The following is a 57,525-nucleotide window of genomic DNA, read 5'->3' as shown; positions in this document are numbered from 1 at the left end:
CATGCCCGCGGCGGCGACGTAGCGCCGCACGTTGGCCGCGCCGTCGCCGACGACCAGCACGCCGCGCCGGGTCGGCGGGATGTGCAGGGCGGCGGACGGAGGCGCGACCCGCGCCCGGAACCACGAGCCGGAGGCGTCCCCGTCGAGGGACTCGCACCACGACGCGTCGCCGTCGGGGATCAGCGGCTCGCGGAAGGCCACGTTGAGGTGGACCGGCCCGGGGTCGGGCGGCCCGGCGGCCCGCTGGCAGGCCCGGCACACCAGCGACCGCCAGTAGGCCACCTGGCCGGGGCGGTCCTCGGGGACGCCGACCTCGGCGAACCAGCGCACCGCCGATCCGTACAGCTTGATCTGGTCGATCGTCTGGTTCGCGCCGGTGCCGCGCAGTTCGGGCGGGCGGTCGGCGGTCAGCACGAGCAGCGGCACGCCGGACTCGGACGCCTCGATGACGGCGGGGTGGAAGTTCGCCGCCGCCGTGCCCGAGGTGCAGACCAGCGCCACCGGCCGCTCGGACCGCTTGGCCAGGCCGAGCGCGACGAAGGAGGCCGAGCGCTCGTCGATGCGCACGTGCAGCCGCACCCGCGAGTCGGCGTGCGCGGCGAGCGCCAGCGGCGCGGACCGGGAGCCGGGGGCGAGCACCACGTCGGTGACCCCGCAGCGCACCAGTTCGTCGATCAGCACGGTCGCGAGGGCGGTCGCCGGGTTCACCGCCGCGCCTCCCGAACGCCCCGGCCGGCCCGGTTCGTGTCCAACCGCCCGTCTCCTCCCGTTCCCGAAGCCGTCAGCGTACGACACAACGGGGCAAACCCCGTCACACCACGCCCTATGGCCGGCGGGGGAACTTCCCGAAGTCGGGCTTGCGCTTCTCCTTGAACGCGTCGCGGCCCTCCTGGGCCTCCTCGCTCATGTAGTAGAGGAGCGTGGCGTCGCCGGCGAACTGCTGCATGCCGGCCGCGCCGTCGGTCACCGCGTTGAGCGCGCCCTTCAGCATGCGCAGCGCGAGGGGAGACTTCTCCAGCAGCTCGCGGGCCCACTGGACGGTCTCCTCCTCCAGCCGCTCCAGAGGGACGACGGCGTTGACCAGGCCCCACTGGAGGGCGGTCTCGGCGTCGTACTGCCGGCACAGGTACCAGATCTCGCGGGCCCGCTTCAGGCCCACGGTCTCGGCCAGCAGCCAGGAGCCGTACCCGCCGTCGAACGAGCCGACCTTCGGGCCGGTCTGGCCGAACCTCGCGTTGTCGGCGGCGATCGTCAGGTCGCAGCACACGTGCAGGACGTGGCCGCCGCCGATGGCGTAGCCCGCCACCATCGCGATGACCGGCTTCGGGCAGCGCCGGATCTGCACCTGCAGGTCCAGGACGTTGAGCCGCCCGACGCCGTGGGTCTTGTCGTCCACGTAGCCGTCGTCGCCGCGGATCTTCTGGTCGCCGCCCGAGCAGAACGCCTGGTCGCCGGCGCCGGTGAAGATGATCACACCGACCTCGGTGTCCTCCTGCGCCCGGTTGAAGGCGTCGCGGAGCTCGAACAGAGTCGTCGGCCGGAAGGCGTTGCGCCGCTCGGGGCGGTTGATAGTGATCTTCGCCATCCCCTCCGCGGTCTCGTAGAAGATGTCCTCGTACTCGCCCGACCGCTTCCAGTCGACCCCGCTCGTCACACCCGCTCCTTCGTCGTCACCGGTACGTCGTCACCAGCAGGCGGTCGCCTCCCGCCACCGCGCCGGGACTAACCTTACGACCGTGCTCAGCCGTCCAGGACATCGCCCGGTTCACGCCCTCGTCCTGCCGGCCGGTCCCGCCCTGTACGACGCGGTGCGGCGGGCCCTGACCGGCGACGGGCCGGCCGTGCTGCCGCTCTCCCCCGATCTGCCGCGGCCCGCGCTGGAGGCGGCGCTCACCGCGATGCGCCCCACCCACGTGGTGACCCCCGACGGCGTACGGCGCGAGCCGGACGGCGTGCCGTCGGACGCGGCGCTGATCATCGCGACGTCCGGCTCCACCGGCGCGCCCAAGGGCGTCGAGCTGACGGCGGACGCGCTGTTCGCGTCGGCCCGCGCCTCGCTGGCCCGGCTCGGGGCCGGGGAGGGCGACCGCTGGCTGTGCTGCCTGCCGCCCTCGCACATCTCGGGGGCGCAGGTGCTCGTCCGGTCGCTGCTGTGCGGCGCCGAGCCGATCGTCCACCCGCGCTTCTCCCCCGACGCGGTGGCCGCGAGCGGCGCTGACCACGTCTCCCTCGTCCCCACGCAGCTGCGGCGGATGCTCGACTCCGGGGCGGACGTCGCGGCCTTCCGCACGATCCTGCTCGGCGGGGCCGCCGCCCCCTCCGGCCTGCTGGCCGAGGCCCGCGCCGCCGGCGCCCGGATCGTCACGACGTACGGCATGAGCGAGACGAGCGGCGGGTGCGTGTACGACGGCGTGCCGCTGGACGGCGTGGACGTCGCGATCGGCGGCGACGGGCGGGTGCGGATCGCCGGCCCGGTGCTGCTGTCGGGCTACCGCCTCCGCGACGAGCCGCATCTCGACGGCGGCTGGTTCGTCACCTCCGACCTCGGCTCCGTCGAGGACGGGCGGCTCACGGTGCTGGGCCGTGCCGACGATGTGATCAACACCGGTGGCCGGAAGGTCGTGGCCGGTGCGGTCGCGGAGGTACTCTCCGGGCACCCGGCCGTACGGGACGTGGTCGTGGTGGGCAGGCCCGACCCCGAATGGGGCGAGATCGTGGTGGCGGTCGTGGCCGGGAGGACCGGGCTGAATGTCGGGCTGGACGACCTGCGGGCCTTCGCCAAGGAGCGGCTGCCCGCCTACGCCGCGCCACGCGCGGTCGAGCTGGTGCCCCGGATTCCCCTGCTGCCGAACGGCAAACCGGATATGGTCGCTCTCAGGAACCGGAACCGCGACTGACCTTCGTGCGTCATACAAGCAGGGGCGTCGACCGAGAGCAGGGGAAGGGGGACGCCGCATGGGACCGATCCGGCTCACACCGGCCCACAAGATGATGGCCTCCGCCGTCCTCGTGAGCCTCGTCATCCTGGGCGGAGCCTCCGTGACCGCCGCCGCGTTCGCCGCCCGGCTGGACAAGGTCGTGCAGAACGCCCCCGCCGCCAAGCTCGGCCCCGCCCCCACCGAAGATCCCCAGGACCCCTCCGTGGTGTCCAGGGTCCTCACCGACGACCCGGAACAGGTCGGTGGCTACTGGACGCCGGAGCGTCTGGAGGACGCGAGCCCGATGCCGGTGCCCGAGCTCAGCATCAACATCGTCACGCCCAACGACTGAGGAACCGGCCCGCACGCCGAATCGGAAGACCTGCCCTACGGGGTCTGGGAACAAACCGGGCACGAGAGCGTTATTGATACTGGTGCGCTGAGCTGCCGGACGCCGCGCCCCGATCACAAGCATTTGAAACCCCGAATCGATCATGAACTCCGCAAGGAGGAGGTGTCTTCATGCCCCGGACCGCCGTGGCGAACTCGCACGAGCGCGAGGTGACCCCGACGACGCTCGACCGGCTCCTGGAGCGCGGCCGTGCACAGGGCCGCCTTTCCCTGTCGGAGCTGCGCGAGGCCTTCGCAGAGGCCGGCGTGAGCCCCGTGGAGGGCCGCTCCATTCTCCGCGAGCTCACCGAGGCGGGCGTGAACCTGGCCGCGGAGAACGAGCCGGGTCTCGCCGCCGGCGCGCGGACGTCCACGCAGACCTCCGGAGAGGCGCCGGGCAAGGCGCCCGCCAGGAAGTCGCGCCGGGCCGCCCAGGCCGCCGCGCAGGCCGCCGGGGACGCACCCGCCCGCGGCGGCGCCGCGAAGAAGCGGACGGCCAAGGCGAGCGCGGCCGACACCACGGCCGGCACCACGGCCGGCACCGCCGCCGAGGAGCCCTTCGACGAGGAGGTCACCGGGGCCGAGGCGGAGGCCGAGGCGGCGGACAACGAGCCGCTCGACCTCGACGACACCTCCTCGGTCATGGGCGACTCGGTGCACACCTACCTGAAGTCGATCGGCCGCCGCACGCTGCTCACCGCCGCCCAGGAGGTGGAGCTGGCCAAGCGCATCGAGGCCGGGCTGTACGCCGAGTACAAGCTGGAGACGGCCCTGGAGAGCGGCGACCACCTGCCCGCGCACGTCCGCGAGGACCTGGAGTGGGCCATCGAGGACGGCCGCAGGGCCAAGGACCACATGCTGGAGGCCAACCTCCGGCTGGTGGTCTCGGTGGCCAAGAAGTACACGGACCGGGGCATGGCCCTGCTCGACGTGGTGCAGGAGGGCAACCTCGGCCTGATCCGGGCGGTCGAGAAGTTCGACTACACCAAGGGCTACAAGTTCTCCACGTACGCCATGTGGTGGATCCGGCAGGCCATCCAGCGCGGCTTCGCCGACTCGGCCCGCACCATCCGGCTGCCCGTCCACGTGCTGGAGATGCTGTCGAAGCTGTCCCGCGTGGAGCGTGACATGCACCAGCGGCTGGGCCGGGAGCCCACCCCGGAGGAGCTCGCCGCCGAGCTGGACAAGACGCCCGACCAGATCGAGGAGCTGCTGCGCACCAGCCGGCAGCCGATCAGCCTCGACTCGACCATCGGCGAGGACGGCGAGACCCGCATCGGCGACCTCATCGAGGACGTCGACTCGCCCGAGGCGTCCGAGGTGGTCGACCGGCAGCTGCTGGCCGAGCAGCTCAAGGGCGTGCTCGGCAACCTGTCGCCGCGCGAGGCCAAGATCATGAGCCTGCGGTTCGGCCTGGCCGACGGCAAGCCCCACACGCTGGACGAGATCGGCAAGCACCTGGGCCTGACCCGGGAGCGGATCCGCCAGCTGGAGAAGGAGTCGCTGTCCAAACTGCGCCACCCGAGCAACACCCGGCCCCTGCTCGACTGGGCTAGCTGATCAGGTTACTCGTACGGCCCGCGCCCCTCGGGGGTGCGGGCCGTACGGCTTTCTCAGGAGCGGGCGGTCAGCCGCGGGCGGAGGCGAGGCCCCCGCGCACGTCCCGCGGGCTCAGGCGGGCGGGGTCGCCCGTCCGGGCGGCGCGGGGCACCCGGGGGATGCCGCTGAGCCGGTGCGCCTCGCGCATCGTGCGCAGGCGGTTCACCTCGTCGGTCCAGAGCGCGCCGTCGGGCGTCGCCCGTCCCTTGCGGCGCGCGATCCTGCTGTCGTAGGACTTCACCCCGAAGGTGGCGCGCTGCCCCGCCTCGGCGGCGCGCAGCGCCTCGGTCAGCGCGGTGTCCAGGCCCAGGGCCGCCTCGCGGAGCACGGGCAGCGGCGCGCCGGCCGCCTTCGCCTCCTGGAACCGCCGCTGCGCCACCCGGACCTTCTCCAGCACGTCGCCGAAGTTCCGCCGGATCTCCAGATCCGCGTGGTAGCGGACCTCCGCCTCCCGGCTCACCCGCGGACGGAAAAACGCCATCGTCGACCCCTTAGGTATCCAACGTGTGCAGTCAAGTCATGCACTCGGTAGCGTACGCGGTCCGCGCGAGGCCTCGTACCGCAGGGTGCGCCGCCCTTTACGAAGTAAGGAGAGCTGTGGCAGCATGATCGCCATGCCTGCCAAGCGACCACCCGTGCCGCTGTCCCGGGAACGGATCATCGACGCCGCCCTGCACATCGCCGACGGCCAGGGCCTGCGCCGGCTGACCATGCGCCGGCTCGGCGACGCCCTCCAGGTGGAGGCGATGGCCATCTACCACCACCTGCCCCGGGGCAAGGAGGCGCTGATGGACGCCCTCGCCGAGCACGTGACGACCGTACGCGTCGACCCGGCCGAGGCGCCGGGCTGGCCGGACAGGGCCCGCGCCTGGGCCCGGGCGAGCCGCGCCGCGCTGCTCGAACACCCCGGTGTGCTGTCGCTGGCCCTCACCAAGCCGCCGAAGGGCTCGGCCCTGATGGCGATCAGGGAGCAGACCGAGCAGCTGGGCGAGGCGGGCGCGCACGACCCGGAGGCGGCGGTGCGGGCGCTGCGGGCGTACGTCTTCGGCAGCGTCGCGGTGGAGGTGCAGCGGTCGGGGTGGGCCGACCCGGACGCGACCGTGCGCGACGCGCGCACCGCCGAGGGCGAGCGCGACTTCGAGCACGGCCTCGACGCGCTGATCAGCGGTCTCGGCGTCCGGCACGGGAGCTGACACCGGAGCTGTGGCCTCCCGGTTACCCGATGGTCGGCGTGTCGAGGTTGGAGCGTTATCTCGAATGGGGCATTCTTGTGTACTAGGTCACATCAGTGTGTGTGAGGCCGCTCGGGGGGTGTGGTCGGGTCCCCAGCCCGACCGGCGGAAATGCCCCGAACGGACTATGTCATGCGGATGGGGCCGAACCGCAGACTGGAGTAGTCCGATGTGTCGTACGTCATACGGCGCGGCGGACGCCCGGCGGAACATCACGAACGTAAGACGAACGATAAAGAACACGGGGAGCCCCGGCGATGTGCCCTCATGAACCGGCCTGTCCCACCGCGGACGCGAAGGACCGAGAAGCCGCCCGAACGGTGGCCTGCCACCCCGAGCAGGGCTGGAGCCTGCTCTGCAACGGCGTCGTGCTGTTCGAGGACACCGGCGAGCTGTTGCCGGACGGTGGCGTCATCGCTCCGCACCGCCCCACCGACATGGCCATCAGCGCGGCCTAGGCCTCCTGCTCCTCCTGCTCCAGCAGCCACGGCAGCAGCCACCGCGCCACCTCCTCGCCCACCCGGGCGGGGTTCTTCCTGAACTCGTGCCCCTCCCCCGGGAGGACCACGAGACGTGCGGCGTCCTTCTCGTCCGGCACGCCGAACGGATCCCGATCCCCGCTGACCACGAGCACGGGGGTCCCGGCCTGCCGCAGCTCGTCCGCCCGCGACCGATCAGGTTTCCCCGGCGGGTGCAGCGGGAATGCGAGCGCCACCACCGCCCCGGCTCCCGCCTCGTGTGCCGTACGGCAGGCGACCCGTGCGCCGTTGCTCCGTCCGCCCTGGACGAGCGGCAGGCCCGGGTGACGGGCTCGCAGCGCGGCGACGACGGCCAGCCACGCCTCGTCCTGTTTCACGGCCGATCCCGGCGCCCGGGCGCCGCGCAGCCGGAACGGCTGGACCACCCGTGCGACCGTCACCCCCGCCGGCAGCACGGCGTCCCGTACGGCGAGCAGGTCGGGGGCGTCCACCCCGCCGCCGGACCCGTGCGTGAGCACCAGCAGCAGCCGGGCGCCGGGGGCCTCCTCCACCTCGGCCAGCGCGGGGCCGTGCGGGGTCTCGATCTCCAGCGCGACTCCCATGCCGGTGACCGTATCGGCTCCGTCCCCGGCAGGAGGTGCGGACCCTCCGTTCGGAGGATGGCAGGGCTCGCGAGTATGGGCCAGAATGTCATGGTGCCGGAGATCGCATCGCAACCGCCTGCCGCCGGGCAGGGCTACAGGCCGCCGCCGCAGGCGGGGACGCAGACGACCCGGGAGGACCTGCGCGCCGTCATCGCGGCCCGCCGGGACCTCGGCCCGGAGTACGAGGACGCGCTCGTCGACTCGTTCCTCGACAAGCTCGACGTGGAGATCGCCGCGCGGGTGCGGAACGAGGTCGCCGCGCACATCGGGCACCAGCCGCTTCCCGGGAGGCGCCCGAAGGACAGCGCGGTGGGCGTGGCCCTGGGCTCGCTCGGCATCGGCATCCCGCTGACCGGGATCGCCGCGGGCACCTCAGGCGGGCCGGGGCTCCTGCTCGCCTGGGGCGGGATCGTCGCCGTCAACCTGGCGTACGCGCTGAGCCGCCGCACCCAACGCTGACCGACGGGGGCCGACCGGCGGACCACCGGCCGTTCGGTCCCCGATCAGGCCTCGACGCTCTCCATGACCGGGCGGACGTCCCGGCCGAGGCGCAGCCGCACCTGCTCGGCGAGCGCCCGGTCGGGGTGGTCGAGGCCATAGCGCCACACGGTCCCGGCGTCGGCGTCGCGCCCCCGCAGGGGCAGCGTCCGGGCCAGCAGCTCGATCGCCAGCGCGCCGGTCTCGGCGTCCGGGCCCTCCCCGCGGCCCTCCTCCACCGCGCCGGCGAACTGGGCGCACGCCATCTCCAGGTGCGCGATGCCGAGCAGCACGCGCAGGCGCGCCCGGTCGGCCACGGCGGGCACCGACAGCGCCTCCAGCAGCACGTCCGCCGCCCGTTCCGGCTCTCCCTCGGCGAGCAGCCGCTCCGCCATGTGCTCCACGACGGCCGACAGGCCCGCCGCGGCCTCGGCGCGGTCGGGCGCCTCCTCGTCCGCGGCGACTTCCGCGAAGATCGACGCCGCGGCGTCGAGGTCGCCCGTCTCGGAGAGTCGGTGCGCCTGGTCGAGCCGGTCGGGCCGCCCGGGGTCGATGGCCGTCATGAGGTGGCCTCGCAGAGGTCGCAGGGACAGGAGCGTGCATCCGCGATCTTAACGAGCCCGGCCTCCGGGCGGGGCCGACATGCGCAACCGGTCAGTCCTCGTACGCCTCCATGGGCGGGCAGGAGCAGACGAGGTTGCGGTCGCCGTACGCCTGGTCGATGCGGCGCACCGGCGGCCAGTACTTGTCGTCGCGCAGGCCGGGCACCGGGTAGGCGGCGACGGCCCGCGAGTAGGGGTGGGCCCACTCGTCGGCGGTGAGGCACTCGGCCGTGTGCGGCGCGTTGCGCAGCGGGTTGTCGGCCTTGTCGTACTCGCCCGATGCCACCTTGGCGATCTCGTCCCGGATGGCGATCATCGCGTCGGCGAAGCGGTCGAGTTCGGCCAGGTCCTCGCTCTCGGTCGGCTCGATCATGAGGGTCCCGGCGACGGGGAACGACATCGTGGGCGCGTGGAAGCCGTAGTCGATCAGCCGCTTGGCCACGTCGTCCACCGTGACGCCGGTCTCCTTGGTGATCTGGCGCAGGTCGACGATGCACTCGTGCGCGACCAGGCCGTCCCGGCCGGTGTAGAGGACCGGGTAGTGCGGCGCGAGGCGCCGGGCCAGGTAGTTGGCCGACAGGATCGCCTGCTCGGTGGCCTGCCGGAGGCCGTCGCCGCCCATCATGCGGACGTACGCCCAGGAGATCGGCAGGATGCCCGCCGAGCCGTACGGCGCGGCCGACACGTGCGCGGGCAGGTGCTCCGCGAGGTGGGCCTTGACCGCGACCGGGCCGACACCGGGCCCGCCGCCGCCGTGCGGGATGCAGAAGGTCTTGTGCAGGTTCAGGTGCGAGACGTCCGCGCCGAACTCCCCCAGCCGGGCCAGGCCGACCAGCGCGTTGAGGTTGGCCCCGTCCACGTAGACCTGCCCGCCGGCCTCGTGGACCCGCTCGCAGATCTCGACGATCGTCTCCTCGTACACGCCGTGGGTGGACGGGTACGTCACCATGATCGCGGCGAGCGCGTCGCGGTGCTTCTCGATCTTCGCGGCGAGGTCGCCCAGGTCGACGTTGCCGCTCTCGTCGCAGGCCACCACGACCACCCGCATGCCGGCCATGACGGCGCTGGCGGCGTTGGTGCCGTGGGCGGACGACGGGATGAGGCAGACGTCGCGGCCGTCCTCGCCCCGGGAGCGGTGGTAGGACCTGATCGCCAGCAGCCCGGCGAACTCGCCCTGCGACCCGGCGTTCGGCTGGATCGACACCCGGTCGTAGCCGGTGACCTCGGCCAGCCAGTCCTCCAGCGTCGCGATCAGCTCGGCGTACCCCTCGGCCTGCTCCGCCGGCGCGAACGGGTGGATCGCGGCGAACTCCGGCCAGGTGACCGGCTCCATCTCGGTGGTCGCGTTGAGCTTCATCGTGCAGGAGCCCAGCGGGATCATCGAGCGGTCGAGCGCGACGTCCTTGTCCTGCAGCCGCCGCAGGTAACGGAGCATGGCCGTCTCGGACCGGTGGGAGTGGAAGACCGGGTGGGTGAGGAAGCCGGAGGTCCGCTGCAGGTCCGCGGGGATCGCGTCGGAGGTCGCCCGGTCGAGGTCCTCGACCACGATCCCCGGCACGCCGAAGGCCTCCCAGACGGCCCGCAGGTGGCCGACGACGGTCTTCTCGTCGCAGGCCACGCCGACGTGGTCGGCGTCCGCCAGGCGGAGGTTGACGCCCCGCTCGGCGGCGGCGGCCACGACGTGCTCCGCCCGGCCCGGCACGCGGGCGAGCACGGTGTCGAAGAATTCGTCGTGGACGATCTCCACGCCCCCCTCGCGCAGCCCGGCGGCGAGGACGGCCGCGTGGCGGTGCGCCCGCTGGGCGATCCGCCGGAGGCCGTCGGGGCCGTGGTAGACGGCGTACATCGAGGCCATGACCGCGAGCAGGACCTGCGCGGTGCAGATGTTGCTGGTGGCCTTCTCCCGCCGGATGTGCTGCTCGCGGGTCTGCAGGGCCAGCCGGTAGGCCGTACGGCCGTCGGCGTCCACCGAGACGCCGACCAGGCGGCCGGGCATCTGCCGCTGCAGGCCCTCACGGACCGCCATGTACGCCGCGTGGGGGCCGCCGTAGCCCAGCGGGACGCCGAAGCGCTGGGAGGAGCCGACGGCGATGTCGGCGCCCTGCTCGCCGGGGGGCTCCAGCAGGGTCAGCGCCAGCAGGTCGGCCGACGCGACGAGCAGCGCGCCGGCGGCGTGCGCCCGCTCGGCCAGCGCCCGGAAGGACGCCACGCGGCCGCTCGCGCCCGGATACTGGACGAGGACCCCGAAGCACTCGGGCAGGTCGCCCGCGAGGTCCGACTCCACCAGCGTGATGCCGAGCGGCTCGGCGCGGGTCGCCAGCACGGCCTTGGTCTGCGGCAGCGCGTCCGCGTCGACCACGAAGACGTCCGCCTTGACCTTGCTCGCGCGCCGGGCCAGCGTCATCGCCTCGGCCGCGGCGGTCGCCTCGTCCAGCAGGGACGCGCCGGCGACGTCGAGGCCGGTGAGGTCCGACACGACCGTCTGGAAGTTCAGCAGGGCCTCCAGCCGCCCCTGCGAGATCTCCGGCTGGTACGGCGTGTACGCGGTGTACCAGCCCGGGTTCTCCAGCACGTTGCGGAGGACGACCCCCGGAGTGATCGTGTCGTGGTACCCCAGGCCGATCATCGGGGTCAGCACCCGGTTGCGGGCCGCGAGCGCGCGGAGTTCGGCCAGCGCCTCGGCCTCCCCCGCCGCCTCCGGCAGGTTCAGCGGGCCCCGCGTGCGGATCGCCTCGGGAACGGCCACGGCGAGCAGGTCGGCCGTCGACTCGTAGCCGACGACCTCCAGCATGCGGGCACGGCCGGCGTCCGAAGGACCGATGTGACGGGTCGCGAAGGGCGGGGCGGAAAGATCCTGAAGCGTCGAGCGGTCGGTCATGACAGGGGCCTCCTGGGCGGGTCGAGACCTGCGGCGGCCGCCTCGCGCCCGTGGGCGCGACCGGCCGTGATGCGGTCTCCCCCTCTGTCATCGGACCTGAGAGCTTCACCGGGCCGCCCGGCCCGGCTTTCCCCTTCGGTGAGGCGCCGCCTGGCGGGCGGGCCTGCTTTTCAGAGTCGCCTCGTCCGTGCGGTACGGATGCCTGAGAGTTTCCGGGGAGGTTTGCTCCTTCGGCGCCCCTGCAACTTCAGGGGTCTCTCCCGCACGAGGTCGTCGGCCGTGTCCATTCTACCCGGTTACTTCCTCTGTACCCGTTTCTCAGCCGATCTTACGGGCCTTCCTGCGGCGGGCCAGCTCGTCGGCCGGATGATCCCCCTCCGCATCCGGAGCGGACTCCGCGCGCTCACCGGGCAGTTCCGCCAGGGACCCCTCCACCTCGCGCCAGACCCGCCCGAGCGCGATGCCGAACACGCCCTGGCCGCCCTGCAGCAGGTCGATCACCTCGTCGGCGCTGGTGCACTCGTAGACGCTCACGCCATCGCTCATCAGGGTGATCTGGGCCAGGTCGTTGACGCCCCGGTCGCGCAGGTGCCGTACGGCGGTGCGGATCTGCTGGAGCGAGACCCCCGTGTCGAGGAGACGTTTGACGACCTTCAGGACGAGGATGTCGCGGAAGCTGTAGAGTCGCTGCGACCCGGACCCCTGAGCTGCTCTTATGGTCGGGAGCACCAGTTCGGTCCGGGCCCAGTAGTCGAGCTGCCGGTAGGTGATCCCGGCCGCCGCGCACGCCGTCGGGCCACGGTAACCGATGTTCTCGGGCAGCGCCGTCGGCTGCTCGTCGAACAGCAGGCCTTGTTCGCCGGCGCGCTCGCGCGCCTCCCGCCGAACCGGGTCGTGCTGGCCGGCCGACCTACCCTCGCCGCTGCTGACCGCCACTGCGGACCTCCGGCTTTCTCTCATCCCACGGTCTGATCTGGGGGTTCGTGAATTACAACCGTGGTTTCCCTTGCACCGTAGGACCGGGGCCATCGTCAGTCAACGACCCCGTCCGGCGCGTCGTGAAGCGTAATTTCCCGAAATGGTGCGGCACGTCAGCCCGCTCGCCCGAAGTCTTCCGGTGTGATTTTGTCCAGGAACTCGCGGAACTTCTCCACTTCGTCTTCCTGGTCGTCGGGCATGCTCACGCCCGCCTCCTGGATCACGTCCTCACTCGCGTAGATCGTCGCCCCCGTGCGCAACGCCAGCGCGATCGAGTCCGAAGGGCGGGCGCTCACCTCCACGCCGTTCGAGAACACCAGGTCGGCGAAGAAGATCCCATCGCGGAGCGCGACGATGTTGACGGTGCGCAACCGCACCCCCAACGCCTCAAGCACATCGCGGAACAAGTCGTGGGTGAGCGGCCTCGGCGGGGGTTCCTCCGCCTGGGCCAGCGCGATGGCGGTCGCCTCGGTCATGCCTATCCAGATCGGCAGGTACCGATCACCGCTCGCCTCCTTCAGGAGCACGATCGGCTGGTTTGTGGGCATCTCAACGCGAACCCCCACGACCTCCATCTGCAACACGGGCGGCTCCGTCTCAAGCGTCGCGGCATATCACCAGGCATTCAACGTAACACCCACCAGGGAGCGGATGTGCCGGTCACCGCCCCATCAGCACCCCATTACCGTCCCAGAACGCCGCGAACACTGCCACGCAGCAACGCATTGTGCAGTTCCTGGAGAAGACCGGACATCTCGCGAGCGGTCTCGTCGGCCTCCGCGATCGCCCCCGGCGCCTTCCGGCGCAGCACGGGCGCCACCGCCTGCTCGATCAGGCCGGTCTCCCGCTCCACCAGCGCCCGCACCGCCCTGAGGTGCCGCGCTCGCAGGCCGAACCGCGACAGGGCCCCCACGCTGCGCGCGATCTCCAGCGCCTCGCCGTCGTAGCGGCGCGCGACCGCCGCGACCAGGCCGAAGCTCTCCATCTCGGCCAGGGTCTCCTCGTCGATGCCCGCGGCCTCGATGAGCTCCTCCCTGCTGAGACGCACCGCCGGCGGGCCGTCCGAGACGCTCTGCGGGCGCGCGGCCTGCCCGTCCAGCTGATCCTTGATCACCCGGAGCGGCAGGTACTGGTCACGCTGCGCCCGCAGGATGTACCGCAGGCGCTCCACGTCGTTGTAGGTGAACTTGCGGTAGCCCGAGGGGCTCCGCTGGGGCTCGATCAGCCCCTCACCCTCCAGGAAACGGATCTTGGAGACGGTCACGTCGGGGAACTCGGCCTGCAGCAGGCCGAGGACCTCCCCGATGCTCATGAACGCCCGTACGGCCTGTGCGCTCATGACAGCTCCTCCTCACCGATCACAGCCCTCCAGGACCACGCGTGAGGAACACCAGCCGGAACTTGCCGATCTGCACCTCGTCGCCGCCCTGCAAGGGGGACTCCTCGATGCGTTCCCGGTTGACGTAGGTGCCGTTCAGGCTGCCCACGTCGCGGACCGTGAACTGGCCGCCGCGGCGGTAGAACTCGACATGCCTCCTGGACACGGTTACATCGTCCAGGAAAATGTCGCTTTCCGGGTGGCGACCCGCCGTAGTGAGATCGCTGTCGAGCAGAAAACGGCTGCCCGCGTTCGGGCCGCGCATGACCACCAGGAGAGCCGTGCCTGGCGGCATCTGCTCGATCGCCGACCGATCCGGCAGCAGCGTCTGGCCCGTCTCCGCCTCCAGCGCCTCCAGGGAGATCGTCGAGGTGGTATCGGCTGCGACGGGCGCCGGAGCGCTCAGCGGCGAACCGCATCGTGAACAGAAACGGGCATCCTCGGGGTTGGCATGACCGCACTGCGTGCAGTAGACGCTGGGCATCGAACGGCTCGGCCTCTCTCACGACTCTCACGACTTGCTCGGGACTGGCTCACTGCTGGGGACTGCTCAACTGCTCGGGTCCGGCTCGAACTGCGAATGCCGCAACTTACGCTGATCAGGCACATAGGTCAAGAAGCGCGGCCGGGCGTGGACTGACCAACGCTACAGCCCACGGAGGTTCAAGGTCCATCCCGACACATGCATCCCCAGCATCCCATCCTGATCACGAAAGAGGGAGACGGGGGGTCAGCAGGAGCCGGCGGCCTGCTCGACCACGTGGGCCCAGCGTTCCAGGAGGGCCTGCGCGCCGTCCACGTCGTGCCCCTCGGCCCACAGGTGGGTGACGGCCTCGGCGGGGTCGGGCAGCACGAGCGCCCAGCTTCCGTCCTCCTCCACGACGCGGACGCCGTCGGTGGTGTCCAGGCGGTGGCCCTCGGCGGCCTCGACGACCGAGCGCATCACGGCCCCCTTGTGCGCCCACGGCGTCGGCACGGTCCGCTTCAGCAGCCGGGCCTCGGGGATGCGGGCGTCGATCTGGCTGAGCGACAGCCGGGTGCGCGCGACCAGGCCGAGCAGGCGCAGGAACACGGCCAGGCCGTCCAGGGTCGGCCCGAACTCCGGGACGATGAAGCCGCCCCGCCCGTCGCCCGCGAAGATCGTGTCAGGGTGCCGGGCCGCCCGGGTCAGCGTGTCGAGGCTGGTAGCCGTCCAGTCGACCTGCACACCGTGGAAGCGGCACACCATCTCCGCCACCCTGGTCGTGGTCACCGGCAGCGCCACCCGGCCGCCGCGGCGCTCGGCCGCGACCAGGTCGAGCACGACGAGCAGCGCCCGCTCCTCACTGATGAGCTGGCCCATCTCGTCCACCAGCGAGACCCGCTCCCCCACCGGGTCGAACCGTACGCCGAAGGCGGCCCGCGCGGAGGCGACCAGGTCCGCCAGGCGCTGCAGGTCGCGGCGGCGCTCGGCGAGGGTCTCGGTGGGCGAGGCGTCGTCGAGGCGGTTGTTCACGGTCAGCACGTCGACCCCGGCCCGGCCGAGCAGGCTGGGCAGCACGAGCGAGGACGTGCCCCCGGCGCAGTCGACCACGACCTTCATCTCGGCGTCCTTCACGCCGTACATGTCGACGCAGGCCAGCAGTTCCCTGGCGTAGGTGTCGACGGCCCTGGCCGGGAACGTCAGCTCGGCGATCTCGCCGGGGAAGGCCCGGCGGTACTCCTGCCGGGTGAAGACCCGCTCCAGCTTGCGCTGCGCCGCCTGCGACAGGTCCGAGCCCGTCTCGTCCATGAACACGATGTCCACGCTCTGCGGGTCGCCCGCGGTCGTGCGCAGGAAGATGCCGCCCCTGACGTTCTCCCGGGAGGTGTTGAACCGGGCCACCGGCAGGGCGGCGGCCTCCAGGTCGACGACGTTGATCGCGCTGGAGTTCAGCGCGCTGATCACCGCGCGCTTCAGCGCCCGCGCCGCGCGTGAGGCGTCGCGGGCGGTGACCACCGTGTCGCCCTTCTTCAGGGTCGTGGCGTACGCGCTGGCCAGCCGTACGCACAGCTCGGGGGTGATCTCCACGTTGACCAGGCCGGAGACGCCCCGGGGGCCGAACAGGCTGCGCTGGCCGCGCGACTCCCAGATCACGCTGGTGTTGACGACCGTGCCGGCCTCGATCGTCTTGAACGGGTAGATCTTCACCCCGGAGGAGACGTACGCCTCGGCCTCGATGACGCACTCGTCGCCGACGACGGCGTTCTCCTCGATCCGGGCGCCGGTCATGACGTCGGTGTTCTTGCCGATCACGCAGCCGCGCAGGTGCGCGGCGGGGCCGACGTACACGTTGTCGCTGACCACCGCGCGGTGCAGGAAGGCGCCCTCCTTGACCACCGCGTTGCTGCCGAGCACGGTGTACTCCCGCAGCTCGGCCCCGGCCTCGACCTTGGCGTAGTCGCCGATGTAGAGGGGCCCCTTGAGCACCGCCTCGGGGTCGACGGAGGCGCCCTCGGCGGCCCACACGCCCGGGGCCAGCTCGAAGGCGTCGAAGTCGACCTTGACCTTGCCCTCCAGCACGTCGGCCTGCGCCTTGAGGTAGCTCTCGTGGGTGCCGACGTCCTCCCAGTAGCCCTCGGCGACGTAGCCGAACAGCCGGCAGCCCCGCTCCAGCAGGCGGGGGAAGATGTCGGACGACCAGTCGACCGGCTGGCCGGGGGCGATCTCGTCGAGGACCGACGGCTCCATGATGTAGACGCCGGTGTTGACCGTGTCGGAGAACACCTGCCCCCAGGTCGGCTTCTCCAGGAAGCGCTGGATGCGGCCGTGCTCGTCGACGATGATGATCCCGAACTCCAGCGGGTTGGGCACGCGCTTGAGCCCGATCGTGACCAGCGCCCGGTTCTCCCGGTGGAAGCGGAGCATGTCGGTCAGGTCGATGTCGGTGAGCGCGTCGCCCGAGATCACCAGGAACCGGTCCTCGCGGAGCTTGTCGGCGGCGTTCTTCACGCTGCCCGCCGTGCCGAGGGGGACGTCCTCCGTGGCGTAGTGGAGGGTCACGCCGAGCTCGTCGCCGTCACCGAAGTAGTTGCGGATGAGCGCGGCCAGGAACTGCACCGTCACCACGACCTCGGTGTACCCGTGCCGCCTGAGCAGCCGCAGCACGTGCTCCATGATCGGCCGGTTGATGATGGGCAGCAGGGGCTTGGGCTGGTTGGCGGTCATCGGCCGCAGCCGTGTCCCCTCCCCGCCCGCCATGACGACGGCCTTCACGGGTCACCCCTTCGTTAGCTGGCGCACCTGTACGACATACAACACCCCCGCCCACCAATACAGACCAGTTCCCCAGATGGCGAAGGCCCATCCGAAGATCGCACTAATCTCGGCGTACCAGCCCTCGTGGGAGGCGAGGAACAGCAGCGGGAACGCGTACATGAGGGCGGCGGTGCCGGCCTTGCCGAGGAAGTGGACGGGCAGGGCGGGGCCGTATCCGTGCCGCCGCAGGACGGGCGGCATCCACAGCAGCAGGATGTCGCGCAGCGGCACCGCGAGCGCCAGCCACCAGGGGATGACGCCCCGGATGACCAGGCCGACCAGCGTGGCGAGGATGTAGAGCCGGTCCGCGAGCGGGTCGATCAGGCGGCCGAGCCTGCTGATCTGGTTCCACGCGCGGGCGAGCTTGCCGTCGAGCCAGTCGCTGAACCCCGCGAGCATCAGCAGCGCGACGGCCCATCCGTCGGCCCGGGGCCCCAGCACGAGCCAGAGGAAGACGGGGACGCCGAGCAGCCGCAGGGCGCTCAGCAGGTTGGGAACCGTCCAGATCCGGTCCTCGGCAGCGTTCACGCCCCAGACCCTACATGCCGGGATCCCGGCCGTTCCGCGGAGCTGCGGCCGCGGCGGAGGCCGTCTGCGCGGCGACGAGCCGGGTGTAGCGCCCGCCCATGGCCAGCAGCTCCTCGTGGGTGCCCCGCTCCACCACCGTGCCCCGCTCGACGACCAGGATCAGGTCGGCGTCCCGCACCGTGCTCAGCCGGTGCGCGATCACGATGCGGGTCTGCGTCAGGCGGGACAGCCGCGCCTCGATGCCGGCCTCGGTCGCGCTGTCGAGGTTGCTGGTCGCCTCGTCCAGCAGCAGCACCCTGGGGCGGGGCAGCAGCGCGCGGGCCAGGGCGAGGCGCTGGCGCTGTCCACCCGACAGGCCGCCGCCCTCGACCAGGATCGTCTCGTAGCCCATCGGCATCGCCATGATCTCGTCGTGCAGGCCCGCGATCCGGGCCGCGTCGGCGATCCGGTCAAGGCCGGCCTCGGGGAGGTTGAGCGCGATGTTCTCCCGGATCGTCCCGGTGAACAGCGACGGGTCCTGGGTGACCACGCCGAACTGGCGGCGCAGCGACCGCGGGTTGAGCTCGGCCGCGGGGACGCCGTCGTACCGGATCTCCCCGGCCGCCGGCTGGTACAGGGCGAGCAGCAGGCGGGCGAGCGTGCTCTTGCCCGACCCCGAGGGACCGACCAGCGCGACCTTCTGCCCCGGCCGCACGACCAGTGAGACGTCGCGCAGCGTCCACGGGCCGCGCGGGTCGTGGCGGAAGCACACCCCGCGCAGCTCGATGCCGCCGCGCAGCCGCAGCACCTCGATCCCCGTGGACGGCTCGGGCTCGGAGGCGAGGATGTCCGACAGCCGGTCGAAGTGCGCCCCGGCCTGCTGAAGGCTGCGCAGGCTGGTCATCAGCGAACCGATCGGGGTGAGCGCGGCGGTGGCCAGGGCGTTCAGCGCGAGCAGCGTCCCGAGGCTCATCGACCCGTCGAGCACCCGCCACGCGCCCACCCACAGCAGCCCCAGCGGCGCGAGAAGGCGCACCGCCCCGAGCGCCGCCTCGACGAGCCCCCGGACGAGCCCTCCCCGCACGTCGGCGTCGAGCTGCCGGGCGAACAGGTCCGACCAGCGCTGCATCGCCCGCGGCTCGGCCCCGGACGCCTTGAGCGTCTCGATGCCCCCGACGGCCTCCATCAGCCGGCCCTGCGTGACGGCGAGGGCGGCCAGCTCGCGTCTGGTCAGCTCGCCCACCCGGCGGGCGGTGCCGAGCAGGAGGGCGGCCTGCCCTGCCGCGAGCAACGCGAGGAAGGCGCCGAAGACCGGGTCTCGGGCGAAGACGAGCAGCAGGTAGACCAGGGCGAGCGGCCCGTCGAGCAACGACGAGAGAATCTGCCCGGTCAGCGTCTCGCGCAGGGCGATGACGCTGTTCGCCCGGTTCACCAGGTCTCCCTTGCCGCGCACCGCGAAGTACCGGTACGGCAGTGCGACAAGGTGCGACACCAGATTCCGCGTCACCTCGCCGTCGGTGCGCGAGCGGAGCGCGACGAGCAGCACCGAACGCAGGTAGCCCACCGCGAACTGGGTGACCACGGCGGCCAGCACGGCCACGCCGAGGAGGGCGAGAAGCCCGGAGTCCCCGCGCGGGAGGATCCGGTCGACGACGACCTGGAACGCCGTCGCGAGCCCCAGGCCGAGCACCTGGAGCAGCACCGAGGCCGCGAGCACCTGGGTGAGCAGGCCCTTCCTGCGGAACACCAGGGCGCGCAGGAAGTCGCGCCGCCACGCCCGCGCCGCGCCGGACCGCACGCGGCGGAACCCCGGCTCCGGCTCGAACGCCAGCAGCACGCCGGTGAACCCGGCGTCGAACTCGGCGGGCGTGAGCCGCCTGCGTCCCTGGGCGGGGTCCACGATGTCCACGTGGTCGGGGGTCCACCGCTCCACCACCACGAAGTGCTGGAACTCCCAGTGGACGATCGCGGGCATGGGCACCCGCCCGAGGTCGGCCGGCTCCAGCGAGAACGCCCTGGCCTTGAGGCCGAACTCCCGCGCGGCGCGGACGACGGCCAGCGCGCTCAGGCCGTCCCTGCCCACCTGGAGGTGGTCGGTGACCTCCTGCACGGTGGTGCGGTGGCCGTGGAAGGACAGGATCACGGCCAGGCAGGCCGCGCCGCACTCCGTCGCCGAGTTCTGCAGGAAGACCGGGACCCGTCTCACCCGCCACCCCTCAGGACCAGAGCGGTGAGAACGGCCAGCCCCGAGGTGAGCACCGCGACCGCGCACCAGAGCAGGACGAGGGCACGGCCGCCGACCTCCTTGACGGCGGCCGTGGCGGACGGCGGGGCGGCATGGCGGCGCAGCGCCTCGGCGCGGAAGATCCGTCCGCTCACCGCGTGCCGGTCCGCGCCGTGGTTCCCCAGAACCATTCGATCTTCGCGGCCCGGCGGCGTTCGTCGATCCACAGGTCGAAGACCCGCCGTTCGACGCGGCGGCGCGTGTCCGCGTCGAGCTCGGCGCCGACCACGGAGATCACCTTGAGCAGGACGTCCGGGGCGGGCGAGACGACGTCGCCGGGGCGGGCGGTGCCTATCTCGGCCGCGGGCACGTCCTCGACGACCAGCCGGGCGCCGCGCGTCCGCTCCGCCAGCGCGAAGAAGCCGGCGCCGGCGTCGATCTCGGCCGCCGCCCGCCGGGCCGCCTCGGAGCCGGGAAAGGTGAGGCGGGCGACCCGGGCCGTGCCGAACTCCTCCCGGTGCTCCTCGAAGTACGGCTCGACCCGTCCGGCCGTCACCCGCTCGCGGACGCGGGCGGCGGCCACCTCCCCCGCGACCAGCTCCTGGAGGTCCACCACGGTGAGGGAGCGGCGGTCCATCCACTCACGTGTCCGTTCCGCGGTGAGCAGTCCCCGGGCGCGCCGGAACGCGTCCACCGCCTCCTGGATCTCGTGGTCGGAGAGCTCCACCGGCGCCTCCTCCAGCTCCGCCTGGACGAGGGCGGCGGCGACGACCCGGTCCACCAGCCGGGTCTCGTCCCACAGGAAGTCGAGCCAGGCGACCGCGTCGACCACCTTGACCCCGACTCCGTCGATCCGCAGCAGCAGCATCTCGCCGGCCCGCTGCACGCCCCGCAGGGGCCAGGGCAGGGCGCGGTCGGGGCACCAGGACAGCGACACCGTCCCCTCCCCCGGCCGTTTGATCAGAAGGTCGTAGTGGAGCGAGTCGTCGTAGTCCTCCCGCTGCCACAGCAGCCGGAAGCGCACGCCGGGATGGCGCTCCCGCAGCTCACTCAGGCGTTCCTGGGCCTCGGACGGGTCGAGACCGTCCAGGCCGCGGAGGGTTTCAAGGGCGTCCGGCAACATGCGCGGTCTCCTCTCCGACCGTGCCGTACATCAACAGATCACACAGCGCCGCGCCGATCGGCAGGCCCGTGGCCTTCTCGATCCAGAGCCACTGGCCACTGGGGTTGACTTCGAGGAAGACGTAACGCCCGTCGGGGGTGAGGATGAGATCGATCGCTCCGTAGCGCAGGCCGAGCCGCCGCACGATCCGCAGGCAGCGCTCGGCCACCTCCGGCGGCAGCTCGTGCACCTCGTGGCGGGTGCCGCCCGGGTCGTAGCGGCGCCAGTCGAGCCTCGTGTGATTGCTCTCCTGCGAGTGGATCTCCGCCGCGAAGACGGCCCGCCCCACGACGGTCACCCGCAGTTCGACCCGCTTGGGCACGTACTCCTGGACGACCACCGGGCCGAACCTGATCGCGTCCGCGTACGTCACATCCCGGGTGGACACCGGTTCCGACATCCGGGCCACGCCCTCCCCGTCGGCGCGGGAGCCGGCGGGAACGCCCAGGGGCTTGGTGATGACGCGGCCCTGGTGCCGGTTGTAGAAGTCCAGGAACTCGTCGGGGTCGTTGGTGATCAGCGTGTCCGGCAGCTCGAATCCGAGGCGACCGGCCAGGGCCAGCTGTGACGACTTGCGCTGGGCCAGCCTCACCCGTTCCCTGGGCGCGGGGATCATGCGGCAGTCGAGCTGCTCCCACAGGTCCCCGGCGAACACCGCGCACTCCTGCTCCATGTGGGCACGTGCCACCGGGTCGGCGATCTCGGGATGCGCGACGGGAGCCTGGGGACGGCGGAACCACAACGCCGTCAGACGGTCGAGATCGACGTCCGCCTTCTCCGTGCGCAGCCGCCGCCGCACCCGCCCGTCACGGTGGTAGACCGCGTCGAGCACCGCGCGGACCGGATAGCCGGCCGGGTCGAAGACGACCGCTTCCACCCCCCGCGCGGCAAGCAGACGGGCCACGTGCTCCGCATGGGAGTCTCCGTCGATCGTGAGGATGAGTATTTCGCCGGACATCTTTCGCTCTTCCTGGTCTGGCTTCCCGATCGGGCGCGGGGCGCCGGAAGGGCGCCCCGCGCGGTCACTCGGAAGCGGTCGCTCAGAAGTCGAGGTCCTTGGCGTCGACGGTGCCGTCCGGGGTCATGACCTGGCTCGACCACTCGAACTTCCGGCCGCCGTTGACGAGGCGGAGGTCTCCCTCGTCGAGCTCCGGCCCGGCCGCCGCGATGTCGTCAATTCTGATCTTGGACATTGTGATCCCTCCCGCCGCCCGGGGACGGCGCGTTCTCCGATGTGACGGCGCCCGATCGGGCGCCGGACACAGACGTTAGGAGGGCCTTCTCGATGCCCGCTTCGCACGACCTTGGGAACGGCTAAACGGTCGCTTGTGGTCGATCACCGGCAGGGACCGCGGGGACACCTACATACCGGTGTCCCGGGCGTTCCGCGGAGGAGCCACGGGGGTGAAGGCGGCGTCCACCAGCCCGAATCGGTGCGCCATCACCGCCGCCTGCGTGCGGTTGCGCAGGCCCAGCTTCTCGGTGATGGCGGCGACGTGGCTCTTCACGGTCGTGACGCCCACGTGCAACCGCCCGGCGATCTCGGCGTTGGACAGGCCCACGCCGATCAGCGTCAGCACCTGCGACTCGCGCTCGGTCAGGGCCGCCGGCGGCGGCAGCGCCTGCCGCTCGGCGGCCAGGGCCCGCTCGACGACCCGCCGCAGCACCGATGGCGCGAGCGGGGGCTCCCCCGCCGCGGCCCGCCGCACGGCCTCGACCATGTGGGCGGGCGGGTCGTCCTTGACCAGGAAACCGAGCGCGCCCGCGCCCAGCGCGGCGTAGAGGTCCTCGTCCTCGGAGAACGTGGTGAGCACGACGATCCGCGCGGACGGCCGGGCGGCGAGGATCCTGCGGGTGGCCTCCAGCCCGTCGACGCGCGGCATGCGCAGGTCCATCAGCACGACGTCGGGGTGGTGCCGCTCGGCCAGCCGTACGGCCTCGGCGCCGTCGGCGGCCTCGCCGCACACCTCCATGTCCCCCGCCGCCTCCAGCATCATCCGGACGCCGGCCCGAACGAGGGCCTGGTCATCGGCGACGACGACGCGGATCACGCGAACCTCCCTCTCACGCAGTGGTCGGGCGGGCTCTCACACGCACCCTGGGGCGGGATGGGCAGCGAGGCGGTCAGCCGCCACCCGCCGTCCCCCGCCGGGCCGGCGGTGACGCGCCCCCCGAAGGCGCGGGCCCGCTCCCGCATGCCCGCGATGCCCTGGCCGTTGGACGGCAGCGCCTCCGGCGGGCGGGCCGGGCCCGGGCCGTTGCGGACCTCCACCTCCAGCGCGCCCTCGCGCGTCCGCACGCCGACCTCGGCGCGGGCGCCGGGCCCCGCGTGTTTCAGCACGTTGGTGAGCCCTTCCTGGACGATCCTGGCCGCCGCCGCGCGCAGCACCAGCGGGGCCAGGCACGCCTCGGGCGACTGCCGCAGGTCGACGTGCAGGCCGGCCGCCGACATCCGCGCCACGGCGTCCCGCAGCACGTCGCCGGGGTCGGCGAGCATGTCCGCGAGCGGGAGGTCGTCGCGCAGCGCCTCGGCGGGATCGCGCAGCACGGTGAGCAGGCCGCGCAGGTCCTCCAGGACGCGGTGCCCGGTCTCCCGGATGTCGTCCAGCGCCTCGGCGGCCGGGCCGTCCGCCCCGGCGTACTGGGCCGCGCTCGCCCGCAGGACCATCGCCCCCACATGGTGGGCCACGATGTCGTGGACCTCGCGGGCGATCCGCTCCCGCTCGGCCAGCCGCCCGGCCCTGGCCCGCTCGGCGGCCAGCTCGGCCGCGTGCCTGGCCTGCGCCTGCCGCGCGCCGACGTAGCGGCCGATGGCCACCGGGGCGGTCACCATCGTCATCAGCGCCACCACCCGGAACGGGGTGACGTCGGCGGGGTCGTCCACGGTCACGACGGCGGAGACCGAGCAGGTCAGCGCGTACGCCGCGGCGAGCCACGGCCAGGCGGCCCGGGTCGCGAACACGCCGAGTGCCACCAGGGCGAGCAGTTGCAGGCTGTTGCCGGTCCTCGGGACGTACTGGTCGGCGACGACCAGCGTGAGGCTCTCCAGCAGCAGGACCGCGCCGGGCAGGTGCCGCACGACGCCCAGCGCGAGCCCCGCGAGCATCACCCCGAGCGCGACCGCCCACACCGGCGGCACCCCGCTGTGCCAGTACGGCCAGGTGGTGAGCACCGCCAGCGCCACCCCGCCGCTGGCGAGGAGAAGGTCGAGCAGCGGGGCCGGGTCCTCCCTGCGCCGCCCCTCCTGCGTACGCAGATAACCGCCGATCAGCACCGGGGCGGCGATCAGGCCGGCCGAGTAGAACCACGTGTTCGCGGTGAGCGCGATGCCGGGGTCGGCGAGGTTCACGGCCGTCGCGACGCAGGCGAGCACGGCCACCGGCGCCGTCCAGCCCCACCCGCGCCCCCGGGCCAGCACGCCCACCGCGATGGGCAGCAGGATCTGGACGGTGTTGACGGTGAACGCGCCGAGCTGGTCGCAGCCCACCAGCAGCGCGGCCAGGTAGACGGCCACCGGGCCGGGCCATCGGCGCACCAGCCCCATCGGCAGCCCGGCCAGCAGCGCGAGTCCCAGCCCCACCCACACCGGGGCCGGACCGCTGCGGCCCGTCCAGGTTCCCGCGCTGACCAGCACGTCGAGGCCGGTCCCGCTCACCGCGAGGAACACGTCGAGGACCGGGCCACGCGAAAAGGGCCGCCGCATGGGGGAACGCTACCGAACTCCCGGGGCGGTGGCGGTCCTCCGGCCGGAGGACCGCGCCTCCTCCTTCTGGCCGCCCTCCGTGCGCCGACCGGCCGCCAGGTCGGCCCGTACTGCGGGCGGGCAGGGGCGGTGGCGCGCCCTAGCGTGACCGGCATGAACAGTGAGTCAGCGGTTCTCCTCGGCCAGTTCCTGCGCTCCCCGGCCGCCACGGGAGCGGTCGCGCCCAGTTCGCGGCGGTTGTCGCGGGCGGTGTGCGCACCGGTGCCCGAGGGGGGCGAGCCCGTCGTGGTGGAACTCGGACCGGGCACCGGGCCCTTCACCGCCGAGATCCAGCGGCGGCTCGCGGGACGGGGACGGCATCTGGCCGTCGAGATCAACCCGCTCCTGGCCGGGCGGCTCTCGGCCCGTCACCCGGGGGTCGACCTGGTCGTCGGCAGCGCCGCGGACCTGCCCGCCCTGCTCGCCGAGCGGGGACTGGCCGCGGCCGACGTGATCGTCAGCGGGCTGCCCTGGGCGGCGTTCTCCCCGGGCCACCAGGCCGGGCTGCTGCGCGCGGCGGTCGCCGCACTCGATCCGGGCGGCGCGTTCACGACCTTCTCCTACGTCCACGCCCGCGCGCTGCCCGCGGCGCTGCGCTTCCGCCGCGCCCTGACGGCCTCCTTCGAGGAGGTGGTGGCGGGCCGCACCGTGTGGCGCAACCTGCCGCCCGCCTTCGTCTACCACGCCCGCCGCCCGCGGGCGAGCGCCGTTCTCCGGTGACGGCTCTACAGTGACGGCATGGACTTCACCCTGCCGGAGAGCGCGCAGGCGGTGCGGCGCGGTGTCGCGGACGTCTGCGCACGGTACGACATGGACTACTGGCAGCGCTGCGAGGCGGAGAAGCGCTGGCCGGAGGAGGTGTGGGCGGAGCTCGCCAAGGGCGGCTGGCTCGGCCTGGCCGTCCCGGAGGAGTACGGCGGGGCGGGCCAGGGCCTGCTCGAACTCGCGGTGGCCACCGAGACCCTGTCGGCCTCCGGCTCGGCCGGGGGCTCGGCGTTCATGTACGTGCTGACGCCGGGGTTCGGGGCGCTGACGCTGGCCAGGCACGGCTCGGCCGAGCAGAGAGCCGCCCTGCTGCCGAAGCTGGCGACGGGCGAGATGGAGACCTGCTTCGCGCTGACCGAGCCCGACGCCGGATCCAACTCACTGGCGATCTCGACCTTCGCCCGCCGCGACGGCTCGGACTTCGTGGTGAACGGCCAGAAGGTCTGGATCACCGGGGTGCAGCGGGCCGCCCGGATGCTGCTGGTCACCCGGACGATCCCGGCGGAGCGGGCCCGGCCCCGCACCGACGGGCTGACGGTGTTCCTGGTCGACGTGCCCGAGGCGGTGCGGGCGGGCAGCCTGACCTACCGGCCCATCCCCAAGATGGGCGCGAACACCACGCCGTCCAACATGGTCTTCATCGACGACCTGCGGCTGCCCGCGTCCAGCGTGCTCGGCGAGGTGGACCGGGGCGTCGCCGTGCTGTGGGACGTGCTGAACCCCGAGCGCATCCTGCTGGCCGCGAGCGCGCTCGGCGCGGCCGAGGTGGCGTTGCGGGTGGGCGTGGACTACGCGAAGCAGCGGGAGGTCTTCGGCCGGCCCATCGGCGCGAACCAGGCCGTCGCGTTCCCGCTGGCGCGGGTCAAGGCCGAGATCGAGCTGGCCAGGCTGATGCTGTACAAGGCGGCCTGGTCCTTCGACAACGGGCTGCCCTGCGGCACCGAGGCCAACATCGCCAAGCTGGCCGCCTCGCGGGCCGCGTGGGACGCGGCGGACGCCGCGTTCCAGACCCACGGCGGCATGGCCTACTCGCTGGAGTATCCCGTGGCCCGGCTGCTCGCCGACGCCAGGATCGGCAGGATCGCCCCGGTCACCGAGGAACTGCTGCTGAACCACCTGGCCACCCAGGTTCTCGGCCTGCCGAGAAGCTTCTGAGCGCCCGCGCGCGGGTCACGCGAACGCCTCCTTGAGGCGCGCCGCGAGGAACTCGCGGCCCTCGACCGCCTGGTCGAAGAACCCGGGCAGGCCGAGGAAGCCGTGCAGCGCGCCCTCGAAGGACCGGTGCTCCACCGGCACCCCGGCCTCCGCGAGCGCCCGCGCGTAGGCCGCGCCCTCGTCGCACAGCGGGTCGTACTCGGCCGTGATCACCGTCGCGGGCGCGAGACCCGACTTGTCCGGCAGGTGGAGCGGCGCCAGACGGGGGTCGCGCGGATCGGCGCCGCCCGCGTACTGCTCGACGAACCACCTCATCTCCGCCGCCTCCAGCCCGAACCCCTTCGCGTTCGCCCGGTAGCTGGGCGTGTCGCACGCGACGTCGACGACCGGGTAGATCAGCACCTGGTGGGAGAGATGGAGGCCCGCGTCCCTGGCGAGCCACGCGGCCACGGCCGCGAGGTTGCCGCCGGCGCTGTCGCCGACGACCGCGACCCTGCCGGCGTCGCCGCCGTAGAAGCCGGGCCGGGCGTGCACGTCGCGGACCACCGCGAAGGCGTCGTCGGCCGCCGCCGGGAACGGATCCTCGGGCGCGAGGCGGTAGTCCACCGAGACCACGACGGCGCCGGTGCGCGCGGCGAGATCCCGCGCGAGAGGGTCGTTGCGCTCGACGCTGCCGAAGACCCAGCCGCCGCCGTGGAAGTAGACGAGCACCGGCAGCGGGCGCTCCCCGGGCTCCGGGCGGTAGATCCGGACCGGGACCCCGGCCACCGTCTCGTCCCTGACCACCGGCAGGTCGATCCTCGGCCCGCGCTGCTCGGCCAACCCGTCCATCGTCCGCATTTCGGCGATCTGCTCGCGGGTCAGGGAGGCGAGATCGGCGCCGAGGTCCGACGGGAACAGCGCGAGGTAGGCCGCGGCCTGGGGATGCAATGCCATGCCCGCAGGGTAATCAGGGGCGGGCGGCGTCCACCAGTGCCTCGATGAGGCGGTTGTCCGCACCGCGCTCGGGGTGCCACTGGACGCCGACGGCGAAACGGTGCCCCTGGAGCTCGACGCCCTCGACGATCTGGTCGTCCGCCCAGGCCACGGCGAGCAGGCCGGTGCCGAGACGCCGTACGGCCCGGCGGTGCGCGCCGGTCACCTCGGCGTGGTCGCCCACCGCCTTGCCCAGCCGGCTGGTCACGCTGATGGTCACGACGTGCTTCGCGGTCTCGTGCCGGTCGTGGCCCACGGCCGCGGGCAGGGAGGTGATCAGCGTGCCGCCCTGCGCCACGTTGAGCACGTGCAGGCCGCGCGAGATCCCGAGCAGCGGCACGTCCCCCTCCACCGCCGCCTGGGCGAGCGCCACCTCGAAGCGGTCGCGGTGCGGCTGCGGCGCGGCGAGCCCGTCGCCGTCGTCCGGCTCCGCGGCGGAGGCCTCGCCGTACAGCGCGGGATCGACGTCGACGCCGCCGGCGAGGATGACGGCGTCCAGGCGGCGCACGTGATCGCCGGCGGACACCGGGCTCAGCGGCGGCAGCAGGACGGGCGCGCCGCCCGCCTTCTCCACCGCCCGCGCGTACGCGTGCGGCGACACCGCGGCCTCACGGACCCACGTCCCCCAGCGCGCGGCCTCGAGGTAGGTGGTGATGCCGACGATCGGACGCGCCATGGCGACTCCTGGTGGTTCATGGGCGGGGCAGGGCCCATCATGGCGCAGCTTCTTTCCTTTTTGTCGACTTTTGGATCATTGACCCCACCAGTCACAGCAGTCACAAGGCAAGGATCACGAAAAATAACGAAGCGTTCACAGCTGGTTGCCTTGCCATGAATCGGTTGTGACGCACCGAAGTGAGTGGAACACTCCGCAGTGAGCGACCGGTCGGGCCGGGGCCTCCGGCGCTCGTCACCCGGAGCCGTCAGGGAGGTGGATCGACAGACCGGAGCACACCTCCGGTCCCTAGGGTGGGACACAACCGATGTCGTTGAACGCGCGCCTGATCAAGGAAAGCTTCGCGCTCGTCGAACCCGTCGCGGGGCGGGCCTCCGCGTACTTCTACGGACTGCTGTTCGCGCACTGCCCCAGCCTGCGCGGGATGTTCCCGCCGGACATGGCGGCGCCGCGCGGCCGGCTCTTCGACGTCCTCAGGAGGGTCGTCAGGGAGCTCGACAGCCCCGAGGGACTGACGTCCTATCTCGCCGGGCTGGGCCGTGACCAGCGCAGGTACGGCTTCTCCCCCGAACACCACACGGCCGCCGGCGCCGCCCTGCTCGCGACGATGAGGCGCTTCGCCGCGCGGATCTGGACCGAGGAGACCGAGGCGGCCTGGAGCGAGGCGTACGCCATGGCCTCGCGGATCATGATCGACGCGGCCGCGGCGGAGACCACTCCCCCTTGGTGGCTGGCGGAGGTGACGGGCCACGAGGCGCGCTGCCGCGACATCGCGGTCCTCACGCTCCGCCCGTCGCAGCGGATGGACTTCGTCCCCGGACAGCATGTCCCGGTGCAGACGGCCAGGTGGCCGCGGGTGTGGCGGCGCTTCTCCATCGCCAACGCCCCCCGCGCGGACGGCATGCTGCGCCTGCACGTGCGGGCCGTTCCCGGCGGCTGGGTGAGCTCGGCCCTGGTCCGCCACACGCGTCCCGGCGACCAGCTGCTGCTCGGCCCGCCCGCGGGCACGATGGCGCCGCCCGAGTCGGACCGGGACCTCCTGTGCGTCGCCGGCGGCACCGGGCTCGCGCCGATCAAGGCCGTCATGGAGCACGTCATCGCCTCCGGCCGCCGCCCCAACATCCACCTGCTGTTCGGGGTGCGGCACGCGGGCGACCTGTACGACATGCCGGACCTGACGCGGCTGGCGGCGGGCTTCCCCTGGCTGCGGGTGCTGCCGGTGGTCTCCGACGACCCCGCCTACCAGGGGCTGCGCGGCCGGCTCCCCGACGTCATGGACGCGTTCCCCTCCTGGACCGGGCACGAGGTCTACGTCTGCGGCCCGCCCCCCATGGTGGACGAGACCGTACGGCGCCTGCGGCACTCGGGGGTGCCGCTCGCCCGGATCCACCGCGACGCCGATCCGGAGCGAGACCGCGATCGGAGCGACCCGACCGGAACGGCGGGCACGCCGGACCGATTCCTGGCAGGATTCGAATCGAAAACATGATCGATATCCGGACAGGGAGGGCGCATGCCCGCACTACTCGCGATCGGCACCCGAAAAGGATTGTTCCTGGCACACTCCTCGAACGGCGGGCCGTTCGAGGTCGACCCCGTGCGCTTCTCCACCATCGGCGTCCCCTCCGTCGCCGTCGACACGCGCGGGCCCACCCCCCGGATCCTGGCCGGGATCGAGTACGGCCACTTCGGGCCGTCCGTCCTGTGGTCGGACGACCTCGGCGAGACGTGGCAGGAGGCGGCCACCCCGCCGGTCGCCTTCCCCGAGCGCACCGGGGCCGCGCTGGCCCGGGTGTGGCAGCTCCAGCCGTCGCCGGCCGAGCCGGGGGTGGTGTGGGCGGGCGCCGAGCCGGCCGCGCTGTTCCGCTCGGAGGACGGCGGGGCCACCTACACCCTGGTCGAGGGGCTGTGGGACCACCCCACCCGGCCCCGGTGGCAGCCCGGGGGCGGCGGGCTGTGCCTGCACACCGTGATCCCGCACCCCACCGACCCCGGGCGGCTCGGCGTCGCCGCCTCCGCCGTCGGCTTCTTCCGCAGCGACGACGCCGGGGCCACCTGGCGGCCGTCCAACAAGGACATCCGCGCGCCCTTCCTGCCCGAGGGAGCCCAGTATCCCGAGTTCGGGCAGTGCGTGCACAAGGTGGCGCAGCATCCCGCGCGCCCCGAGCGGCTCTATCTCCAGCACCACTTCGGCGTCTACCGGTCCGACGACTTCGGCGGCTCCTGGACGGAGATCGGTTCCGGGCTGCCCTCCGACTTCGGGTTCCCGATCGCGGTCCACCCGGACGACCCCGACCGGCTGTACGTCTTCCCGCTGCACGGCGACGTCGACCGCACGCCCGTCGGCCACCGGTGCCGGGTGTTCCGCAGCGACGACGCAGGGGTCACCTGGCAGGGCTTCTCGGAGGGCCTGCCCGAGGGCCCGGCGCACGCCTCCGTCCTCAGGGACGCCATGACCGCCGGGCCCGCCGGGGTGTTCTTCGGCACCCGGGACGGCGAGGTGTACGGCTCCGCCGACGCAGGCGAGACCTGGACGCTGATCGCCCGCCATCTGCCCGACGTCCTGTGCGTGCGCGCCGCCGTGGTGTGAAAACCGCCTGGGGACGGCTGCTCAGACCTTGCGGTAGCCGGGGATCCAGGCGCCGTCCTCGACCGTGTAGTCGCCGAACAGCGCCGGGGCCTCCGCCCGCATGATCTCCCCGATGCGGTTGAACACGAGGCGGATCTCCTCCTCCGCCCCGGCGGCCGTACGGGACTCGATGGTGTGGCGGAGGGTGCGCACGTTGGCCGTCCAGACCAGGCCCGTCGCGACGCCCTCGGGGGCGAAGCGCCGCATGAACGAGGTGCGGTGCTTCTTCTCCGAGAACGGCACGCCGTCGGCGTCCAGCCCGAAGTGGGCGGACATCCAGTTCTGGAACTCCTCCATCCGGTCGAGCATCTCGGTCGCCCGCTTCATCAGCTCGGCGTCCTCGCGCGCCCACTCGGGGAACCAGAACGGCAGGTCGTTCAGCCGGACGAACCGCAGCGACTCCTGCGAGATCGCCACCCCCGGCCGGTGCCGCACGAGCTCGTGGGTCATCACGCGCGAGACGTTGTGCAGCACGAAGCTGAAGCTGGCGTGCTCCAGGACGCTGCCGTGCGCGCTGGCCAGGATGTTGCGCAGGTACGCCTCCTGGTCGGCGCGGACCCGCGTCACGTTGGGGTTGAGCCCCGGCTCGAAGGAGCGGTAGCACAGCCGCCCGGCGAACTCGGCGAGGTCCTGCGCGTCGAAGTCGCCGCGCTCCAGCCGCTCCAGCCAGCTCTCCCCGCCGACCTCCCGCAGGTAGCGGGCCAGCTCGTCGTAGTCGACGGACGGCTTGGCGACGAGGAAGACCTCGGGCTCGACGCTGCGCATTCAGATCCCCGTTGAGTCGGTGCCGGTTGTGACGGGTCCAAGCAAACCAGCTCAGGCCCCACGATCGCGACTCGGGGGTGGGGCGCGAGGGCGTCGCCTTTACGTTGTAGATTCGGTTCAGAGGCGGTAGACGCGGCGGGCGTTGGCCGAGCCGATCATGTGGGCGATCCGGGCCGCGTCGGAGACGCTCCACTCGCCCTCGGCGATCCGGCCCGCCAGCAGCCGGGCCAGCCCGCGGCGGTGATAGAGGGCGGCCAGATAGCACAGCTCGGCGGCGCCGTGGCAGCCGGAGCCGTACATCTGCTTGTGGAACGGCACCAGCTCCAGCAGTTCGCGCAGGATATGGGCCGAACCCGCCCCGGTGAGCGCCACGGCGAGCCCGGCGTCCACGTAGACGTGCGGGAAGACGCTCGCGAGGTACGCCGCCTGGCGGTGGTGGGGATAGCAGTGCACCAGCACGACCGGCACCCCGAGCGGGGCGAGGGCGCGGACGAATCCCGTGAGCCGCGCCGGATCCGCGTCACCGAAAGCGGCGTCCCCGGAGGCGCCGTCCCCGTGAGCGTCCTCCGAGAAGGCGCAGTGGATCTGGATCGGCAGGCTCCGCTCCCTCGCCACGTCGGCGGCGGCCCACAGCAGGTGCCGTACGAGGACCGGGTCGGCGAGGCGGGCCTTAGGGTCGGCGAGCCTGCGGCCGGCCGCGGCGATCACGCTGCCGCGGGAGGGCCGGGAGAGGTCGGAGCCGGGCCAGCGGCGGTGCGCGGCGACCGTCTTCAGCCCGGCGGCGCGGGCCGCGCGGGCCGCGAGCTCGTCCCGCAGCGCGCCCGCGTAGCCGACGGCGGGCAGGCCCGCCTCGGCGACGTCCCGCTCGACCTCCTCCAGCCGGACGATCTCGTCGGCGACGGCGCCGCCGAGCCGCCCCATCTCGGCGGGCCCGAGCAGGCCGGGCGACTCCGGGCCGGCGTCCACCAGGAAGGCCGAGACGCCGGAGCCGCGCAGCAGCCGCCGGTTCACCTCGGCGGCGCCGAGCTCGGCGCGGCGGGACAGGTACACCGCGGCCGAGGCGTGCGGTTCCAGCCCGAGGACCGGCGCGCACCAGCGCCGGATGGCCGCGCCCGCCGGGGTGTCGAAGTGGGTGGTGCCGGGCGGCGCGGGCGCGCCGCCCTCGGCGACCAGCTGCTCGAACCCCGAACGCGGCGGGTCGTCGCGCCGCACCCCGTGGCAGTGCTGGTCGACCATCGGCGCGAGCAGGGCCGCGCGCACCGCGTCGGGGACGGGCACGGGCAACGGGTCCGCGGGAAGCGGCGGGGCATCGGGTCGCGTCTCCGGCACGGCAGAGGACTCTACGGCTCCCCCGCCGCGCCGGCGCCGCGCAAGGACGGCTCTTTACCCGCCGTCTACCGGGCGCAGATACGCAGCACGTTGGCGATGATCCTCGCCCCCGCGCGGCCCTCGGTGGTCAGGATCGACTCGGGGTGGAACTGCACGCCGAAACGCAGGTTCTCGGTGTCCTCGACGGCCATCGCCGCGCCGTCCGGCGTGAACGCCGTGACCCGGAAGCCGGTGACGCCCTGCTCCTTGGCGTGCAGGGAGTGGTAGCGGGCCGCGACGAACTCGCCGGGCAGGCCGTCGAGCAGCGCGCTGTCACCCTCGCGCCGGACGCGCCCGCGCTTGCCGTGCTCCGGGTACGGCAGCAGTTCCAGCGTGCCGCCGGCCTGCTCGACCATCGCCTGCAGGCCGAGGCACACCCCGAAGACCGGCAGCCTCCGGGCGTACAGCGCCTCCAGCAGGGCGGCGCAGCCGAAGTCGGACGGCCAGCCGGGGCCGGGCGACAGCACCACGAGCGTGGGCGCGATCTCGTCGAGCTTCTCCATCGGGAAGCCGTGCCGCAGCGTGACCACCGACGCGCCCTGCTGCCGGAAGTAGTCGGCGAGGGTGTTGACGAAGGAGTCCTCGTGGTCGACGAGCAGCACCCGGTGGCCCTCCCCCGGCAGGTCCGCGGGGGGCGCCGCCGGGGCGTCCTCCCTCGGGCGGGTGGCCGCGGCGAGCGCGCCGAGCAGGGCGCTGGCCTTGAGCTCGGTCTCCCGCTCCTCGGCCTCGGGGTCGGAGTCGTAGAGCAGCGTGGCCCCGGCGCGCACGGTGGCCACGCCGTCGCGGATCTGCGCGGTGCGCAGGGTCAGGCCGGTGTTCATCGAGCCGTCGAAGCCGATGAAGCCGACGGCGCCGCCGTACCAGCGCCGGGTGGTCTCCTCGTGGTCCTCGATGAACTGCATGGCCCACGTCTTGGGGGCGCCGGTGACGGTGACCGCCCACATGTGGGTGAGGAACGCGTCGAGCGCGTCGAACTCGGGGCGCAGGCGGCCCTCGATGTGGTCGACGGTGTGGATCAGCCGGGAGTACATCTCGATCTGCCGGCGGCCGATCACCCGGACGCTGCCGGGGACGCAGATGCGCGACTTGTCGTTGCGGTCCACGTCCGTGCACATGGTCAGCTCCGACTCCTCCTTCACGCTGGACAGGAGGGTGCGGATCGCCTCGGCGTCCTCGACGGGGTCGGCCCCGCGGGCGATGGTGCCGGAGATCGGGCAGGTCTCGATCCGGTCGCCGGTCACCCGCACGTACATCTCGGGCGAGGCGCCGACGAGGTGCTCACCGTCGCCGAGGTTCAGCAGGAACTCGTACGGCGCGGGGTTGGCGGCGCGCAGGGAGCGGTAGAAGGCGGCGGGGTCGGTGCAGACCGAGTGGAAGACCTGGCCGGGGACGACCTCGAACAGGTCGCCGCGCTGGAACTTCTCCTTGGCCTCGGCGACGACCCGGGAGTAGGTGCCCCTGACCGGGTCGGGCGGGACCGCGCCGGGCGTGACGAGGGGCGTCGTCTCGCCGGAGCGCTCCATGCCGTGGGTGGAGGCGCCGTCCACGGTGAACTCGTAGCGGTACTCCGTGCTGGTCTCGCGGACCCGGTCGATCACGACGAGCCGGTCCGGGAGGTGGAGCACCAGGTCGCGCTGGTCGCCGGGGCGGGTCAGGCGGTAGCGGATCGGCTCGAACTGGAACGCGAGGTCGTAGCCGAAGGCGCCGTACAGGCCGAGGTGCGGGTCGTCGCCGCGGAAGGCGGCGATGACCTCGCGGATGGCGGTGAAGACGGTGGGCCGGCGGCTGCGCATCTCCTCCGGGAACAGGTCCTCGGACTCGGCGACATGCACCTCGACGAAGCCGGGCGTCGGCTCCGACACCGGCTTGCCCGCCGCCAGCAGGCAGGAGGCGACGACGGGCAGCACGACCTGGCCGCGCTCGTTGAGCGCCCGCGCGGAGATCCGGCGCCCCCGCGCGACGATCTCCAGGCAGGGGTCGACGTAGCCGAAGGCCCATCGGCTGTAGCGCCCGGGGTAGTCCATGCCGGAGGAGAAGGCTCCGCCGCGCCGCTCGGCGAGCGACGTGACGATCTCCTCCAGCGCCTCCTCGGGCACCTCGCGCACGGCCCGCTCGACCGCGATGCCGCCCGCGGTGGTATATCCGCTGATCTCCACTGTCCACGCCCCTTTTTACGTATGCCCCGGGGCGGACATACAGAAGGCCGCCACTCACGGGGCGGCCGGTCTCCTCGATGCGAAGAATGCGAAAACGCCGCCAGCTAGCGGCGCCACCACTGGGAGGGTGCAGGAGTTCGCATGGGAAAAGCGTAGCGGCGAGGACCGCGATCATGCAACGCGACATGGCTGGAAGCACGACCACCGGATAGATATTCTGTTACTGAGCAGGAAACCCGCTCTCGGCTCCGCCGGGAAGGGAGGTCGGCATGGTCCGGGTGCCGGTCCGGGTGCCGGTGCGGATACCGGTGGGCCGTCGCGCTCCGGGAGGTCCGTACGGGCCGCCCGGCCTGCGGGTCCGGGTCCGCCGCGACGTGCCCGTGCCGATGCCGGACGGCGTGACCCTCCTGGCCGACCACTACGCCCCGGTGGGCGCCGCCCGGCCGCCGACGATCCTGATCCGCACGCCGTACGGGCGGGCCGGGGTGGTCGGCTGGATGTACGGCTGGACCTTCGCCCGGCACGGCTTCCAGGTCCTGCTGCAGAGCTGCCGGGGCGGCTTCGGCTCCGGCGGGGTGCTCGACCCCCTCGTCCACGAGCAGGCCGACGGGCTGGCGACGGTCGAGTGGATGCGGGCGCAGTCGTGGTACGGCGGCTCGTTCGCCATGCACGGGCCCTCCTACCTCGGGTACACCCAGTGGGCCATCGCCGCCGAGACGCCGGACCTGCGGGCGATGTCCGTCCAGGTGACCGCCTCGTGCTTCCGCGACGCGGCGTACGTCGGGGGGTCGTTCGCCCTGGAGTCCACCCTGATCTGGACGACCCTCACCGCCCACCTGGAGGGCAGGCTGGGAGGCGCGGCCGCGCTCATCGCGCCCCGGCGCACACGGCGGGCCGTCCTGTCGGGCCTGGCGGGCCACTCGCTGCCGGAGCTCGACCTGCTGTCGGCGGGCCGCCCGCTGCCGTTCTTCCGCGACCTGCTCGCCCATCACGGCGAGGCCCTCTGCGCCTACTGGGAGAAGAGGGACTTCTCGGCGTCGGTGGGCCAGGTCGGCGCGGAGATCACGATGACCGGCGGCTGGTACGACGTGTTCCTGCCCTGGCAGCTCAAGGACTACGCCGCGCTGCGGGCGGCCGGGCGGCGGCCGCACCTGACGATCGGGCCGTGGTACCACGCCGACATCAGGCACGGCCGGGCGGCCAACGCCGACGCCCTCGCCTGGTTCCGCGCCCACCTGCTCGGCGACCCGTCGGGGCTGCGCCTGTCCCCCGTCCGGCTGTTCGTCACCGGCGCCGGCGAGTGGCGGGACGAGCCGGACTGGCCGCCGCCGGGCATGCGGCCCGAGCGCTGGCACCTGCAGCCGGGTTCCGCCCTGTCCACCGCGAACCCGGCGGGCGGCGAGCCGGACCGCTACCGCTACGACCCGGCGCACCCCACGCCGGTGATCGGCGGCCCGGTGCTGATCGGCAACTCCGAGCCCAGGGACAACCGGCGGCTGGAGGCCCGGCGGGACGTGCTCGTCTACACCTCCGCCCCGCTCGGCCGGGATACCGAGATGATCGGCCCGGTGCGCGCCGAGCTGTTCGTCCGCACCGGCAGGGAGCACACGGACTTCGTCGTGCGGGTGTGCGACGTCCATCCCGGCGGCGCGTCGATGAACGTCTGCGAGGGGGTGCGCCGCCTGACCCCCGCCGACCGCGGGGACGAGGACGGCGTGCGGCGGGTGGAGATCGACCTGTGGCCGATGGGCCACCGGTTCCGCCGCGGGCACCGGATCCGGGTGCAGGTGGCGAGCGGGGCCTATCCGCGCATCGCCCGCAACCCCGGCACCGGGGCGCCTCTCACGGCGGGCAGCCCGATGGTCGCCTCCGACCAGGAGGTGCTGCACGATCCCGCCCATCCCTCCGCGGTGATCCTCCCCGCCGTCGCCCCCGCCTGACCGCCTGACGACGCGCTTGACCGGTTGTCGCTGGGCGCGCCGACACGACCGTTCACCGATCGGTGATCCTCCTGTTACCCCCGCGTCCCTAATCTGCGGCCGAGTAACCGTCCCGCTGATCCCGTGACCGGCCGTCGCGCGGATCTGCCGGGCACGCCTGGTCCGTGTCCGATTGGAGAACGTCTTGACGACTCCTGATCGCAGCGATGGCCGCAGCGACGACCGCAGCCCGCTGAACTGGCTGTTGCCGCTCCCCATCGCGATCCCGCTCCTCCCGCCCCTGTTCAATGCCGTGGAACCGCGCCTGTTCGGGATCCCGCTGTTCTACTGGCTGCAACTCGCCTTCATCGTGCTCGGCGTCACCACGACCACCCTCGTCTACCGCGCGACGAGGAGGAGGAACCGGTGAAGACCACCGAGATCGTCATCTTCGCGCTGCTGTTCCTGCTCGTCAGCGGCCTGGGTTTCGTGGCCGCCCGCTGGCGCCGCCCGGGCGACCTCGCCAACCTGAACGAGTGGGGCCTCGGCGGGCGCGGCTTCGGCGGCTGGATCACCTGGTTCCTGGTCGGCGGCGACCTCTACACGGCCTACACGTTCGTGGCCGTGCCCGCCCTGATCTTCGGCGCGGGCGCCATGGGGTTCTACGCCGTGCCGTACACCGTGGTCGTCTATCCCATGGTCATGCTCGTGCTGGTGCGGCTGTGGTCGGTCTCGCACGTGCACAACCTGGTCACCCCGGCCGACTTCGTCCGGCTCCGCTTCGGATCCCCCACGCTGGCCCTGCTGGTCGCGATCACCGGCATCGTCGCGACGATGCCGTACATCGCGCTGCAGCTCATCGGCATCGAGGCGGTGCTGAAGACGATGGGCGTGACCGGCGACCTGCCGCTGATCATCGCGTTCGCGATCCTCGCGGCCTACACCTACCAGTCCGGGCTGCGGGCCCCCGCGCTGATCGCGTTCGTCAAGGACTCGCTGATCTACCTGGTGATCCTGGTCGCGATCGTCTACATCCCGGCCAAGCTCGGCGGCTGGGCGTCGATCTTCGACGCCGCCAAGGCGAAGTTCGACGCGACCCCCGCGCCCGGCGACGGCATCACTCTCAACGCGAACAACCAGCTTCAGTACGTCACGCTGGCGCTCGGCTCGGCGCTGGCGCTGTTCCTCTATCCCCACAGCGTCACCGGGATCCTCGCCACGCGCGACCGGAACGTGATCAAGCGGAACATGTCGGCCCTGCCGGCCTACAGCCTGCTGCTCGGCCTGATCGCGCTGCTCGGCTACATGGCGATCGCGGCCGGGGTCACGCCGATCGGCGAGGACGGCAACACGATCACGCCGCAGCTGTTCGACAAGCTCTTCCCCGACTGGTTCGCGGGGGTGGCCTTCGCGGCCATCGGCATCGGCGCACTCGTGCCCGCCGCCATCATGTCGATCGCGGCGGCCAACCTGTTCGCCCGCAACATCTACCGTGAGTACCTCAACCGGGACGCCACCCCGGCCCAGGAGGCCAGGGTCAGCAAGATCGCGTCGTTGGTCGTGAAGGTCGGCGCGGTGCTGGTCATCCTGGGCATCGACCCGCAGTTCTCCATCGACCTCCAGCTGATCGGCAGCGTGATCATCCTGCAGACGCTGCCGTCGGTGGGTCTCGGCCTCTACACCCGGTGGTTCCACCGCGGCGGCCTGATCGCCGGATTGGCCGCGGGCATGACGGCCGGGATGCTGCTGCTCTACAACATCGCCAACCCCGCCACCAAGCACGAGCACTTCGGCGGCTCGGCCTTCCCGCTGGAGAAGCTCGGGTTCGACACGAAGATCACGGTCTACGCCGGGCTCCTCGCGCTGATCGTCAACCTGGTCGTCGCCGTGCTCGGGACCCTCGTGGCCCGCGCGCTCAGGAGCGCCGAAGGCCCCGACGGGACCCGGCCGGAGGACTACTTCGCCGACAAGGGCGACCCGCGCGTCCACGAACTGGAGACCACCGCGCCCGCGTCCTGACCGTCCGCGTACGACTTGTGGCCGGCTTGACGCGGCGGCTCGCCCGCGTGAAGCCGGCCACAAGCACGCGGTGGGACAAAGAGGCATCACCGCGAACAGCAAGGAGACGAGGATGCCTCTCAACACCGACCTGGTGGTCACCGGCGGGCACGTGCTCAGCATGGACCCGGCCGTGCCGGACGGGCCCGCCGACGTCGTCGTCCGGGACGGCGTGATCGTCTCGGTGGGGCCCGCCGCGGAGATCTCCCCGCGGGCCCGCGTCGTGGACGCCACCGGCTGCGTCGTGCTGCCGGGGCTGATCGACACCCACCGTCACACCTGGCAGTCGGCGCTGCGCCACATCGGCCTGGACTGGAGCCTGACCGACTACCTCGGCGCGGCGTTCCTCGGGCTCGGCCCGAACTTCCGGCCCGAGGACGTCTACGCGGGCACCCTGATCGGCGCACTCGGCGCGCTGGATTCCGGGATCACCACCCTGGTCGACTGGTCCCACATCCAGAACACCCCCGAGCACGGCGACGCCGCCGTCGCCGCACTGCGCGACAGCGGGATCCGGGGCGTGTTCGCGTACGGCTGGCCGCAGACGGACGCGCTGAGCTGGGTGGGCGAGCACAGCGACGCGGAGTTGCCCGCCGACGTGCGCCGGATCAGGGACGTGCTCCACGACGACGCCGCCCGCGTGACGATGGCCCTGGCGGCGCGCGGGCCCGAGATGTCGGCCCCCACCGCCACCAGGCGCGACCTGCTGCTCGCGCGGGAGCTCGGTCTTCGGGTCACCATGCACGTCGGCAGGGCGGGCAGCGTCGGGCACCTGGACGAGGAGGGCCTGCTCGACGAGACGGTCACCCTGGTCCACGCGAGCGCCGTCGGCGACGACGAGCTGAAGCTCGCCGCCGACGCGGGCGCCACCGCGAGCGTGGCGCCGTTCATCGAGACGACCATGTCCGGGCTCGGCTCGCCCGCCACCGGCCGCCTCCTGCGGGCGGGCGTCGTCACGGGCCTCGGCGCCGACACCGAGATCGCCACCTCGGGGGACATGTTCACGCAGATGCGGGCCGCGCTGGCCCACCACCGCTTCACCGAGGACGGCGCACCGCTGACCGCGGGACGCCTGCTGCGGATGGCCACCGCCGACGGCGCGGCGGTGGCCGGTCTCGGGGCGGTCACCGGCAGCCTCACCCCCGGCAGGCGGGCCGACCTCGTGGTGGTCGACACCGGCACCCCCGCCATGGCTCCGGTGCTCGACCCCCTCGCCTCCGTCGTGATCGCCGCGCACCCCGGGCTGGTCCGTACGGTGGTGTGCGACGGCGTGCTCGTCAAGCACGACGGAGTGCTCACGGGGCCGGTCGCGCGGGCCCGGGAGGCCGCGGCCGAGAGCCTCGCCCACCTGCGCCGCGCCGTGCCCGGTCTGCTGTGAGCACCGGAGCCCCTCCGCCGGGGCATGCGGAGGGGCTCCGGGCCGGGGGATCAGCCGGGTGGGAGGTTGCCGTTCTTGGCGACCGGCAGGGCCACCTGGTCGGCACCGAGGAGAGTGGCCTGCTCGGCCGGGAGACCGGCGAGGACGGGGTCGATGTGCCGCAGGCTCAGCGAGACCGAGGTGGGCAGCGCCGGGGTGATCGCGTCGAACTTCTCCAGGTCGATCCACCGCACGATGTCGAGCACCGCGCTCGGGATGCTGTCACCGGCCTTCTGCACGGGGACGCACAGCTGCCGGGCGTAGAGGATCTGCGCTTTGTGCGTGGGAATCTGCGACGTGAGGACGGGATTGAGCTGACGCAGGGACACCGTCTGGTTCAGCGCGGTGTTGGGGGTGATCCCGTAGCACTTGAGGTCGATGTAACGGACGAGCTGCAGCACGTCGGCGGGCGGGATCACGTTGTTCTTCACGACCGGCACGCACAACTGTTGCGGCGTGTTCATGGAGATCTGCGTGCGCGGCAGATTCTGGAACAGCGGATTGAGGTGGCTGAGCACGAGGCCCGTGTTCACCGTGATGCCGGAGATCTTGTAGCAGGACAGGTCGATGTACTTGATGAAGTCGATCGCGGGGGACGGCGGCTCCTGCGTGTTCTTCGCGACCGGTACGCACAGTTGCTCACGCTGGCCCAGGGTGACGGTCTCGACCGGCAGGTTCATGAGCACGGGATTGAGGTGCCGCACCGTGAGCTGGACGCCCGGCGGCTGGTAGGCGCTGGTCCGGTAGCACTCGAGGTCGAGGTAGGCGGTCAGGCCCTTCGGCGTCGGCAGCGTGGCGGCGCCGGCGTGCGGCACGCCGAGGAACACCACGGCGAGCGCCGCGAGCACGATCGACGCGAAACGCCGGAACGTCGTTTTTCCGCGTCCGGGAATTCGGATTACGGCTCGGTCCACTGCGGCTCCAGAGATTGGGAGAGGAATTGTTGCCTGGAGTGTGTGCCGCCGTGACCGGTCTTACAATGTCGCCGAAGTCGTGGCGGAAATCCGGCCGATGAACCGGGAACGCGACATCTGCCGGTAAGACGCCGTTCAGCCGCCGTAAGACGGTTTGCGGCCCGATCAGCCGGAGACGCGGCCGTTCCAAGGCGTCCCGCGCCCGGCCAGGAAATTCCGCAGGTGCCCGGCGAGGAACGGGAAATCATGCCGCCGAAATGCCGGTGAAAAGCACGCGGGGAAATGCCGGCCGCGATTCGTTTCGGCCGGCACAATCAGCGGCCGGGCCGCCCGGACCGCCCGGGCCCGGAAAAGGATTGCCCGCCGAAGGGTCACCCGTGAAACTTTCAGGGCCGCCCGGCGAGGACGGGGCCGGGGCGCCCGGCGGGACATCTCGACGTCGGCCGGGTCGTACCCGGTTGGGAAAAGGGTTGCCCACCGGGCCTGGGCCAAACCGTGAAACTTTCAGCGCCGCCCCGCCGCGACGAGGCGGAGACGCCCGGCAGGCGCTCCACACCCGTCCGCGCCTGGTCCCGGGATTGACAGATCCTCACGGCGTCATGTTGGCTCCCAGCCACCACCACCAGAACCCGACAGAGGGGCTGTCCGGGCCTTTGTGTTAGCGCTAACACCCTCCTCCGCAGACCCTTGTGATCGATTCGCGGCGGTGGATGTCGTCGCTCACCGAGAATCGCCGGCCGCCCCTCTCGTGACCTCCAGGAGGCCTCATGCCGTCCCCGTCGCTCAGCCGCCGGCAACTGCTGCAGGCGGCCGGTGTCGCCGTAGTCGCGTCCACCGCCGGCGGGGTCGCCGGCGCCTCGGCGGCGGCCGCCGCGGTCGCGCCGGCCCGGCCCGACATCGGCGTCTCGGCGTACCCCTTCGAGCTGGGCCAGGTGCGGCTGACGACGAGCCGCTGGCTGGACAACCAGAACCGCACGCTCTCCTATCTCAAGTACGTCGACGTCAACCGGCTGCTGTACAACTTCCGGGCCAACCACAGGCTGTCCACCAACGGCGCCTCCTCCAACGGCGGGTGGGACGCCCCGTCGTTCCCGTTCCGCACCCATGTGCAGGGCCACTTCCTCACCGCGTGGGCCCAGGCGTACGCCGTGCTCGGCGACACCACCTGCCGGGACAAGGCCACCACCATGGTCGCCGAACTGGCCAAGTGCCAGGCGAACAACGGCGCCGCCGGGTTCAACACCGGATACCTGTCCGGCTTCCCCGAGTCGGACTTCACCGCCCTGGAAGCCCGCACGCTGAGCAACGGCAACGTCCCGTACTACTGCGTCCACAAGACGCTGACCGGCCTGCTCGACGTGTGGCGCCTCATCGGCAGCACCCAGGCGCGCGACGTGCTGCTGGCGTTCGCCGGCTGGGTCGACTGGCGGACGAGCAGGCTGAGCAGCAGCCAGATGCAGAACATGCTGGGCACCGAGTTCGGCGGCATGAACGCGGTGCTGACCGACATCTACCAGCAGACGGGCGACGCGCGGTGGCTCACCGTCGCGCAGCGGTTCGACCACGCCGCCGTGTTCAACCCCCTGGCCTCGAACCAGGACCAGCTGAACGGCCTGCACGCCAACACCCAGGTGCCCAAGTGGATCGGCGCGGCCCGGGAGTACAAGGCCACCGGCACGACCCGCTACCGCGACATCGCCGTGAACGCCTGGAACATCACCGTCGGCGCGCACACCTACGCGATCGGCGGCAACAGCCAGGCCGAGCACTTCCGGGCGCCCAACGCGATCGCCGGTTATCTCACCAACGACACCTGCGAGCACTGCAACAGCGTCAACATGCTCAACCTGACCCGCGAACTGTGGCTGCTCAACCCCGACCGGGTCGCGTACGCGGACTTCTACGAGCAGGCGCTGCTCAACCACGTCATCGGCGCGCAGAACCCGGGCGACAGCCACGGGCACGTCACCTACTTCACCCCGCTCAAGCCGGGCGGCCGCCGCGGGGTGGGCCCGGCGTGGGGCGGCGGCACGTGGAGCACCGACTACAACTCGTTCTGGTGCTGCCAGGGGACGGGGGTGGAGGTCAACACGAGGCTGATGGACTCCATCTACTTCTACAACGGCACCACGCTGACGGTGAACATGTTCATGCCGTCGACGCTGAACTGGACCCAGCGCGGCATCACGGTCACCCAGACGACGTCGTACCCCGCGAGCGACACCACGACGCTGCAGGTCACCGGTAGCATGAGCGGCTCGTGGTCGATGCGGATCCGCATCCCCGCCTGGACGTCGGGCGCCACGATCAGCGTGAACGGCACGCAGCAGAGCGTGGACACCACGCCCGGCACCTACGCCGTCGTCACCCGGTCGTGGACGTCCGGCGACACCGTCACGGTGCGCCTGCCCATGCGCGTGGTCATGAAGGCCGCCAACGACAACTCGAACGTCGCGGCGGTCACGTACGGTCCTGTCGTGCTGTCCGGCAACTACGGCAACACCTCGCTGACGGCGCTGCCCTCGCTGAACACCGGGTCGATCACCCGGACCAGCACCACGGCGCTCGCCTTCACCGCGACGGCCAACGGCTCGACGGTGAACCTGGGCCCGTTCTACGACGCGCACGGCTACAACTACACGGTCTACTGGAACACCAGCGGGCAGGGCAACGGCGGGACGGGAAGCTACCGGCTGGTCAACGCGGCCAGCGGCCTGGTCCTCGGCATCCAGAACATGTCCACGGCGGACGGCGGTCTCGCGCTGCAGTGGACCGACAACGGCACCGCGGACCACAACTGGGTGATGGTGACCGACGGCAACGCCGTGCGGTTCCGCAACGTCAACAGCGGCAAGGTGCTGGGCGTGGAGAACATGTCCACCACTGACGGCGCCCGCGTCCTGCAGTGGTCCGACAACGGCACCGCCGACCACCGGTGGACTCTGGTCGACAACGGCGACGGAACCTACAAGATCCGCAACGTGAACAGCGGCAAGCTGCTCGCCATCCAGAACAATTCCACCGCCAACGGCGCCCAGGCCGTCCAGGACTCCGACAACGGAACCGCCGACAACCGGTGGCGACTGGTGGCCAACAACTAGAACCCGACCGGCAGGCCGTTGCCGGGGCGTGCGGAACCCCCGGCAACGGCGGCCTGGTGGTCCAGTGGGCCGGCACCGGCGCGCGACCGGCTCCGGCAGTCCGGGCAGGACCCGCGGGGCCACCGGGACGCCACGATCAGGACGCGGTGATCGTGGCACAATCCCGGCATGCCAGTCATGTTTCGGGTGCTCGGCCCGGTCGAGGCGTACGTCGACGGCGTTCCCGTCGACCTCGGCGGGCCGCGGCCCCGGCTGCTGATGGCGCGCCTGCTGATCGCCGGGGGCGCCACGGTGTCGGTGGACGCGATCCTCGACGACCTGTACGACGGCGCCCCTCCGCCGCGCGCCCTGAGCACCCTGCACAGTTACGTCTCCGTCCTGCGCCGGGTGCTCGAACCGGGGCGCGCGCCCCGCACCCCGTCGTCGGTCCTGATCAGCCGCCCGCCCGGGTACGCCCTCGGCCCGCACGAGGTGGACGCCGAGGAGTTCCTGCGGCTGGCCAGGGCCGGCGAGCCCGAACGCGCGCTCGCCCTCTGGCGCGGCACGCCGTACGAGGAGTTCGGCGACGTTCCCTGGCTCCGGCCGGAGATCGAGCGGCTGGCCGAGGCCCGCCTGGTGACCCGGGAGCGGCTGCTGGGAGGGCGGGTCGGCGACCCGCACGTGGTGGGCGAGCTGGAGGCCCTGGTGGCCGAGCATCCCCTCCGGGAGGGGCTGTGGGAGCTGCTCGCCCGCACGCTCTACGCGCTCGGACGGCAGGCGGACGCGCTGGAGGCGCTGCGTTCCGCCCGCGCCCGGCTGGCCGGGGAACTCGGCCTCGATCCCGGCCCCGCACTGCGGCGGCTGGAGGAGGCGATCCTCACCCAGGACCCCGCCCTGGACCGGGCCGCGATCGCTCCCCGGACTCTGGTACGACCCGCCGCCGTACGGGCCGAATCAGTCCCCGGCGGCGGGCACGCGGAGGGGTCTTCGCCGGAGCGGCGGCATGTCGGCCGGGCGAGCCAGCTCGACCGGCTGACCGGCCTGGCGCACGACGTGGCCCGGGGGGTGACGCGCGGGCCGGCACTCGCGGTGGTCTCGGGCGAGGCGGGGATCGGCAAGACGTGGCTCGCGGAGGCGTTCGCGGAGCGGCTGGCCGCCGACGGCTGGCAGGTCGCCTGGGGCCGGTGCCACGAGACCTCGGGCGCCCCCGCCCTGTGGCCCTGGCAGCAGGTCGTCCGGGACCTCGGCGAGCGGGTGCCGCCGCCGGCGGCGTGGGCCGCCTCCCTGCGGGTGCTGCTCGGCGGCTCCCCCGGCGGCCCTGCGGGCGGCTCCGCCGCGCCGGACGCTCCCCCCGCCGAGGCGGGCGAGGCCCGGTTCCTGCTGCACCAGGCCACGGCGGCGTACCTGGAGACCGTCGCCGCCGGCCGCCCGCTCCTCGTCGTGATCGAGGACCTCCAGTGGGCCGACGCGGCCTCACTGGGCCTGCTGTCGGACCTCGCGCCGCTGCTGCGCGGCGCGATCGCGATCGTGGTCACCGTGCGCTCCGGAGAGGGCTCCCCCGCCGTGCACGACACGCTCGGCCTCCTCGGGCGGCACGACGCCCTCCGCCTCCCGCTGGCGGGGCTCGACCCCGCCGCCGTGGCGGAGCTGTCGGGCCTGCGCGACCCGGCGAGCGTCGCGGCGCTCGCCGAGCGCACCCGGGGCAACCCGCTGTTCGTCCGCGAGACCCTCCGCCTGGCCGAGGACCAGGGCCTCGAACGGGCGCTCACCGGAGTGCCCGAAGGGCTGGCCGACGTGCTGCGCCGCCGCCTGCTGAACCTGCCCGCCCCGTTCCGTCCCGCCGTCGACGCCGCGGCGGTGCTCGGCACGGGCGCGGACCGGTCGCTGCTCGCCGAGGTCGCCGGGATGAGCGCCGGGACGGAGGTCGACGAGGCGCTCGACGCCGCGACCGCCATGCGCATCCTCGGCGAGGACCTGCGGTTCACCCACGACCTGGTCAGGGAGACGGTCTACGCCGACATCCCGCTCCGCGGCCGGGCCGCTCTGCACCTGGCCGCGCTGCGGGCGCTGGAACGGCGGCCGGGGTCGGATCTCGCGCTGCTGGCCCGGCACGCGCTGGCGGCGGGTCCGGAGGCCGCGGCGGACGCGGTGCGCTGGGCGTCGGCCACGGCGCGGCAGGCCGCCGGCCGGTACGCCCACGAGGACGCGGCGCAGTGGTGGCGCCGGGCGGTCGAGGCGCACGGGACGCTTCCCGGCGCCGACCCGCGCGAGCACGTCGAACTGCTGCTGGAGCTGGTGCGGGCGCAGCTCGCCGCCGGTGACGGCTTCGCGGCCCGGCAGACCCGGGCGGAGGCGGTGCTCGCGGCCGACAGGTCGGGCGGCCCGCTCCTCACCGCACGGGCGCTGACCAGCCTGGACGCTCCCGGACTGTGGAAGTTCTACACCTACGGCGACGTCGAGTTGCACACCGTGCGGCGGATCGAGGAGGCCCTCGCCGCGCTGCCGGACGAGGATTCAGAGCTGCGCTGCCGTCTGCTCGGCTGTCTGGGAATGGAACGTTACGACGGCTCGGCCGACCCCCGCTGCGACACCGCCACGGCCGAGGCGCTGGCGATGGCCCGCCGTCTCACCGCCTCGGGGAAGGCCGGCCCGGGACTGCTCGCCGTCACGCTGAACGCCCGCTATCTGGGCGTCCAGCTCCCCGAGCACATGCCGGAGCTCGACGCGATCGGCGAGGAGCTCACCCGGCTCGGCCTGCCCGGGTTCGAGCTGCTCGGCCACATGATCAGGGAGCGGACCCGGTTGGAGCTGTTCGACGTGGCGGGCGCCGACCGGGCCGCCGAGCGGGCGGGCGTGCTGGTGGAGCGGCTCGATCTCCCCTGGCCCCGGTTCCAGCACCTCATCTGGACCGGCACCCGGCGTCTGCTCGACGGCGACTTCGAGGGCGCGGCGAACGCGTACGCCACGGCGGCAGAGGCCGGCGAACGGCTCAACCTGTGGCACACCGCCACCGCGCTCTCCACGGCGCTGTTGACCCGGCACCTCATGATGCGGGACCTCGACGGTGCCGAGGAACTGCTGGAACGGCACTCTCCCTTCCCCGCGCACCGGCAGATCGCCGGCGTGCTCCTCGGCGACTGGCGGGGCGACCGCGGGCCGGCCCTGGCGGCCCGCGAGCAGGGCTGGCGCCCGGTGCCGCGCGACTTCGGCGAACTGACGAGCCTGTGCCTGCTGGGCGAGGCCCAGATCGTGGCGGGCGACCACGGCGCGTGCGCGCACACCTACCGCAGGCTCCTGCCGTACGAGGACAGGATCGCCCTCGGGGCGGGGACGTTCTGCGCCGGGCCGGTCGGCTACTTCCTGGGGCGGCTCGCCCACCTCGGCCGGGCGGCCGGCCCGGAGACCGCGCGGGCGCATCTGGAGACCGCCGCGAAGCGCTGCGCGACGTCCGGACTGACCTGGTGGGCCGCCAAGATCACCCGCGAGCGCGACGCCGTACCCGGGTGACCGCGGAAAAGCGGGCCACAAGCGGGCGTTGAGTCGCTATAAAGGCGCCTCGCGCATGGTGGGGTCATGACAACACCGGAGACACCCACGCAGACCCGGCGCCGCTCGGGTGAGCCCGCCCCCGACCTCGTCGCCTTCCTCCTCTTCCACGCCGGGCTGCGGCGCGAGTTCGCCCGGCTGGCCGACGCCCTCGACCGCTGCGACCCCCGCGACGAGCGGCGCCGCGCGGTCGCCGACGAGCACCTCGCGCTGCTGCTGCGCGTCCTGCACCACCACCACACCGAGGAGGACGAGGCGATCTGGCCGCTCCTGCGCGGCCTGGTCCCGGAGGCCGCGCCCGTGCTCGACCGGCTGGAGGCCGACCACCAGGAGATGGACGCCGTGATCGGACGCCTGTCGGCCGGCGGGCGGCCGGCCCGCGAGGTCACCACCGACCTGCGCGCGCTGGACCGGCTCCTGAACACCCACCTCGACCTGGAGGAGTCCGAGGTCGTCCCGCTGATCAGGGAGCACGTCAGCGCCGCCTGGTGGGAGGCGTCCGCCAAGAAGGTCGTCAAGAGCCACGGCCGCGACCTGCCGATGCTCGCCGCCTGGCTCCTCGACACGGCGACGCCCGCCGATCGCGACCACATCCTCACCACCGCTCCGGCCGTCATGCGGATCCTCTACCGCCTCTCCTGGCGCCGCGCCTACGAGCGCCGGATGTCCCAGGTGTACGGCTGACGGGGTACGGCTGACGGGTGTACGGCCGACCGGCCCGGCACCGCCGGAGACTGGGCCGGGCGTGGGAACGGTCCTATGCTCTCCTGACGATGGTGCGCTTATGGGTGCTCGGCCGGTTCCGGGCCGAGGTCGAAGGACGTCCGGTCGATCTGGGGCCGCCGCTCCAGCGAGCGGTGATCGCGAGGCTGGTCTGCGCCGGCGGGCACGTGGTGTCGACGGACCGGTTCATCGAGGACCTGTGGCAGGGCCAGCCCCCGCCGAAGGCTCTGGGGGCGTTGCAGGTGTACGTCTCCAACCTCCGCCGGCTCCTCGAACCGGGCCGGGCGCCGCGCACCCCGGCGGGCGTCCTGGTGACCGCCCCGCCCGGCTACCTGCTGCAACTCGACGCCGGCGCCGTCGACGCGTGGCGGTTCCCGGCGCTGGTCGACGCGGCGGCGGACCTGCTCGGCCGGGGCGAGCCCGGCGAGGCGCTGCGCGCGACCGACGAGGCCCTGTCCCTGTGGAAGGGGCCCGCCTTCGCCGAGTTCGCCGACCAGGACTGGGCGGTCCCCGAGGCGTCGCGGCTGGAGGAGCTGAGGATCACAGCCGTGGAGTACCGCGCGGAGGCGGGGCTGGCGCTCGGCAGGCACGCGGAGATCGCGCCCGAGCTGGAGCGCCACGTCGTCGGCAACCCGTTGCGGGAGAACGCGGTGCGGCTGCTGGCCCTCGCCTACTACCGCTCGGGGCGGCAGGCCGACGCGCTGGCGGCGTTGCGCCGCACCCGGAACCTGCTCGCCGAGGAGCTGGGCGTCGACCCGGGCCCGGCCCTGAAGACGCTCGAAGCGGACATCCTCGCGCACAGCGACACCCTCGGCGCGTCAGGGGCCGCCGCCGCGGTCGTCGTTCCCGCCCGCGCGGCGGCCGGCGCGCCTCCAGCCCCGGCCGCTCCACCACCCGCCCGGATGATCGGCCGTACGGCGGAGCTCGCCCGGCTGGTCTCCGCCGCGGAACAGGCCGCGCGCGGGTTCCGGGTGGCCTGGCTCGGCGGCGATCCCGGCGCGGGCAAGAGCACGCTGGCCGACGCCCTGCTCCGCCACGCGGGCGACGAGGGCCTGCGCACCGCGGTCGGCCGGTGCCCCGAGACGCTCGGCGGCGTGCCGCCCGCGTGGGCCTGGAGCGAGATCCTGCGCGGCCTGTTCGCCGCGCATCCCCCGGCCCCCGGCGTCGAGGCGCGGCTCGCTCCGCTGCTGCGGGAGGGCTCCTCCGGCCCCGGCCAGTTCTGGCTGGCGCAGGCCGTAGGCGACTATCTGGAGAGCGTGCCGGGGCCGCTGCTGCTCGTGCTGGAGGACGTGCATCGCGCCGACGACGCGACGCTGGAGATCCTGCGGCACCTGGCGGCCCGGCTGGCGCGGACCCCGATCCTGGTGGTCCTGACGCTCCGCCCCGCCGAGGCGGGCGACGACCTGGTCGCGGCGCGGGCCGCCCTGGCCGTGCGGACGGCCGAGAACGTCACCCTCCAGGGGCTCGGCGAGGACGACGTCCGGCGGCTGCTGGCGGACCGCTCGGGTGTGGAGGTGGACGCCGCCGTCGCCCGCACGGTCGCCGAACGGACCGGCGGCAATCCGCTGTTCGTGGCCGAGACCGCCCGGCTGCTCGCGACCGAGGGGGCGTCGGCGGCCCGGTCGCTGCCGCCCGGGGTGCGCGACCTCATCCGCAGGCGGGTCGCCCGCCTCCCCGCGACGGCCCGCACGGCCCTGCGCAACGCCGCCCTGATGGGCCGGGACGCGGACGTCGACGTGCTGGTCGCCGTCCAGGACGCCGACGAGGAGACCGTGCTCGACGGCCTCGAGGCGGGGGTGCTCGCCGGGCTGCTCACCGAGCCGGGTCCCGGCACGGTCCGCTTCACGCACGTCCTCGTCCGCGAGACGCTGTACGAGGACATCCCCCGGCTGCGCCGTACGCGGCTGCACGCGAGGGTCCTCGCCGCGCTGGAACGGCTGCGCCCCGGTGACGTCGGCGCGCTCGGGTACCACGCGCTGGCCGCCGCCACGGCGGCCACCGCCCGCGAGGCGGCGCGGTACGCGCGCCGAGCGGCCGAGCAGGCGTCCGCCGTGTACGCCCACAGGGAGGCCGCCACCCTGCTGGAGGGCGCCCTCGACGCCCTGGACCTCGCCCGGGGCGGGGCGGCCGAGCCCGCGGACGACGTCCGGCTCGACCTGCTGTGCCGCCTGGTCTCCGCCCAGGCGAGCGCGGGCGACGTCATCCGGGCGACGGCCACCCGCGGACGCGCCCTGGCGGTGGCCAGGCGGCTCGGCGACCTCGGGGCCCTCGCCCGCGCGGCGACCGCGCTCGACGCTCCCATGATCTGGCAGAACGACCCGGTGCTCGACGTCGACGTCGTGGAGGTGATCCGCGCCTGCCTGCCCACCGCGACGGGCGAGCTGCGGTGCCGGCTGCTCGCGGCCCTGGCGCAGGAGATGGGCGGCCACGACGAGGAGGTGGTCGACAGGGCGAGCGCCGAGGCCGTCGAGATCGCCCGCGGCATCGGCGACCCCCGCCTGCTGTGCCTGGCGCTCGGCGCTCGCTACTGGTCGCTCTTCGTGCCGGGGCGCCGCGACGAGCTGGAGCCGCTCGGGCAGGAGTTGCTGGAGGTCTCCGCCCGCGCCGGGCTGCTCGGCTACCAGACGGTCGGTCACCACGCGCTGTGCATGGTCGCGCTCGGGCGCAACGACTGGGCCACGGCGGAGTGGCACACCGGGCGGGCGGTGGAGTACTCCACCAGCGGCCAGCTGGGCCTGGTCCTGGCCACCATCGCGTTCCTCGACGCCCTCCGCCTGCTGGTCAAGGGGGAGTTCGAGCAGGCCGAGTCGGCCTACACGGTCCTGTCCGACCGGATGGGCGAGGCGGGCGGAGCCAACGCCGCGGTCTTCGGCAGCCTGGCCCGCTTCGCCGTACGCCTCGCCTGCGGCCGGGCGCACGAGTCGGTGGCCGAGCTCGCCGCCGCCCGCGACCAGATCCCCGGGGAGGTCGACGAGTTCTACGTCAGCGCACTGGTGGCCGCCGGGCGCCTGGAGGAGGCCCGGGCCGCCTGGCCGGTGGATCGGCCGCCCACCCGCTGGGTCTATCACACGATCAACGTGGCGCTCCGCGCCGGCACCGCGATCGCCCTCGGCGCCCGGGAGGTGGCCGGGGAGTGCCACCGCCTTCTCCTCCCGTTCCGGGAGGAGATGATCGGCCTGAACACCGTGGCGATCACACTCGGCCCCTGCGGGCTCGTGCTCGGGCGGCTGGCGGAGTTCCTGGGCGACCCCGCCGAGGCGGCCGAGCACTACGCCACGGCCGTCAAGGTCGCGGAACGACTGGGGTCGCCGCACTGGCGCGAGGAGGCGCTGCGGGCGCTCGGCACGCTGAGGCCGAACCCGCCAAGTGGCCGCCAAACCACCGTTTAGCGGCCGGGGCCACCGTGGTTCCGCGACAGATTCGGACATCACGGAGGCTCACCTTGGACACCCCCGATCTCACCGGGATCCGCATCATCCATCGCGCCATGCGCGGCGACCTGCACCGGCTCCGCGCCGTGGCCGAGGACCTCGACGCGGGGCGCCGGCGGGCGGACGCCGCCCGCGCCACGGCCCTCGCCCGCTACGCGGAGGACGTCTGCGCGGCGATCCACCATCACCACAGCAGGGAGGACGAGATCGTCTGGCCGGTCATCGAACGGTCGGCGGGCGCCGCCGTGGACCTCGCCGACCTGTCCGACGACCACTCCGAGCTCGACCCGCTGCTCGAACGGGTCCGCGTGGCGGCGCGGGCCTTCGCCGGCACCGGGGGCGCCGGGGGCGCCACCGAGCTGGCGGCCGCGCTCCGGACGCTCTCCGACCTCATCGACGAGCACATCGAGGAGGAGGAGCGGAGGATCTTCCCGGTCATCGAGAAGTACGTCGCGGCGGCCGACTGGAAGGCGATGGAGAAGTCGCTCAGGGGCGGCGACCCGCGTTTCGAGCTCGCCTGGGCCGACCGGTACGCGACCCCGGACGAGATGGCGCACATTCGCCGGCTCGCCGGACCGGTCCTCAGTCTGCTGCTGATCCTGGTGCGCCCCGGCCAACGGCGCCGCCAGCGGCTCGTCTTCGGGAGCTGAGCGCGATGGCCAGGCGATCCCGCCTGTTCAACAGGGTCATCCGGGGCATCTGCGACTGGCAGGTGCGCACCTACCGCCGGACCGGCGGGCGCAGGCCCGCCACGATGCGCGGCATCCCCGTCCTGCTCCTCACGACCCGGGGCCGCAGAACCGGCCTGCTCCGCACGCGGCCGGTCGGGTACGGCAGGGACGGCCGCCGGTTCGTCGTGATCGCCTCGAACGGCGGCGACGACGCGACTCCCGCCTGGTGGCTCAACCTCCGCGACGATCCCGTGGCCGAGCTGGAGGTGGGCGGCCCCGGCGGGCTCAGCGTGGTCAAGGTGCGCGCGAGCGAGGCCGTCGGCGAGGAGTACGACCGCCTGTGGCGGATGATGAGCCGGCGCCACCCCGTCTACCTCAGGTATGTGGAGATGACCCGGCGCCGCATCCCCGTCGTGGTGCTCGAACCGTTCGACGCCCCGCCTCCGTGATCTCCACGGAGGCGGGATCCGCCCGGCGGATGCCACGAGCGAGCCGGAGGGGCGCGCCCCGATGGCCGAGCGGGAGGCAGCACGGGCCGGGCGCGGGGGCGTGCCCGGCCCCCGCGCGCGGCCCCGCACGCGCGTCAGGGCCGGGGCCCCCGCGCGTCCGGGGCCGCCGCCCTGCGAGCGTCGAACTCCTCGTCCGGGACCACCAGCTCGTTGCCGGCCAGCCCGGCCTCGCCGGAGACGGCGGCCAGCTCCGAGCCGAGCGTCTCGGGCGCGGCGGCGTGGTGGCCGCGGCCGAGGTGGCCGGTCAGCAGCGACGACAGCGCGGCCACCAGGCACGCGGCCACGGCGAACCAGAAGGCGATGACCAGGCCCTGGTGGAAGGGGCCCGCGATGAGGTGCGGGAAGAACTCCTTGCCGGTCAGGTGGGCGCCGCCGTCGGGCAGCCGGTCCAGGACACCGCCGAGGAGCTCGCGGAACGGGTTGTAGCCGAGGAACGCCGCGAAAAGCACGGCGATCGGCGGCAACTGCGCGATGCCCTCGGCCTGCGCCGCCGGCACGCCCTGGGCGACGAGCTCGTCGTGCATCGTGTGCGGCAGCGACTGCGCCAGGCCGGCGATCATCAGGCTGAAGAAGACGCCGATCGACAGCACCATCGAGGAGTTCTGGAAGGTCGCGGTCATGCCCGCGCCGACGCCGCGCGACTCCGCCGGGACCGCGTTCATGATCTCCGCCCGGTTGGGCGAGGAGAACAGGCCGGAGCCCACCCCGTTGACGAGGATCAGCAGCGCGAACACGCCGTAGCCGAAGTCGGTCGGCAGGGTCATCAGCGCGTAGAAGCTCGCCGCCGTCACCAGCGCGCCGCCCACGGTGAACATGCGCGGGCCGAACCGGTCCGACAGCCAGCCGGAGACCGGCGCCGACAACAGGAAGCCCACGGTCAGCGGGATCATGTAGATGCCCGCCCACAGGGGCGTCTCCTCGAAGCTGTAGCCGTGCAGCGGCAGCCAGATGCCCTGCAGCCAGATGATCAGCATGAACTGCAGGCCGCCGCGTCCGAGCGCCGTGAGCAGGCTGGCGATGTTGCCGGCGAGGAACGCGCGCTGCCGGAACAGCGTGAGCCGGAACAGCGGCTCGGCCACCCTGGTCTCGATCCAGGCGAACAGCGCGAGCAGCAGCACGCCTCCGGCGAGCGCGGCGATCACCCACGGGTTGCCCCAGCCCATCACACCGGTCCCGTACGGCTGGATGCCGTAGGTGATGCCGACCAGCAGCGAGATCAGGCCGACGGCGAAGGTCGCGTTGCCCCACCAGTCCATCCGCGCCCGGCGCCGCACCCCGTTGTCACGCAGTTTCAGGTACGCCCAGACCGTGCCGAACACCCCGAACGGCACGGAGACCAGGAAGATCGCCTTCCAGTTGACCGGCGCGAGGACACCCCCGACGACCAGGCCGAGGAAGGAGCCCGCGATGGCGGCGATGGAGTTGATGCCGAGCGCGGTGCCGCGCTGGCGGACGGGGAAGGCGTCGGTCAGGATCGCCGTCGAGTTGGCGAACAGCAGCGCGCCGCCGACGCCCTGCACGATTCGCCAGCCGATGAGCCACATGGCCCCGGCGTCGCCGTCCATCCAGGTCAGCGACAGCATGATCGAGCACAGGCTGAAGACCGCGAAACCCAGGTTGTACATGCGGACCCGGCCGAACATGTCGCCCAGGCGGCCGAACATCACGACCAGGACGGCCGTGACGACCATGAAGCCCATCATCATCCACAGCAGGTAACCCGTGTTGCCGGGGTCGAGCGGGTTGAGGTGGATGCCCCGGAAGACGTCCGGGAGGGCGATCAGGACGATGGACTGGTTGATCGTCACCATCAGGACGCCGAGGGTGGTGTTGGACAGCGCGATCCACCTGTACCGCGAGGACGACGCCGGCTGCTGCGGCGCCCCCGCCCGGGACTGGTTCGCTACGGCCACGGACTGGTTCCCCTCCTCGTGTTCCCGCGCGCGTACGGCGGAACAGTTAGTTAGAGGAACTAAATTACCCCCACCGGATGTACTTGATGTTTCCCGGCATGGGCGACATGCGTAACCGGGGTGCGACCCCTACTGTGAGATCAGGCCTTGAGCGCGCCGGCGATGACGTCGACGAGTCCGTCCACGACCGTGTCGCGGTCGAGCCCGGGGTTCTCCAGCCACCAGTCGCCGATCGCCTGGACCATGCCGACGAACGCGTGCCCGAGCACCCGCGCCCGCTCCGGACCGGCCACTCCCGCCTCGGCGAGCACCGTGCCCAGTTCCTCGCCGACGCCGCGCACGATGGCGGCCATCCGCGAGTGGGTGCGGCTGTCCTCCGCGCTCGCCCGGTGGAAGAGGAACCGGTAGAGGTTGGGGTTGGCCGAGATGGTCTCCAGGTAGGCGTCGACCGTGGCCCTGGCCCGTACGCGGGGGTCGGCCACGGCCGAGGCGAACTCCGGGCGCAGCAGGTCGAGCACGACGCGGGTGTGGCGCTCCGCGAGCGCCTGGTAGAGGCCGCTCTTGTCGCCGAAGTGACGGTAGAGGATCGGCTTGGTGATGCCCGCCTCCGCCGCGATCGCGGCCATCGACGCTTGCGGGCCCTCCCGGCGGATCACGCGGTCGGCCGCGTCGAGCAGGTCCCTGCGCCGCTCCGGACTCCGGCCGCGCTCCCCTGTGCCGCCCGCCCTGCCGCCCGTCATGAGGACCAGGATAGGGCGGCCGGTCACGCTCGGGCCGCGTCCTGATCACGAGGCGGACCGGCGGGCGATCACTCCGGTAGTCTGCCGCACGCGGGCTCCGCGGCCGGGCTCCGGCCGGGTCCGGCGGTGCGGGTCTGGAGATGCCGGGTCTGGAGGTGTCGGGTGGGCGAGGCGGGCGGGCCGCTGGTGCCGGGCTACGAGATGCTCGGCATCCTGGGCCAGGGCGGCTTCGGCGTCGTGTATCGGGCCAGGCAGCTGGCGGTGGGCCGGGAGGTCGCGCTCAAGGTCGACAACAGGGTGCTCGTCTCCGACCGCGACCGGCGCAGGTTCATGCGGGAGGTCACCTCCGCCGGGGCGCTGTCGGGCCATCCGCACGTGGCCGACGTGTACGACGCCGGGGTGCTCGGCGACGGCAGGCCGTACATGGTGCTGGAGCTGTGCCCGAACGGGTCGCTCGCCGACCGGCTGCGCGACGGCGGGCCGCTCGGCCCGCGGGAGGTGCGCGACATCGGCGTCCGGATCGCCGACGCGCTGGCCGCCGCCCACGCCCTGGGCGTGCTGCACCGCGACGTCAAGCCCGCCAACATCCTGGTCAACTCGTACGGCATGGTCGCGCTCTCGGACTTCGGGCTGGCCACCATGCCGGGGGCGGGCGGGGCGGTCCCGGGCGAGGTGTCGGTGACGCGTGAGTCGCTCACCCCGGCGTACGCCCCTCCGGAGGCGTTCGACCTGACGGAGCCGACGGCCGCGGGAGACGTGTACTCGCTCGCCGCCACGCTGTACGCCCTGCTGCACGGCAGGCCGCCGCGTTTCCCCGAGCACGGCGTGGTGAACATCGCGGTCGTCATGGCCCTGCACCGGCTGCCCGTCCCCGACATCCCCGGCGTGCCGGCCGCGCTCACCGCCGTCCTGCGCCACGGCATGGCGAGCGATCCGGCCCAGCGGATCAGGACCGCCGCCGGACTGCGCGACGCGCTGTCCGCCCTCGCCCCCGACGGCTCCCCCGGAACCCCCCACTCAGCGAACGCCCACCCGGGCACCGGCCAGAACGGGAGCGGCCACCCCGGAAACGCACAGACCGGAAACCCCTACCCCGGCAACGTCCACCCCGGGATTGCGCAGACCGGGAACAGCCGCATCGGGAGCGCCCGGCCCATGGACGCCCACCCTGGGAACGCGCAGACCGGAGACCCCCACCCCGGGAGCGTTCGCCCTGTGGACGCCCACCCGGGGAACACCCACCCCGGGAACGGGCATCCGGGGGACGGGCGCATGGCCTACGGCGGGCCGGGCCACGTCGCGCCTCCGCACGCGCCGGCCCGCACGCCCACCCAGCCGCCCGGCGCCCGGCCGGGCACCCCGCCGAGGCCGGCGCCACGCGGCCTCCGTCAGGCTCCCACGCTGCCGCCGCGCCCGGCGCCGGGGGTGTCCCGGCAGTCGATGGTGTTCGCGATGGTCGCCGCCGTCTTCGCCCTGCTGCTGGCGGCCGGGCTCGTGGTCCTGCTGCTGGAGGGCGGCCAGGACCCCGGGACCTCCTCGCGCCTCGGCGGCGCTCCCGTCCGGAGCGTCCCGGCGGCGCAGTGAGCGACACCGTGGCCGACGGCGGCGGGCGACGCGCCGGAGCCACG

General features: G+C 73.0%; 48 protein-coding genes and 1 riboswitch (1 of these 49 cut by a window edge). Of the genes, 21 read left to right on the top strand and 27 right to left on the bottom strand.

Going from position 1 to position 57,525, the window contains the following annotated elements; genetic code table 11:
* Positions 1–708, bottom strand: partial view of a 2-succinyl-5-enolpyruvyl-6-hydroxy-3-cyclohexene-1-carboxylic-acid synthase gene (gene menD, locus HHX37_RS27055; protein WP_182887241.1) — the 5' end (the start) only. 942 nt of this gene lie to the left of the window's left edge; 708 of the gene's 1,650 nt are visible here — the first part of the coding sequence; it begins with the start codon at positions 706–708; its stop codon lies beyond the left edge, outside the window.
* Positions 709–823: 115 nt separating this feature from the next.
* A complete protein-coding gene (gene menB / locus HHX37_RS27050) occupies positions 824–1,654 on the bottom strand; it encodes a 1,4-dihydroxy-2-naphthoyl-CoA synthase (protein ID WP_111698600.1) in 831 nt (276 codons plus the stop codon).
* Positions 1,655–1,736: 82 nt separating this feature from the next.
* Here menB and HHX37_RS27045 point away from each other — a divergent pair, with 82 nt between their 5' ends.
* The 3 genes from HHX37_RS27045 (at position 1,737) to HHX37_RS27035 (ending at position 4,868) form a co-directional block, all read left to right on the top strand.
* Entirely contained in the window at positions 1,737–2,897 is a 1,161-nt protein-coding gene (locus tag HHX37_RS27045; protein ID WP_310740558.1) for an AMP-binding protein, read from the top strand.
* A 58-nt stretch (positions 2,898–2,955) separates the two neighbouring features.
* Positions 2,956–3,270, top strand: coding sequence for a hypothetical protein (locus tag HHX37_RS27040; RefSeq protein ID WP_182881065.1), 315 nt, complete (start codon positions 2,956–2,958; stop codon positions 3,268–3,270).
* A 170-nt stretch (positions 3,271–3,440) separates the two neighbouring features.
* Entirely contained in the window at positions 3,441–4,868 is a 1,428-nt protein-coding gene (locus HHX37_RS27035; protein WP_182881066.1) for an RNA polymerase sigma factor, read from the top strand.
* A gap of 67 nt (positions 4,869–4,935) precedes the next feature.
* On the opposite strand, the gene HHX37_RS27030 is transcribed toward HHX37_RS27035, so the two are convergent.
* Positions 4,936–5,388, bottom strand: coding sequence for a hypothetical protein (locus HHX37_RS27030; RefSeq protein WP_259403595.1), 453 nt, complete (start codon positions 5,386–5,388; stop codon positions 4,936–4,938).
* A gap of 124 nt (positions 5,389–5,512) precedes the next feature.
* Between HHX37_RS27030 and HHX37_RS27025 the strand changes: the two genes are divergently transcribed.
* Together HHX37_RS27025 and HHX37_RS27020 are read left to right on the top strand one after the other, a co-directional pair.
* On the top strand, positions 5,513–6,100 hold the full coding sequence (locus tag HHX37_RS27025; protein WP_310740557.1) for a TetR/AcrR family transcriptional regulator C-terminal domain-containing protein: 588 nt from the start codon (positions 5,513–5,515) through the stop codon (positions 6,098–6,100).
* A gap of 296 nt (positions 6,101–6,396) precedes the next feature.
* Positions 6,397–6,597 carry a DUF5999 family protein gene (locus tag HHX37_RS27020; protein ID WP_111698608.1) on the top strand — a complete coding sequence of 67 codons (201 nt, stop codon included), beginning with the start codon at positions 6,397–6,399 and terminating at the stop codon, positions 6,595–6,597.
* Here the strand turns inward: HHX37_RS27020 and HHX37_RS27015 are convergent.
* Entirely contained in the window at positions 6,594–7,220 is a 627-nt protein-coding gene (locus HHX37_RS27015; RefSeq protein ID WP_182873465.1) for an alpha/beta family hydrolase, read from the bottom strand. The genes HHX37_RS27020 and HHX37_RS27015 overlap by 4 nt on opposite strands.
* A gap of 93 nt (positions 7,221–7,313) precedes the next feature.
* On the opposite strand from HHX37_RS27015, the gene HHX37_RS27010 reads away from it, so the two are divergent.
* Entirely contained in the window at positions 7,314–7,721 is a 408-nt protein-coding gene (locus HHX37_RS27010) for a hypothetical protein (RefSeq protein ID WP_133305896.1), read from the top strand.
* 44 nt (positions 7,722–7,765) lie between these two features.
* Here the strand turns inward: HHX37_RS27010 and HHX37_RS27005 are convergent, their stop codons facing one another.
* From HHX37_RS27005 to HHX37_RS26935, 15 genes are all read right to left on the bottom strand, one after another.
* Positions 7,766–8,302: a hypothetical protein gene (locus HHX37_RS27005; protein WP_111698617.1), complete on the bottom strand. Its 537-nt coding sequence runs from the start codon at positions 8,300–8,302 to the stop codon at positions 7,766–7,768.
* Between the two features lie 91 nt (positions 8,303–8,393).
* Entirely contained in the window at positions 8,394–11,219 is a 2,826-nt protein-coding gene (gene gcvP / locus HHX37_RS27000) for an aminomethyl-transferring glycine dehydrogenase (RefSeq protein ID WP_182887239.1), read from the bottom strand.
* A gap of 180 nt (positions 11,220–11,399) precedes the next feature.
* Positions 11,400–11,492: riboswitch (glycine riboswitch) on the bottom strand.
* Positions 11,493–11,537: 45 nt separating this feature from the next.
* Positions 11,538–12,155 carry a MerR family transcriptional regulator gene (locus HHX37_RS26995; RefSeq protein WP_262367358.1) on the bottom strand — a complete coding sequence of 206 codons (618 nt, stop codon included), beginning with the start codon at positions 12,153–12,155 and terminating at the stop codon, positions 11,538–11,540.
* A 155-nt stretch (positions 12,156–12,310) separates the two neighbouring features.
* On the bottom strand, positions 12,311–12,781 hold the full coding sequence (locus HHX37_RS26990; protein WP_111698626.1) for a bifunctional nuclease family protein: 471 nt from the start codon (positions 12,779–12,781) through the stop codon (positions 12,311–12,313).
* A gap of 98 nt (positions 12,782–12,879) precedes the next feature.
* Positions 12,880–13,536: a MerR family transcriptional regulator gene (locus HHX37_RS26985; RefSeq protein ID WP_111698629.1), complete on the bottom strand. Its 657-nt coding sequence runs from the start codon at positions 13,534–13,536 to the stop codon at positions 12,880–12,882.
* Between the two features lie 19 nt (positions 13,537–13,555).
* Positions 13,556–14,059 carry an FHA domain-containing protein gene (locus HHX37_RS26980; RefSeq protein ID WP_111698632.1) on the bottom strand — a complete coding sequence of 168 codons (504 nt, stop codon included), beginning with the start codon at positions 14,057–14,059 and terminating at the stop codon, positions 13,556–13,558.
* 246 nt (positions 14,060–14,305) lie between these two features.
* On the bottom strand, positions 14,306–16,810 hold the full coding sequence (locus HHX37_RS26975; RefSeq protein WP_182887238.1) for a mannose-1-phosphate guanyltransferase: 2,505 nt from the start codon (positions 16,808–16,810) through the stop codon (positions 14,306–14,308).
* Between the two features lie 3 nt (positions 16,811–16,813).
* Positions 16,814–17,380, bottom strand: coding sequence for a CDP-alcohol phosphatidyltransferase family protein (locus HHX37_RS26970; RefSeq protein WP_244301880.1), 567 nt, complete (start codon positions 17,378–17,380; stop codon positions 16,814–16,816).
* A gap of 10 nt (positions 17,381–17,390) precedes the next feature.
* Positions 17,391–19,565 (bottom strand): peptidase domain-containing ABC transporter, encoded by a 2,175-nt coding sequence (locus HHX37_RS26965; RefSeq protein WP_182887237.1) that lies wholly within the window; start codon positions 19,563–19,565, stop codon positions 17,391–17,393.
* Positions 19,562–19,738, bottom strand: a complete 177-nt coding sequence (locus tag HHX37_RS26960) for a hypothetical protein (RefSeq protein WP_182881069.1) — start codon at positions 19,736–19,738, stop codon at positions 19,562–19,564. Before HHX37_RS26960 ends, HHX37_RS26965 begins: the two co-directional genes overlap by 4 nt.
* Positions 19,735–20,706, bottom strand: coding sequence for a TIGR04500 family putative peptide maturation system protein (locus tag HHX37_RS26955; protein ID WP_182887236.1), 972 nt, complete (start codon positions 20,704–20,706; stop codon positions 19,735–19,737). The genes HHX37_RS26960 and HHX37_RS26955 overlap by 4 nt, the downstream gene beginning before the upstream one ends.
* Complete coding sequence (locus HHX37_RS26950) at positions 20,687–21,703, bottom strand: MvdC/MvdD family ATP grasp protein (protein WP_182887235.1); 1,017 nt, start codon at positions 21,701–21,703, stop codon at positions 20,687–20,689. Before HHX37_RS26950 ends, HHX37_RS26955 begins: the two co-directional genes overlap by 20 nt.
* Positions 21,704–21,785: 82 nt before the next feature.
* Positions 21,786–21,938, bottom strand: coding sequence for a putative ATP-grasp target RiPP (locus HHX37_RS26945; protein WP_111698653.1), 153 nt, complete (start codon positions 21,936–21,938; stop codon positions 21,786–21,788).
* A gap of 168 nt (positions 21,939–22,106) precedes the next feature.
* Positions 22,107–22,796 carry a response regulator gene (locus HHX37_RS26940; RefSeq protein ID WP_182873474.1) on the bottom strand — a complete coding sequence of 230 codons (690 nt, stop codon included), beginning with the start codon at positions 22,794–22,796 and terminating at the stop codon, positions 22,107–22,109.
* Positions 22,793–24,448, bottom strand: a complete 1,656-nt coding sequence (locus HHX37_RS26935; RefSeq protein ID WP_182887234.1) for a histidine kinase — start codon at positions 24,446–24,448, stop codon at positions 22,793–22,795. Before HHX37_RS26935 ends, HHX37_RS26940 begins: the two co-directional genes overlap by 4 nt.
* Positions 24,449–24,601: 153 nt before the next feature.
* Here HHX37_RS26935 and HHX37_RS26930 point away from each other — a divergent pair, with 153 nt between their 5' ends.
* Both HHX37_RS26930 and HHX37_RS26925 read left to right on the top strand, forming a co-directional pair.
* Positions 24,602–25,207 carry a class I SAM-dependent methyltransferase gene (locus HHX37_RS26930; RefSeq protein WP_182887233.1) on the top strand — a complete coding sequence of 202 codons (606 nt, stop codon included), beginning with the start codon at positions 24,602–24,604 and terminating at the stop codon, positions 25,205–25,207.
* An 18-nt stretch (positions 25,208–25,225) separates the two neighbouring features.
* Complete coding sequence (locus HHX37_RS26925; protein ID WP_111698666.1) at positions 25,226–26,407, top strand: acyl-CoA dehydrogenase family protein; 1,182 nt, start codon at positions 25,226–25,228, stop codon at positions 26,405–26,407.
* 15 nt (positions 26,408–26,422) lie between these two features.
* Here HHX37_RS26925 and HHX37_RS26920 read toward each other — a convergent pair whose 3' ends face one another.
* Both HHX37_RS26920 and HHX37_RS26915 read right to left on the bottom strand, forming a co-directional pair.
* Complete coding sequence (locus HHX37_RS26920; RefSeq protein ID WP_182881074.1) at positions 26,423–27,343, bottom strand: alpha/beta hydrolase; 921 nt, start codon at positions 27,341–27,343, stop codon at positions 26,423–26,425.
* A gap of 13 nt (positions 27,344–27,356) precedes the next feature.
* Positions 27,357–28,058: a gamma-glutamyl-gamma-aminobutyrate hydrolase family protein gene (locus HHX37_RS26915; RefSeq protein WP_182887232.1), complete on the bottom strand. Its 702-nt coding sequence runs from the start codon at positions 28,056–28,058 to the stop codon at positions 27,357–27,359.
* A 307-nt stretch (positions 28,059–28,365) separates the two neighbouring features.
* Here HHX37_RS26915 and HHX37_RS26910 point away from each other — a divergent pair, with 307 nt between their 5' ends.
* Together HHX37_RS26910 and HHX37_RS26905 are read left to right on the top strand one after the other, a co-directional pair.
* Positions 28,366–29,547 carry an FAD-binding oxidoreductase gene (locus HHX37_RS26910; RefSeq protein ID WP_182887231.1) on the top strand — a complete coding sequence of 394 codons (1,182 nt, stop codon included), beginning with the start codon at positions 28,366–28,368 and terminating at the stop codon, positions 29,545–29,547.
* Between the two features lie 24 nt (positions 29,548–29,571).
* Positions 29,572–30,648, top strand: a complete 1,077-nt coding sequence (locus tag HHX37_RS26905; protein WP_182887230.1) for a WD40/YVTN/BNR-like repeat-containing protein — start codon at positions 29,572–29,574, stop codon at positions 30,646–30,648.
* Between the two features lie 21 nt (positions 30,649–30,669).
* On the opposite strand, the gene thyX is transcribed toward HHX37_RS26905, so the two are convergent.
* From thyX to HHX37_RS26890, 3 genes are all read right to left on the bottom strand, one after another.
* On the bottom strand, positions 30,670–31,452 hold the full coding sequence (thyX, locus tag HHX37_RS26900; RefSeq protein WP_182881077.1) for an FAD-dependent thymidylate synthase: 783 nt from the start codon (positions 31,450–31,452) through the stop codon (positions 30,670–30,672).
* Between the two features lie 117 nt (positions 31,453–31,569).
* The gene (locus HHX37_RS26895) at positions 31,570–32,781 is read right to left on the bottom strand and encodes an amidohydrolase family protein (protein WP_310740556.1); all 1,212 of its coding nucleotides are present in this window, start codon (positions 32,779–32,781) and stop codon (positions 31,570–31,572) included.
* A gap of 65 nt (positions 32,782–32,846) precedes the next feature.
* Complete coding sequence (locus tag HHX37_RS26890) at positions 32,847–34,976, bottom strand: anthranilate synthase component I (RefSeq protein ID WP_182887229.1); 2,130 nt, start codon at positions 34,974–34,976, stop codon at positions 32,847–32,849.
* A gap of 269 nt (positions 34,977–35,245) precedes the next feature.
* On the opposite strand from HHX37_RS26890, the gene HHX37_RS26885 reads away from it, so the two are divergent.
* The 4 genes from HHX37_RS26885 (at position 35,246) to HHX37_RS26870 (ending at position 40,331) form a co-directional block, all read left to right on the top strand.
* Positions 35,246–36,916: a CocE/NonD family hydrolase gene (locus HHX37_RS26885; RefSeq protein WP_182887228.1), complete on the top strand. Its 1,671-nt coding sequence runs from the start codon at positions 35,246–35,248 to the stop codon at positions 36,914–36,916.
* A gap of 184 nt (positions 36,917–37,100) precedes the next feature.
* The gene (locus HHX37_RS26880) at positions 37,101–37,325 is read left to right on the top strand and encodes a DUF3311 domain-containing protein (RefSeq protein ID WP_208758952.1); all 225 of its coding nucleotides are present in this window, start codon (positions 37,101–37,103) and stop codon (positions 37,323–37,325) included.
* Positions 37,322–38,914, top strand: coding sequence for a monocarboxylate uptake permease MctP (mctP, locus tag HHX37_RS26875; RefSeq protein ID WP_182887227.1), 1,593 nt, complete (start codon positions 37,322–37,324; stop codon positions 38,912–38,914). Before HHX37_RS26880 ends, mctP begins: the two co-directional genes overlap by 4 nt.
* A gap of 112 nt (positions 38,915–39,026) precedes the next feature.
* On the top strand, positions 39,027–40,331 hold the full coding sequence (locus HHX37_RS26870; RefSeq protein WP_182887226.1) for an amidohydrolase family protein: 1,305 nt from the start codon (positions 39,027–39,029) through the stop codon (positions 40,329–40,331).
* A gap of 50 nt (positions 40,332–40,381) precedes the next feature.
* Here the strand turns inward: HHX37_RS26870 and HHX37_RS26865 are convergent, their stop codons facing one another.
* The gene (locus tag HHX37_RS26865; protein WP_182887225.1) at positions 40,382–41,284 is read right to left on the bottom strand and encodes a hypothetical protein; all 903 of its coding nucleotides are present in this window, start codon (positions 41,282–41,284) and stop codon (positions 40,382–40,384) included.
* Between the two features lie 767 nt (positions 41,285–42,051).
* Between HHX37_RS26865 and HHX37_RS26860 the strand changes: the two genes are divergently transcribed.
* The 6 genes from HHX37_RS26860 (at position 42,052) to HHX37_RS26835 (ending at position 53,184) form a co-directional block, all read left to right on the top strand.
* Positions 42,052–44,385, top strand: coding sequence for a beta-L-arabinofuranosidase domain-containing protein (locus HHX37_RS26860; RefSeq protein WP_182873487.1), 2,334 nt, complete (start codon positions 42,052–42,054; stop codon positions 44,383–44,385).
* 168 nt (positions 44,386–44,553) lie between these two features.
* Positions 44,554–47,871, top strand: a complete 3,318-nt coding sequence (locus HHX37_RS26855; RefSeq protein ID WP_182887224.1) for a BTAD domain-containing putative transcriptional regulator — start codon at positions 44,554–44,556, stop codon at positions 47,869–47,871.
* A gap of 66 nt (positions 47,872–47,937) precedes the next feature.
* Entirely contained in the window at positions 47,938–48,594 is a 657-nt protein-coding gene (locus HHX37_RS26850; RefSeq protein ID WP_182887223.1) for a hemerythrin domain-containing protein, read from the top strand.
* 89 nt (positions 48,595–48,683) lie between these two features.
* Complete coding sequence (locus HHX37_RS26845; RefSeq protein ID WP_182887222.1) at positions 48,684–52,022, top strand: BTAD domain-containing putative transcriptional regulator; 3,339 nt, start codon at positions 48,684–48,686, stop codon at positions 52,020–52,022.
* 53 nt (positions 52,023–52,075) lie between these two features.
* Positions 52,076–52,714, top strand: coding sequence for a hemerythrin domain-containing protein (locus HHX37_RS26840; protein ID WP_259406790.1), 639 nt, complete (start codon positions 52,076–52,078; stop codon positions 52,712–52,714).
* Between the two features lie 5 nt (positions 52,715–52,719).
* Positions 52,720–53,184 carry a nitroreductase/quinone reductase family protein gene (locus tag HHX37_RS26835; RefSeq protein WP_111698700.1) on the top strand — a complete coding sequence of 155 codons (465 nt, stop codon included), beginning with the start codon at positions 52,720–52,722 and terminating at the stop codon, positions 53,182–53,184.
* 134 nt (positions 53,185–53,318) lie between these two features.
* On the opposite strand, the gene HHX37_RS26830 is transcribed toward HHX37_RS26835, so the two are convergent.
* Entirely contained in the window at positions 53,319–55,157 is a 1,839-nt protein-coding gene (locus tag HHX37_RS26830; protein WP_310740555.1) for an MFS transporter, read from the bottom strand.
* 140 nt (positions 55,158–55,297) lie between these two features.
* Positions 55,298–55,897 carry a TetR family transcriptional regulator gene (locus tag HHX37_RS26825; protein ID WP_182873491.1) on the bottom strand — a complete coding sequence of 200 codons (600 nt, stop codon included), beginning with the start codon at positions 55,895–55,897 and terminating at the stop codon, positions 55,298–55,300.
* 162 nt (positions 55,898–56,059) lie between these two features.
* On the opposite strand from HHX37_RS26825, the gene HHX37_RS26820 reads away from it, so the two are divergent.
* Complete coding sequence (locus HHX37_RS26820) at positions 56,060–57,481, top strand: serine/threonine-protein kinase (protein ID WP_220503169.1); 1,422 nt, start codon at positions 56,060–56,062, stop codon at positions 57,479–57,481.
* Positions 57,482–57,525 lie beyond the last annotated feature (44 nt).

The organism is Microbispora sp. H10885 (genome assembly GCF_014161415.1).
GTDB lineage: Bacteria > Actinomycetota > Actinomycetes > Streptosporangiales > Streptosporangiaceae > Microbispora > Microbispora triticiradicis.
Note: the sequence above shows the minus strand (reverse complement) of the source record. Positions and strands in the feature narration are given on the sequence as shown.

Bases quoted from the DNA above. Each gene is read 5' to 3' on its own strand.
- HHX37_RS26825 (WP_182873491.1), bottom strand. From the start codon at position 55,897: ATGACGGGCGGCAGGGCGGGCGGCACAGGGGAGCGCGGCCGGAGTCCG.
- HHX37_RS26860 (WP_182873487.1), top strand. From the start codon at position 42,052: ATGCCGTCCCCGTCGCTCAGCCGCCGGCAACTGCTGCAGGCGGCCGGT.
- HHX37_RS26905 (WP_182887230.1), top strand. From the start codon at position 29,572: ATGCCCGCACTACTCGCGATCGGCACCCGAAAAGGATTGTTCCTGGCA.
- HHX37_RS27020 (WP_111698608.1), top strand. From the start codon at position 6,397: ATGTGCCCTCATGAACCGGCCTGTCCCACCGCGGACGCGAAGGACCGA.
- HHX37_RS26920 (WP_182881074.1), bottom strand. From the start codon at position 27,343: ATGGCATTGCATCCCCAGGCCGCGGCCTACCTCGCGCTGTTCCCGTCG.
- HHX37_RS26910 (WP_182887231.1), top strand. From the start codon at position 28,366: ATGTCGTTGAACGCGCGCCTGATCAAGGAAAGCTTCGCGCTCGTCGAA.
- HHX37_RS26950 (WP_182887235.1), bottom strand. From the start codon at position 21,703: ATGTCCGGCGAAATACTCATCCTCACGATCGACGGAGACTCCCATGCG.
- HHX37_RS26955 (WP_182887236.1), bottom strand. From the start codon at position 20,706: ATGTTGCCGGACGCCCTTGAAACCCTCCGCGGCCTGGACGGTCTCGAC.
- HHX37_RS26945 (WP_111698653.1), bottom strand. From the start codon at position 21,938: ATGTCCAAGATCAGAATTGACGACATCGCGGCGGCCGGGCCGGAGCTC.
- HHX37_RS26885 (WP_182887228.1), top strand. From the start codon at position 35,246: ATGGTCCGGGTGCCGGTCCGGGTGCCGGTGCGGATACCGGTGGGCCGT.
- HHX37_RS26870 (WP_182887226.1), top strand. From the start codon at position 39,027: ATGCCTCTCAACACCGACCTGGTGGTCACCGGCGGGCACGTGCTCAGC.
- HHX37_RS27015 (WP_182873465.1), bottom strand. From the start codon at position 7,220: ATGGGAGTCGCGCTGGAGATCGAGACCCCGCACGGCCCCGCGCTGGCC.
- HHX37_RS27025 (WP_310740557.1), top strand. From the start codon at position 5,513: ATGATCGCCATGCCTGCCAAGCGACCACCCGTGCCGCTGTCCCGGGAA.
- HHX37_RS27040 (WP_182881065.1), top strand. From the start codon at position 2,956: ATGGGACCGATCCGGCTCACACCGGCCCACAAGATGATGGCCTCCGCC.
- HHX37_RS27035 (WP_182881066.1), top strand. From the start codon at position 3,441: ATGCCCCGGACCGCCGTGGCGAACTCGCACGAGCGCGAGGTGACCCCG.
- HHX37_RS27030 (WP_259403595.1), bottom strand. From the start codon at position 5,388: ATGGCGTTTTTCCGTCCGCGGGTGAGCCGGGAGGCGGAGGTCCGCTAC.
- HHX37_RS26915 (WP_182887232.1), bottom strand. From the start codon at position 28,058: ATGGCGCGTCCGATCGTCGGCATCACCACCTACCTCGAGGCCGCGCGC.
- HHX37_RS26935 (WP_182887234.1), bottom strand. From the start codon at position 24,448: ATGCGGCGGCCCTTTTCGCGTGGCCCGGTCCTCGACGTGTTCCTCGCG.
- HHX37_RS26930 (WP_182887233.1), top strand. From the start codon at position 24,602: ATGAACAGTGAGTCAGCGGTTCTCCTCGGCCAGTTCCTGCGCTCCCCG.
- HHX37_RS26835 (WP_111698700.1), top strand. From the start codon at position 52,720: ATGGCCAGGCGATCCCGCCTGTTCAACAGGGTCATCCGGGGCATCTGC.
- HHX37_RS26850 (WP_182887223.1), top strand. From the start codon at position 47,938: ATGACAACACCGGAGACACCCACGCAGACCCGGCGCCGCTCGGGTGAG.
- thyX (WP_182881077.1), bottom strand. From the start codon at position 31,452: ATGCGCAGCGTCGAGCCCGAGGTCTTCCTCGTCGCCAAGCCGTCCGTC.
- HHX37_RS26925 (WP_111698666.1), top strand. From the start codon at position 25,226: ATGGACTTCACCCTGCCGGAGAGCGCGCAGGCGGTGCGGCGCGGTGTC.
- HHX37_RS26980 (WP_111698632.1), bottom strand. From the start codon at position 14,059: ATGCCCAGCGTCTACTGCACGCAGTGCGGTCATGCCAACCCCGAGGAT.
- gcvP (WP_182887239.1), bottom strand. From the start codon at position 11,219: ATGACCGACCGCTCGACGCTTCAGGATCTTTCCGCCCCGCCCTTCGCG.
- HHX37_RS26855 (WP_182887224.1), top strand. From the start codon at position 44,554: ATGCCAGTCATGTTTCGGGTGCTCGGCCCGGTCGAGGCGTACGTCGAC.
- HHX37_RS26845 (WP_182887222.1), top strand. From the start codon at position 48,684: ATGGTGCGCTTATGGGTGCTCGGCCGGTTCCGGGCCGAGGTCGAAGGA.
- HHX37_RS27005 (WP_111698617.1), bottom strand. From the start codon at position 8,302: ATGACGGCCATCGACCCCGGGCGGCCCGACCGGCTCGACCAGGCGCAC.
- HHX37_RS26985 (WP_111698629.1), bottom strand. From the start codon at position 13,536: ATGAGCGCACAGGCCGTACGGGCGTTCATGAGCATCGGGGAGGTCCTC.